This window comes from Peloplasma aerotolerans, assembly GCF_030012175.1.
GTDB classification, from domain to species: domain Bacteria; phylum Bacillota_I; class Bacilli_A; order Acholeplasmatales; family Acholeplasmataceae; genus Peloplasma; species Peloplasma aerotolerans.
The window spans coordinates 1-57,671 of sequence record NZ_JASCXW010000001.1 but is presented as its reverse complement, the minus strand read 5'-3'; the positions used below and the strand labels follow the sequence as shown (position 1 = coordinate 57,671).

The 57,671-nt window shown below is 32.6% G+C and carries 51 protein-coding genes and 2 other annotated features; of the genes, 3 read left to right on the top strand and 48 right to left on the bottom strand.

Annotated features, from left to right (window positions below; genetic code table 11):
* Positions 1-108: 108 nt before the first annotated feature.
* The 17 genes from QJ521_RS00255 to ruvA form a co-directional block, all read right to left on the bottom strand.
* Complete coding sequence (locus QJ521_RS00255) at positions 109-705, bottom strand: hypothetical protein (protein ID WP_282838360.1); 597 nt, start codon at positions 703-705, stop codon at positions 109-111.
* 80 nt (positions 706-785) lie between these two features.
* Entirely contained in the window at positions 786-1,340 is a 555-nt protein-coding gene (locus QJ521_RS00250; protein WP_282838359.1) for an ATP-binding cassette domain-containing protein, read from the bottom strand.
* On the bottom strand, positions 1,327-2,106 hold the full coding sequence (locus QJ521_RS00245; protein WP_282838358.1) for a hypothetical protein: 780 nt from the start codon (positions 2,104-2,106) through the stop codon (positions 1,327-1,329). Before QJ521_RS00245 ends, QJ521_RS00250 begins: the two co-directional genes overlap by 14 nt.
* Positions 2,103-2,729 carry a hypothetical protein gene (locus QJ521_RS00240; RefSeq protein WP_282838357.1) on the bottom strand — a complete coding sequence of 209 codons (627 nt, stop codon included), beginning with the start codon at positions 2,727-2,729 and terminating at the stop codon, positions 2,103-2,105. Before QJ521_RS00240 ends, QJ521_RS00245 begins: the two co-directional genes overlap by 4 nt.
* 72 nt (positions 2,730-2,801) lie before the next feature.
* Positions 2,802-3,482 carry a hypothetical protein gene (locus tag QJ521_RS00235; protein WP_282838356.1) on the bottom strand — a complete coding sequence of 227 codons (681 nt, stop codon included), beginning with the start codon at positions 3,480-3,482 and terminating at the stop codon, positions 2,802-2,804.
* A gap of 54 nt (positions 3,483-3,536) precedes the next feature.
* Positions 3,537-4,799, bottom strand: coding sequence for an aminopeptidase P family protein (locus tag QJ521_RS00230; protein ID WP_282838355.1), 1,263 nt, complete (start codon positions 4,797-4,799; stop codon positions 3,537-3,539).
* Positions 4,800-4,810: 11 nt separating this feature from the next.
* The gene (locus QJ521_RS00225) at positions 4,811-6,475 is read right to left on the bottom strand and encodes a phospho-sugar mutase (RefSeq protein WP_282838354.1); all 1,665 of its coding nucleotides are present in this window, start codon (positions 6,473-6,475) and stop codon (positions 4,811-4,813) included.
* Between the two features lie 69 nt (positions 6,476-6,544).
* Positions 6,545-7,291 carry a type III pantothenate kinase gene (locus QJ521_RS00220; protein ID WP_282838353.1) on the bottom strand — a complete coding sequence of 249 codons (747 nt, stop codon included), beginning with the start codon at positions 7,289-7,291 and terminating at the stop codon, positions 6,545-6,547.
* Between the two features lie 22 nt (positions 7,292-7,313).
* Positions 7,314-8,078: an ECF transporter S component gene (locus QJ521_RS00215; RefSeq protein WP_282838352.1), complete on the bottom strand. Its 765-nt coding sequence runs from the start codon at positions 8,076-8,078 to the stop codon at positions 7,314-7,316.
* 101 nt (positions 8,079-8,179) lie between these two features.
* On the bottom strand, positions 8,180-9,022 hold the full coding sequence (locus QJ521_RS00210; RefSeq protein ID WP_282838351.1) for an aldo/keto reductase: 843 nt from the start codon (positions 9,020-9,022) through the stop codon (positions 8,180-8,182).
* A complete protein-coding gene (locus QJ521_RS00205; protein WP_282838350.1) occupies positions 9,019-10,077 on the bottom strand; it encodes a M42 family metallopeptidase in 1,059 nt (352 codons plus the stop codon). The genes QJ521_RS00210 and QJ521_RS00205 overlap by 4 nt, the downstream gene beginning before the upstream one ends.
* Positions 10,058-10,675 carry a tRNA (guanosine(46)-N7)-methyltransferase TrmB gene (trmB, locus tag QJ521_RS00200; protein ID WP_282838349.1) on the bottom strand — a complete coding sequence of 206 codons (618 nt, stop codon included), beginning with the start codon at positions 10,673-10,675 and terminating at the stop codon, positions 10,058-10,060. Before trmB ends, QJ521_RS00205 begins: the two co-directional genes overlap by 20 nt.
* Positions 10,676-10,740: 65 nt before the next feature.
* Positions 10,741-11,010, bottom strand: coding sequence for an HPr family phosphocarrier protein (locus QJ521_RS00195; protein WP_347568062.1), 270 nt, complete (start codon positions 11,008-11,010; stop codon positions 10,741-10,743).
* Positions 11,010-11,390 (bottom strand): hypothetical protein, encoded by a 381-nt coding sequence (locus QJ521_RS00190; RefSeq protein WP_282838348.1) that lies wholly within the window; start codon positions 11,388-11,390, stop codon positions 11,010-11,012. Before QJ521_RS00190 ends, QJ521_RS00195 begins: the two co-directional genes overlap by 1 nt.
* A 51-nt stretch (positions 11,391-11,441) precedes the next feature.
* Positions 11,442-12,458 (bottom strand): tRNA preQ1(34) S-adenosylmethionine ribosyltransferase-isomerase QueA, encoded by a 1,017-nt coding sequence (gene queA, locus QJ521_RS00185; RefSeq protein WP_347568066.1) that lies wholly within the window; start codon positions 12,456-12,458, stop codon positions 11,442-11,444.
* Positions 12,448-13,464 (bottom strand): Holliday junction branch migration DNA helicase RuvB, encoded by a 1,017-nt coding sequence (gene ruvB / locus QJ521_RS00180; protein ID WP_282838346.1) that lies wholly within the window; start codon positions 13,462-13,464, stop codon positions 12,448-12,450. The genes queA and ruvB overlap by 11 nt, the downstream gene beginning before the upstream one ends.
* 7 nt (positions 13,465-13,471) lie before the next feature.
* Positions 13,472-14,026: a Holliday junction branch migration protein RuvA gene (gene ruvA / locus QJ521_RS00175; RefSeq protein ID WP_282838345.1), complete on the bottom strand. Its 555-nt coding sequence runs from the start codon at positions 14,024-14,026 to the stop codon at positions 13,472-13,474.
* 125 nt (positions 14,027-14,151) lie between these two features.
* Between ruvA and QJ521_RS00170 the strand changes: the two genes are divergently transcribed.
* Positions 14,152-17,736: a hypothetical protein gene (locus tag QJ521_RS00170; protein WP_282838344.1), complete on the top strand. Its 3,585-nt coding sequence runs from the start codon at positions 14,152-14,154 to the stop codon at positions 17,734-17,736.
* 57 nt (positions 17,737-17,793) lie between these two features.
* Here the strand turns inward: QJ521_RS00170 and obgE are convergent, their stop codons facing one another.
* The 24 genes from obgE to tig all read right to left on the bottom strand — a co-directional run bounded on the left by obgE (position 17,794) and on the right by tig (position 44,795).
* Positions 17,794-19,047 (bottom strand): GTPase ObgE, encoded by a 1,254-nt coding sequence (gene obgE / locus QJ521_RS00165; RefSeq protein WP_282838343.1) that lies wholly within the window; start codon positions 19,045-19,047, stop codon positions 17,794-17,796.
* Positions 19,048-19,088: 41 nt separating this feature from the next.
* On the bottom strand, positions 19,089-19,367 hold the full coding sequence (gene rpmA, locus QJ521_RS00160; RefSeq protein WP_282838342.1) for a 50S ribosomal protein L27: 279 nt from the start codon (positions 19,365-19,367) through the stop codon (positions 19,089-19,091).
* A gap of 1 nt (position 19,368) precedes the next feature.
* Entirely contained in the window at positions 19,369-19,683 is a 315-nt protein-coding gene (locus QJ521_RS00155; RefSeq protein WP_282838341.1) for a ribosomal-processing cysteine protease Prp, read from the bottom strand.
* Between the two features lie 4 nt (positions 19,684-19,687).
* On the bottom strand, positions 19,688-19,996 hold the full coding sequence (gene rplU, locus QJ521_RS00150) for a 50S ribosomal protein L21 (RefSeq protein ID WP_282838340.1): 309 nt from the start codon (positions 19,994-19,996) through the stop codon (positions 19,688-19,690).
* Positions 19,997-20,259: 263 nt separating this feature from the next.
* Positions 20,260-21,393, bottom strand: coding sequence for an ABC transporter permease (locus QJ521_RS00145; protein WP_430757345.1), 1,134 nt, complete (start codon positions 21,391-21,393; stop codon positions 20,260-20,262).
* Positions 21,394-21,484: 91 nt separating this feature from the next.
* A complete protein-coding gene (locus QJ521_RS00140; RefSeq protein WP_282838338.1) occupies positions 21,485-22,639 on the bottom strand; it encodes an ABC transporter permease in 1,155 nt (384 codons plus the stop codon).
* Positions 22,632-24,155 carry an ABC transporter ATP-binding protein gene (locus QJ521_RS00135; RefSeq protein ID WP_282838337.1) on the bottom strand — a complete coding sequence of 508 codons (1,524 nt, stop codon included), beginning with the start codon at positions 24,153-24,155 and terminating at the stop codon, positions 22,632-22,634. The genes QJ521_RS00140 and QJ521_RS00135 overlap by 8 nt, the downstream gene beginning before the upstream one ends.
* A gap of 78 nt (positions 24,156-24,233) precedes the next feature.
* The gene (locus tag QJ521_RS00130; protein ID WP_282838336.1) at positions 24,234-25,379 is read right to left on the bottom strand and encodes a BMP family ABC transporter substrate-binding protein; all 1,146 of its coding nucleotides are present in this window, start codon (positions 25,377-25,379) and stop codon (positions 24,234-24,236) included.
* Between the two features lie 152 nt (positions 25,380-25,531).
* Complete coding sequence (locus QJ521_RS00125) at positions 25,532-26,467, bottom strand: DUF697 domain-containing protein (RefSeq protein ID WP_282838335.1); 936 nt, start codon at positions 26,465-26,467, stop codon at positions 25,532-25,534.
* A gap of 57 nt (positions 26,468-26,524) precedes the next feature.
* Positions 26,525-27,208: a RadC family protein gene (gene radC, locus QJ521_RS00120; protein ID WP_282838334.1), complete on the bottom strand. Its 684-nt coding sequence runs from the start codon at positions 27,206-27,208 to the stop codon at positions 26,525-26,527.
* A 57-nt stretch (positions 27,209-27,265) separates the two neighbouring features.
* Complete coding sequence (guaA, locus tag QJ521_RS00115; protein ID WP_282838333.1) at positions 27,266-28,792, bottom strand: glutamine-hydrolyzing GMP synthase; 1,527 nt, start codon at positions 28,790-28,792, stop codon at positions 27,266-27,268.
* Entirely contained in the window at positions 28,785-29,918 is a 1,134-nt protein-coding gene (guaB, locus tag QJ521_RS00110) for an IMP dehydrogenase (protein ID WP_282838332.1), read from the bottom strand. Before guaB ends, guaA begins: the two co-directional genes overlap by 8 nt.
* A gap of 124 nt (positions 29,919-30,042) precedes the next feature.
* A complete protein-coding gene (locus QJ521_RS00105) occupies positions 30,043-30,753 on the bottom strand; it encodes a YwaF family protein (RefSeq protein WP_282838331.1) in 711 nt (236 codons plus the stop codon).
* Positions 30,754-30,816: 63 nt separating this feature from the next.
* Complete coding sequence (gene trpB, locus QJ521_RS00100) at positions 30,817-31,992, bottom strand: tryptophan synthase subunit beta (protein WP_282838330.1); 1,176 nt, start codon at positions 31,990-31,992, stop codon at positions 30,817-30,819.
* Between the two features lie 74 nt (positions 31,993-32,066).
* Positions 32,067-32,314: a binding site (T-box leader), on the bottom strand.
* A gap of 51 nt (positions 32,315-32,365) precedes the next feature.
* Positions 32,366-32,914: a hypothetical protein gene (locus tag QJ521_RS00095; protein WP_282838328.1), complete on the bottom strand. Its 549-nt coding sequence runs from the start codon at positions 32,912-32,914 to the stop codon at positions 32,366-32,368.
* Between the two features lie 6 nt (positions 32,915-32,920).
* Complete coding sequence (locus QJ521_RS00090) at positions 32,921-34,174, bottom strand: AAA family ATPase (RefSeq protein WP_282838326.1); 1,254 nt, start codon at positions 34,172-34,174, stop codon at positions 32,921-32,923.
* Positions 34,175-34,323: 149 nt separating this feature from the next.
* Positions 34,324-35,556, bottom strand: a complete 1,233-nt coding sequence (locus QJ521_RS00085) for a bifunctional folylpolyglutamate synthase/dihydrofolate synthase (protein WP_282838325.1) — start codon at positions 35,554-35,556, stop codon at positions 34,324-34,326.
* Positions 35,549-38,122 (bottom strand): valine--tRNA ligase, encoded by a 2,574-nt coding sequence (locus tag QJ521_RS00080; RefSeq protein WP_282838324.1) that lies wholly within the window; start codon positions 38,120-38,122, stop codon positions 35,549-35,551. The genes QJ521_RS00085 and QJ521_RS00080 overlap by 8 nt, the downstream gene beginning before the upstream one ends.
* Positions 38,091-38,657, bottom strand: a complete 567-nt coding sequence (locus QJ521_RS00075; RefSeq protein ID WP_282838323.1) for a GNAT family N-acetyltransferase — start codon at positions 38,655-38,657, stop codon at positions 38,091-38,093. The genes QJ521_RS00080 and QJ521_RS00075 overlap by 32 nt, the downstream gene beginning before the upstream one ends.
* Before the next feature lie 36 nt (positions 38,658-38,693).
* Positions 38,694-38,907 (bottom strand) — a binding site (T-box leader).
* 45 nt (positions 38,908-38,952) lie between these two features.
* Positions 38,953-39,399 carry a putative immunity protein gene (locus tag QJ521_RS00070; RefSeq protein ID WP_282838321.1) on the bottom strand — a complete coding sequence of 149 codons (447 nt, stop codon included), beginning with the start codon at positions 39,397-39,399 and terminating at the stop codon, positions 38,953-38,955.
* Positions 39,400-39,504: 105 nt separating this feature from the next.
* Positions 39,505-40,212 (bottom strand): hypothetical protein, encoded by a 708-nt coding sequence (locus tag QJ521_RS00065; protein WP_282838320.1) that lies wholly within the window; start codon positions 40,210-40,212, stop codon positions 39,505-39,507.
* A 245-nt stretch (positions 40,213-40,457) separates the two neighbouring features.
* The gene (gene yihA / locus QJ521_RS00060) at positions 40,458-41,033 is read right to left on the bottom strand and encodes a ribosome biogenesis GTP-binding protein YihA/YsxC (RefSeq protein ID WP_282838319.1); all 576 of its coding nucleotides are present in this window, start codon (positions 41,031-41,033) and stop codon (positions 40,458-40,460) included.
* Between the two features lie 54 nt (positions 41,034-41,087).
* Complete coding sequence (gene lon, locus QJ521_RS00055) at positions 41,088-43,397, bottom strand: endopeptidase La (RefSeq protein ID WP_282838318.1); 2,310 nt, start codon at positions 43,395-43,397, stop codon at positions 41,088-41,090.
* Between the two features lie 117 nt (positions 43,398-43,514).
* Positions 43,515-44,795, bottom strand: a complete 1,281-nt coding sequence (gene tig, locus QJ521_RS00050) for a trigger factor (RefSeq protein WP_282838317.1) — start codon at positions 44,793-44,795, stop codon at positions 43,515-43,517.
* 150 nt (positions 44,796-44,945) lie between these two features.
* Here tig and QJ521_RS00045 point away from each other — a divergent pair, with 150 nt between their 5' ends.
* Together QJ521_RS00045 and QJ521_RS00040 are read left to right on the top strand one after the other, a co-directional pair.
* Positions 44,946-46,064, top strand: a complete 1,119-nt coding sequence (locus QJ521_RS00045) for a hypothetical protein (protein WP_282838316.1) — start codon at positions 44,946-44,948, stop codon at positions 46,062-46,064.
* Positions 46,065-46,164: 100 nt separating this feature from the next.
* Positions 46,165-47,880, top strand: coding sequence for a hypothetical protein (locus QJ521_RS00040; protein ID WP_282838315.1), 1,716 nt, complete (start codon positions 46,165-46,167; stop codon positions 47,878-47,880).
* 22 nt (positions 47,881-47,902) lie between these two features.
* On the opposite strand, the gene QJ521_RS00035 is transcribed toward QJ521_RS00040, so the two are convergent.
* From QJ521_RS00035 to QJ521_RS00005, 7 genes are all read right to left on the bottom strand, one after another.
* Complete coding sequence (locus QJ521_RS00035) at positions 47,903-48,928, bottom strand: Gfo/Idh/MocA family protein (RefSeq protein WP_282838314.1); 1,026 nt, start codon at positions 48,926-48,928, stop codon at positions 47,903-47,905.
* A gap of 3 nt (positions 48,929-48,931) precedes the next feature.
* Positions 48,932-49,900, bottom strand: coding sequence for a sugar phosphate isomerase/epimerase family protein (locus QJ521_RS00030; protein WP_282838313.1), 969 nt, complete (start codon positions 49,898-49,900; stop codon positions 48,932-48,934).
* Between the two features lie 18 nt (positions 49,901-49,918).
* A complete protein-coding gene (locus QJ521_RS00025; protein ID WP_282838312.1) occupies positions 49,919-50,992 on the bottom strand; it encodes a Gfo/Idh/MocA family protein in 1,074 nt (357 codons plus the stop codon).
* A 15-nt stretch (positions 50,993-51,007) separates the two neighbouring features.
* On the bottom strand, positions 51,008-51,826 hold the full coding sequence (locus tag QJ521_RS00020; RefSeq protein ID WP_282838311.1) for an immunoglobulin-like domain-containing protein: 819 nt from the start codon (positions 51,824-51,826) through the stop codon (positions 51,008-51,010).
* 9 nt (positions 51,827-51,835) lie between these two features.
* A complete protein-coding gene (locus QJ521_RS00015; RefSeq protein WP_282838310.1) occupies positions 51,836-55,471 on the bottom strand; it encodes an endo-beta-N-acetylglucosaminidase in 3,636 nt (1,211 codons plus the stop codon).
* Positions 55,472-55,526: 55 nt separating this feature from the next.
* Complete coding sequence (locus QJ521_RS00010; RefSeq protein WP_282838309.1) at positions 55,527-56,534, bottom strand: immunoglobulin-like domain-containing protein; 1,008 nt, start codon at positions 56,532-56,534, stop codon at positions 55,527-55,529.
* A partial coding sequence (locus tag QJ521_RS00005; protein ID WP_282838308.1) for a hypothetical protein occupies positions 56,534-57,671 on the bottom strand: 1,138 nt, incomplete at its 5' end. The genes QJ521_RS00005 and QJ521_RS00010, both read right to left, overlap by 1 nt.

Here is a 57,671-nt window from a genome sequence, read left to right as displayed (position 1 = left end):
TTTGCCCATGAATTTGTCCATCAGGCGAGAGGGTACCTCTTCTTTTCACTATTTTGTTTCATGAAGATTATACCATTTTTGATGATTAAGTCAAGCATTAACATTGAATTATTGCTCTTCTTTCAGCATTTTTTGATATGCAATGGCGAATCCTAGACAAATATAACATAGTTTATAATATTTGGCAAGTGTAAAAGCTGAAAAATGCTTAGAATAGATAGGAAAAAGATAATAAAATGCTACTTGTTGATAGTCTTCTATAACAAAACTAAATAATACATAAAATAAGGGTATTGCTACAGATAATGACTTGTATCGATCTTTGATGAAGAGCATCGCTAAGATGATTATGATGAATCCATCCAAATAGATTTCTATTAAAAACGGTAATGCATCGAGATTGAAGAGAAAATAAGATGCTAGAAAAGATGGTAACAGATGATATAAAATGGCTGTCATTAAGTAAACCCATGTAAGAATTAAGATATATAAAATTAACTTAGAAATAATAATTTTATTGCTTCCAAAGTAACTCATTAAAGGTTTATGATAAGGTTGGTCATGATCCATAACTAACAAAATCACATAAAAAGGTAAGATCATCGAAAGAATGCTCTGCATCATTTGGTGATAATAGTTGTTATGATATTCAATATATAAAAGCTGTTCATTGATTGAGTCAGCTGTATAACTTAATAAAGCCATGATGATGATAAAAACGATAAAGCTAAAAACTAGAATCTTCCTTTTTTTACTATAAAACAGATTAAGATATAAAAAGTAGATCATAGCTTTAAATGTGTCGATGCCATATGTATAAACATTTCTGGTTGATGCGTTGAAATCATAAAGCTCATGCCTTCTGCTTTCTTTTGCTCAATAAACGACTTTAAGACCAATGTACTTTCTGTATCGAGTCCCGATAGAGGTTCATCTAAGATAATTAAATCAGGATTCCCTAAAAATGTTGAAAGGATTGCTAGTTTTTGTTGGTTACCTTTAGAAAGTTCATGAATACTTTTAAACAATGGAATATTAAAAGCAAGCAATAAATTTTGATCAATCTTTGCTTTTTTGATTTTAGCTAACGTTTCAAGATAAGTTAGCACTTTAATAAATAATGGTAACATCGCTTTTTCAGGTAAATATCCTATTTTAATCTTAGAAGATTCTACGCACCCTGTATCAGGATGCGTAAAACCTAAAATAAGTTGAATTAAAGTTGTTTTACCATTACCATTTTCACCACTGACTAATATAAAATCACTGCGATTTATTTCAAGATTAAATTGTTTATTCAAGTAATGCTTACCAGCATTATTAAGCTTAATTAAGGGCATATAAGTTAATCAGCATTCCGCTTTCCTTTAAAATGTGATAATCGATAATATACCTAAAGTTTTCAATCACCTGTTGTTCGTTATTCGCATAATGAATAATCACTGGCACATTATCTAATAAATAGTTATCATTTTCAATATAAATAATCAGTTGATTGTCTTTTAGTTCAAATGTTGTTTCTATGTGAGGGCTAATCTCAATATAGTCAATGGTTTCGGTTATAGTCGCATATTCAATAATGATTTTATTCAATCTTGATAAAAAAGAGTGTTCTTGTTTCATGCCACTCAGTGATGTCCATTCTAGGTTTTTCGATGATGTTTGAATGTGATATAAAGAAAACGTACCAATCATAAGTTCATATGAATCATCATTAATCAAATCTATATGGATAAAACAGTCAGCTATTTCAAAGAGATTATCTAAGTAAGGCATATTAAAAATAAGTGTATATAAAAGGTAAGTTTCATTCAAGTAACTTTCATGATGTCCTTCAAGCACTTTAATTAAATCTAACTCCAGTTTTTTAGTAGCATCCTCATTAGCAATGTAGACCATAGAATAACTTGATAAATCGCTTAAGGGATGATCTGCTTGATTAAGATAAATCGGTATTTCTATCGATTGATTAGAGTCATAATGGTACGCATAGGATTTAGAAACTGTAATCACTTTTGGTGATACTTTTTCTTGGTTATTCATCATCACCACAATCATTAACCCAGACAACATAATCACCGTTATATAAAAAATCATGTTTTTCATATGCGCTTTTTCTCAAGTCGTTGGTATTGTGTTGTAATTAAAAAGAGTTCAAAACCACCACGTTCCGTTCTTATCCAAAAAAGATAACGAGCTGCAACCCCATTCGTAACTTTCGCTTCACCATAAACATATAAATCAACTTGAGTGCCTGGATCAACCTTTAAACTGATTTCATAAGTTTCTTTATCCTCAGATGTTCTTGTATAATCTGCAGATAACTTCAAAGAAGCATCTAGATTATTTTTAAATGCAGCAGCACCTTTTTGATTTTTAATGCCGATTGTTCCAGAAGCTGATATCCCTAATTTCGTGTTGACCTTGCGGTCTAATTTGTATTTATAGTCTATCGGTGTATAGCCATCGTTATAATATGAAAAGAGTGTTTCTGAAACATATGTCGCTTTTGCATTGGAATGAACTTTATAGACTTTCCAACCAGAAAACTGTCTTTTATCTACATTTTTATAATAAGCTGTGTAATCTTTCGATGTAAAGTCTTCTAATAGCTTTCCATTAGCAACCACGATATGTTCATAACTTTGATAATTAGTCCCACCATATGATGTATTCGGTATCAAATACACCATCATCAAACATAATACCGTAAACAATAGTTTTTTCATTTATCTATCCTCCTGCCTTATGATAGATGTGACATGACATTTTTACTTTAAAAAAAAGACCCGAAGGTCTTCTTAACTATGATCTATAGATCCGGTTATTAAATTTGATTTGACTAAATCTTGACCTTGCAACTGTTGAATCACTTGTTTAAGTTGTTCAATACCAAATTTGGTACCTTCTAATGCAATATCTGATTTTTCTGTTTCAATTTTAAACTTAACTTCATAATAAGATCTTTTTAAATATTTCTTTTTCACAGATTCATCAATAGTATATCTACCCATTTTAATCGCTGATGAACGACTGCCAAGCGCACTTGGCATTGATATTTGTCTAGCAGATATTTCTAGTTTGTGTTCATCAGAAAAATGAATATTGAGTAAATGATCAAGTTGATAAGGTGGAGTAGGTATGCCAGATTTAATGATTTGAAAACGATATGTTTTTGAATCGAAGAGCATATAGTTTAGCATCAAGGTATTTAAAGGTATTAAATGATTAGGAGAAATAACCCTGCGGGTATAAAGATTCATTTGTGTGAGTTGAGATAAATGAATAACAACACCACCTATAACCGGTAGTATAACGACTAATCCATAAGGTAGAATCGCATTAGGAAACATCAATAATACGACAACTAAGCTAGCAAGTGAAATAATCCACAAAGCTATTTTAATAAGCTCTAGTCTTTTATATTCTGGTCTTGACTTATATATTTGCTTAATTTTATGTGCATAATCTTCTTTTGTCATAGATCCTCCTTGTTATACGAATAGAAAAGGGAAGAAAAACATCTTCCCGATTTCTTATTTATTTTTCTTGCTAGTCATAAAAGCTTCAATGTCTGTAACTTCTTTAATAATGTCTTTAGATAGGTTAATACAGCCTTTACTAGTAACAACAACATCATCTTCAATACGAATGCCAATACCTTCTTCAGCAATATACAATCCAGGTTCGATGGTAATTAAAGCACCTTCTGGAATAGGTAGGCTATAGTTTCCAACATCATGAACATCTAGGCCAAGATAATGACCTAAGCTATGATAATAATACTTATTAATTTCTGCATCTTCTTTAATTAATCCAAGTTGCTTCGCACCTTCGATTAATATATTTTTTCCATAATCAAAAAACTCTTGAACAGAAACACCTGGTTTTAACCATTTGATTGTTTCTTTATTAGCTTTTAAAACAACTTCATAGATTTCTTTTTGTCGTTTGGTAAATTTACCATTTGCAGGATAAACTCTCGTAATATCTGAACAATAATGTTCATATTCTACACCTAAGTCAAATAAGATAAGATCACCATTTTTAATTTGATCTTTATTTTCGACATAATGAAGAACGGTTGCGTTTTTTCCTGATGCAGCGATTGTATCAAATGATGGTATGGTACGATTTGCATTTAAGACAAAATTATATTCAGCTTGTATTTGATATTCGTATTTATCTGGTTGTAGGGTAAACATGATTTGGTTTAATCCCATTTGAGTGATTGCTAATGCACGCTTAACTTTTTCGATTTCGTCTTGATCTTTAACCATTCTAAGTTCTGCTAAAATCATTTGGTTTGTTTTGGTTTGTATAAATGGATATAGTTCTTTTAGTTTTTGTGCATATTGAATTGGAATCGTTGGTTCTGATAGGTTGCTTTGTCTTTCTAAATCAAGATAGATTTGTTCGATTGAACCAAATAGTGCTCTTCTTGAAGTTGATAAAAGCTGTGAAATGGTTTGGTCTAGAGTTGTGATATCTTTGATATCTTTTAATTCTAGGTCAGCAATCTTTGCAGCTTCTTCAAATGTATGACCTGCACCATCCCATAATGCCTTGACTGGATCAACTTTTTCGATAAATAAGTAACACGCTGCATCTTTTTCTCCTTTAGCAACCAACAAACAAACGTTTTGTTGATCTATACCAGTTAAGTAAAAGAAATTTCTATTGACTGAAAAAGGATAGTTTTGATCATTAGAGCGTTGTGGTGCTTTTCCTGAGAAAAATAACGATAATGAATGTGACTCGATTTTGTTTAAATACTGTTCTCTTCTTTTTTTATACATAAGTTCCCTTTCTAGAGTGCATCAATTTGTTTTTTCAATTGATCACTCGTTTGATGAACAAAAGTTTTTGCTTTTTCCATCGATTGGTCTTTGGTTCCTAAATAGACTTTAAGTTTTGGTTCAGTACCACTCGGTCTAAATACTATCCAAGTGTTATCTTCATAGTAGTATTTGAGTACATTTGATTTTGGGTAGTCTAATTTCGTTTCTACACCATTTTCGAAACGAATACTTGAAATGATATCATCATAAGCTAAAAGTTTTTTAGACTCGATTTGAGGTGGGTTCTTTCGATAATGATCCATCATCTGATTCATCTTTTCAATCCCCGATAAGCCTTGGAACATAAAGCTTGCAGTATATTCGTAGTAGTATCCATAAGTTTGATAGATTTCATCTAAGTAATCGATTAATGTTTGACCTTTGGCATCAACGTAGTTTACAATCTCTGCTAACATATAAACAGCTTGAACAGCGTCTTTATCTCTAACAAAGTCTTTAATCAAACTACCATAAGATTCTTCACATCCGAAAATGTAAGGTCCCTTATCTTGATTCAATTCAGCCAATTCACCTATAAATTTAAATCCAGTTAATGTTGTTTGAACTTCTATATTAAAATCGGTTGCTATTGTTTTAATCATATCTGTTGTTACATTGGTTGTATAAACAAATCCGTTTTTGGGAAGTTTATTCTGAGCTTTTAATTGTGTAAGAATGTAATAAAGCTCAATCGTAGCTGTCTGATTCCCACTTAATAAGTGGTACTCACCATCATGATAAACTGCAATCCCTAAACGGTCTGCATCAGGATCTGTTACCATCACAACTGGAGCATTAATTTCTTTCGCATAGGATATCGACCCAATATAGGCTTCTTTTTCTTCAGGATTCGATGAATCCGTATTAGAAAAATTCGGATCAGCAATCATTTGAGGTGTATAGGGATAAACGAGATATCCTTCATCTTTTAACAGCTTAGGAATAATATCTTTACCCGTTCCATGAAGCGGAGAATAGACGATCTTAACAGGTTTATCAACCTTATTTAGTTGAATGGTTTTCACTTCATTTAAATAAACATCATCCATCGATAGATCTATATATTGAATCAAATCATTTTCAATCGTTTCAATTTCAAATGGATTATCAACTTGATTGATCTCATCAATAACTCTATCAGCATCTTTAGGATTGAGTTGTGCACCTGTTTGATCATAAGCCTTATATCCATTATAAGATTTCGGATTATGTGAAGCTGTAATCATAATGCCACCTGCACACTTAAAATAGCGTACAGCATAAGATAACATCGGTGTTGGTCTTAAATCTTGATAAACATATGAGCCAATACCTTGAGCTGCTAAAACCATTGCTGCTTCTTTTGCGAACTCTTTTGAGAAGTGGCGATTATCATATGCAATTGCAACATTCCCTGGAATATGATTCTTTTTAATATATCTAGCAAAACCCAAAGTTGCTTTGCGAATTGTATAAATATTAACTCGATTAGAACCTACACCTAAAAGACCTCTTAAACCACCGGTTCCAAAAGATAAGTCAGTTCCAAATACTTCTTCAATTTGCTCTTCGTTTAAACTAATCAGCTCATTCAATAATGTTGGGTCTAAATCTTTTTGATTAAGCCAAAATTGATACTTTTTTAAATATGACATATTTACCACCTGTTGTTATTATATAATAATTAACATTAAAATAGCCAGAAATTTCTGGCTATTTATTGATTAATTGACGTTTCTTTTAAATATTTTAAGTAATCCATTCAAGACGACATCAGGATCTCTAGTTAATGGATGTTTACATAAAGGAGCAATCGTTTCTGATAATCCTCCTGTTAAGATTAAATCGAAATCTTCTTGAACCTCATCTCTGACGCGTTCAACTAAACCATCGACTTGTGCTGCAACACCATATGTTACCCCTGATTGCATGCATGCAATCGTATTGGTTCCCAACACTTTTTTAGGAACTTCGATATCAATATCCGGTAGTAAAGCTGTATTTCCCACTAATGCTTTAATAGAAATACCGACACCTGGCGTAATGATGACGCCTAAAATGGTTTTATTTTTGATGTAGATATATTTAATTGCTGTACCTAAGTCAACAACTAAAGTTGGGTTTTTTGTATCTTCTACAGCAACAGCTGCACAAATCAAATCACCACCTACTTCTTTTGGATGATCTGTTTTTATGTTTAACCCTGTTTTAACACCTGGACCAATGATTAATGGATCAATTTTAAAGAACTTCTTTGAAATTTCTTTAAGTTTTTCTGTAATTCTTGGAACAACAGATGAAATCGCTATTTCTTTAATTAACTTAACGTCAAACAAATCTCTCATCGATACATAATATTCATCTGCAGTTTTGTTAACTTCAGTGTTTAACCTATATGTTTCAACTAAACCTTTATCATCAGCAAGTCCAATCGATACGTTGGTGTTGCCTACATCAAATAATAAAATCATCAAAAATCACTCATTTCTTGTTTTAGTTTTTTTCTCTTACTTGTTCAAGGGCAAATAATATTGGTGTCCCAATAAATGCTGCTAAAATTGCTTCAACTAAGCCATTAGATACCGCAATAGTCACAATCAATCCAAAGAGTTGATCACTTGGAATTAAGGTTGTTACTAATGCTCTTTCAAAGATAACTAAAGCAGTTAATACAACTATCGTATGTATGACAGTAGCTAGAATTAAGGTTGATGGAACTAAGATACGTCTGTTATCATCTTTCTTAATAAATGCATAGTATCCAGTAATAAAACCGACATTAATCAGCAAAAACAATATCGTAACCCAAGTCCGATTCCATCCAGAAAAATCTACAATCGCTTGGCCAGCATAGTAAATACCTAAAGATGTAATTAAAGTAACAATTGCAAAAATATAAATATTTGAATTTTTCACTTTTTCATCGAACACTTTAAATAACTTAATAATATAGATTGCTGCTAATACAAATAGTAATCTTGGAAGTACTGAAACCAGAGGGTTAACAAACGCAGGGTCAAGCGGTCCAGTAGGTGTTGTAGCTGCACGTATTAAAGAACCTAATCCAAAGAATAAACCTAAAATCAAACTATATTTCTTTGGCAATAAAAAAACACCAATCAGTACAGGAATATGAATCAGCGTTAAGGCAACCGTTCCAATGGTTATATAACCAATTTGAGGTACGAATGTCATCACTAAAATAATTGCTGCAAAAACCGACGTTAACGTTAAATCTTGAATATCACTTTTTTTCATTTTTTTCTCCTTTTTAGGCCACAAAGGGTCCCATAAGTTATGGCTTTATTATAATACTTTTAATCAAAAAACACAAGAAAAAAAGTCCTAAAAACCTAGGACTATTCGAAATATGCTCCCCATGGACTATTATCTGGATCTGTATAAATTCTATTTCCGCGGTTTAAGCTATTTATTTCTTCAACTTCTTTTTCTGACAAATTTATTCTGGTTGCCTTAAAGTTTTCTTCTAAACGCGCTGGAGTGACAGTTTTAGGTATCATGATGATGCCTCTAGCTAGTCCCCAAGCAATCACGATTTGAGGAATGGTTGCATGATGTTTTTTCGCAATTTTTCCTAATCCTTCTTCCCAAATACCTTCAAAGATGCCACCTTTCATAAAAGGTCCATAAGATTCTAAAGCAATCTTTTGCTCATCTAAGTATTTTTTTAAAGGAACTTGTGATAAACCAGGATGACATTCAACTTGATTGACCATCGGTTTAACGCGTGCTGTTTCATATAAATCTAGTAAATGATGTTTTTGGAAGTTAGAAACACCGATTGCTCTAACCTTTTTTTGCTCATATAAGGACTCAAAAAACTTCCAAGTTTGTTGATTAATCGTTTTATCATGGTTTGGCCAATGAATCAAAAATAAATCAACATAATCTGTTTGTAACTTCTTTAATGATTCATCAAATAACTTTTCCATATTCTCAACCGTTGAGTGTCCACCCTGCTTGGTTGTAATAAAGATTTCTTCTCTTGGAACTTTAGAATCTCTAATCGCGTCTCCGACACTTTCTTCATTCTTATACATTTGTGCAGTATCAATATGTCTATAACCTAATGATAAAGCGTATTTCACGCTTTCATAAGCACTTTCTCCATCTGCCATTCTAAATGTTCCTAAGCCGAATTGTGGCATTTCTACGCCATTGTGTAATTGAATTGTTTTCATCTGTTACTCTCCTTTAAATTTTTAATTATTTCTGGATTTAACGTACGAAGAACAGTAAATAACATCTTTCTGGCTGCATCTAAATCTCTAACATCCATCATCGCTGCTGTACTGTGAATATATCTAGCAGGTAGACCAATCGTTGTAGCAATCACACCAGCACCCATATCAAGTGCTTTAGCTGCATCTGTTCCACCTTTCGATGTAAAGTGTTGATGAGGTATTTTATGTTTTTTTGCGAGTTTAACAAAAAACTCTAAAGTGCCTTGATGCATAACATTTCTTGGGTCATACATTCTTAATAAGAAGCCCTTATTTAATCCACCTAAAGCATCTTTATCGATTGCATCATTAACTGGTGATGCATCAAGTGCTAGAAAAACATCAGGATTAAAAGCGTTAACAGCAGTTTCAGCACCACGTAAGCCAACTTCTTCTTGAACGGTTGCTCCACTGACTAATGTAAACGGTAGGTCAACATCATGAAACTTTTGAATCACTTCTAAAGCTAGACCACAACCAAAACGATTATCGATTGCTTTTGAAATAATACGATTCGGATTTCTTGTATATTTAAATGGATTATCATATAAAACCATATCACCAAGTTCTACACCAAATGCTTTAGCTTCTTCTTTAGAACTTGCACCGATATCTAAGATTAAATCACTAATAGCTGTACTTTGCTCTGTTCTAAAGTGTGGTGGAATCGTACCTACAACACCATGAATCACTCCATTTTTTGTATGGATGTTTAAAACTTGAGATACGAACACATCACCGTTTAGGCCACCAATGGGCTGAATCTTTAACATGCCTAAATCGGTAAACCCACAAACAATCAAGCCAACTTCATCCATATGTCCTGCAATCATCACGACAGGAGCATTTTCAACCTTAGATTTTTTTACAGCAAAAATAGATCCTAAGCGATCTGTTTCTACAGTATAATTTGGATATTTTTGCATAAAGTTTCGCATATATGTTCGAACTTCCTTTTCGTATCCACTGGTTCCCATTAAATGAAATAACTCTTTATAAATTTTCTTCAACATGTTTTTCTACCTCTCCAATAAGCTGATAAATAGGTCCTAACGCTCTTTTTTTGATTTCATATTCTGTCATATAAGGTGATTCATCTAAATCGTAATCAACTGATTTAATATTTAAATAGGGTTCAATATATTCCAAACTGTCTTGAAATAAATCTAAATGATCAGTTCTAAATTGAATAAATGCATTTTGTTTTAATATGTTACAATACTGTTTTAAAAATGATGGGGATGTTAGTCTTCTTTTATGATGTCTTTTCTTTGGCCAAGGGTCAGAAAAGTTAAGATATAAACCATCAATTGAATCAGCTTCAAAATATTGTTCTAAATATTGTGCATCTCCATGCACAATGATCAAATTATCTAATTGCATCTCATTCTTTTTTTCTAAGATTCGATAACACACATTGATATTAACTTCCATGGCAATCCATAAATCATCAGGATAATCTTTAGCTTTGGCAGTAATAAACTGGCCTTTTCCACTACCGATTTCTAAAAATCGTTTTCGATTGTCCAGTTTAAGTTTTTGAATTTCAACGATAACACCTTCTGATGCCAAGTTTTCAATCGTTGCTGATTTAATTTTCTTTTGTCGCATAAGTTTCATCCAATCTATAAACATAAAGCGGTAAATTTTACCACTTTAGTTTTCGTTATCAAGCATTACGCCAATCTTCCTAAACCTTCTGTAATCATAAAGTCACTTAATGCAACGATTGCTTTTTCAGCATCGCTACCAGTCACTGATATTTTAACGATTTCTCCTTTATAAATACCTAAAGACATTAAACCCATGATTGATTTAAGATTTACTGTTTTTCCTAAAGCGGTCAAACTGATGTCAGAATTAAAACTCATCGCAAGATTAACAAGCCTAGTTGCAGGTCTAGCATGTACTCCATATTCTGAAATAATTAGAAATGTTTGTTCCATTATTTGTCCTCTCTCATCTTATCATTAAAATATGATACGACTTCTTTTGTATGATTTTTGATCAATAACGTAAGTTCTTTTCCTTTTAAAAATGCTGGAATATTTAATTGCTTCAATTTAAGTGTGTCAACTTCTCTGACTTGAGACAACACAATTTTTAATCTTTGATGTTCACTTGATATTTCAATGATGTTTTTTCTTTTTCCAACAGCTTCAAACAATTGGTCGAGATACGCATCACCTAAAGGTACGACTTTAAGCTTAACTCTTTTTTTTCTTTTGATGGATATAAAGATGAATGCAATTAAAAAGATTAGAAAGATAAATGCAACATCGAAGTAAATTACATATTGTGGTTCAATTCCTAGTAGATACCCCATATCATATCCTCCATCTATATAGATTATATCTATTTTATGTTATTTTTTCAATCATTTAATAAACATGGCATCACCAAATGAAAAGAATCTGTAGTGTTGATCAATTGCTTCTTGGTATGCTTTTTTAATAAAATCAGTACCAGCTATTGCACTGACTAACATCATTAATGTTGATTTAGGTAAATGAAAGTTTGTTATCAATTGATTGGCTGCTTTAAATTGGTATCCCGGGTAAATAAATATACCCGTTTCGTATGTACCTTCATGAAATCCATTGTCAAAATTACTTTCAATGGTTCTTAGTGAAGTTGTTCCGACGCAGACGATGTTTTTCTTGTTTTTAACAGCTTGATTTAAGCGATCTGTACTTTCTTTAGTTAACGTATAGGTTTCTTCATGCATATGATGATCTAAGACGTTATCTACTGAAACAGGTTTAAATGTGCCAAGACCAACATGAAGTGTAATAGGAATGATTTCAACACCTTGAGATTCAAGTTGTTTTAATAATGCTTTTGTGAAATGTAGACCAGCAGTTGGTGCTGCTGCACTTCCTAAGTCTTTTGCATAAACCGTTTGGTAACGGTCTTTTTCTTCTAATTTTTCAGTAATGTAAGGTGGAAGTGGCATAGTACCTAATTGTTCTAGGATTTCAATAAACAAACCTGAATAATGCATCTTAAAGACACGTAAACCTTCATCTTTGATCTCGATACATTCAGCAATCAAAAGGTCACCAAATAAGACTTTCGTCCCTATTTTGACCCGTTTTGCAGGTTTCGTCATCGCTTCCCAAAGATCTTTTTCAAGCTCTTTTAATAATAACACTTCTATTAAAGCATCTGTTTCTGCTTTAACTCCCATTAGTCTAGCAGGAATGACTTTTGTGTTATTAATCACCAACACATCATGATGACCTAAATACTTAGTAATATCATAAAAATGTTGATGTTCAATACTTTCATCATTTCTGTTTAAAATCATTAATCTTGAATGATCTCTTTTCTCGCTGGGATGTTGTGCTATTCTATCTTTTGGTAAATTAAAATCAAAATCACTAACTTTCATCATTAAACAATCCTTTATAATATTTGATGCCTAAGGATTGATAAGCTTTTTCAGTCGCCATTCTTCCTCTAGGTGTTCTTTTAATATAACCTTCCATTAATAAATAAGGTTCATAAACATCTTCAACTGTTGTTATTTCTTCACCGATGGTAGCTGCTATGGTTTCAATACCAACAGGTCCTCCAGCAAACTTTTCAACAATACTTCTTAAATATCTATAATCAGTATGATCTAAACCATTATGATCAATACCTAATTTAGATAATGCGTGATTCGTAATTTTTTCATTAATCACACCATCACCAATAATTTCTGCGAAATCTCTAACCCGTCTAAACAAACGGTTTGCTATCCTAGGCGTACCTCTACTTCTTTTAGCTAAAGCGTTAACGGCATCTTCTTCAATCTCGTTTTGATAAACTGTTGATGTTCTTTTAACGATTTTTTTCAAATCATCAACATCATAATAACTCAACCTTAAGACAACGCCAAAGCGTTCTCTTAACGGTGCTGATAAATCCCCAAAACGAGTGGTTGCTCCAATTAAAGTAAACGGCGGTAAATCGATTCTAATCGATCTTGATTCATGATCTTTGCCAATCACAATATCTAAAACATAATCTTCCATCGCTGCATATAAAACTTCTTCTACAAATCTTGGAAGACGATGAATTTCATCAATAAATAAAACATCACCAGGATTTAATGAACTTAAAACAGCAGCCAAATCGCCACTTCTTTCAATGGCAGGACCACTCGTTATTTTAATTTGTACACCAAGCTCATTGGCGATAATTTGTGCAAGTGTTGTCTTTCCAAGACCAGGAGGACCATACAACAAAATATGATCTAATGCTTCTTTTCTCTTCAAAGCTGCTTTAATATAGACATCAAGCATTTCCTTAATATCGTTTTGTCCGATATATTGGTCTAAGGTCTGAGGACGAAGCGTTTGATCTTCATCTTCTTTGATTGACATTGCCGTTACAATACGTTCTTTATCCATAAATTACCTACTTTATTAGCAATTGTAATGCAGCTTTAATCATGGTTTCAACCTCTTGATCTTGGTCGATTTTTTTCATGACTTTTCTAATCTCAACTTTAGAATAACCTAAAGCTGAAAGTGCAGCTTCTACATCACTTTTATGTGTTGGAACAAGTTCAGTATCATCATCAACCAACTTGCCTTTAAGATCTAATATAATTTGTTGAGCACTCTTTAAACCAATACCTGGAAACTTAGTTAAATACTTAATGTTACCTTCTTCAATTGCGAAAATCGTTTCATTTAAGTTCTCAGTAGCAAGAATACTTAATGCACTTTTTGGGCCAATACCGGATACGCCAATAAGGCGAATAAACAGGTCTTTACTTTCAAGACTCTTAAAACCGTAAAGATTATCTAAATCTTCACGGACATAATGATGGGTATAAATTCTTGTTGCCTCACCTAAATGATAACTGTATGGATTCGGTGAAATAATCAAAAAACCAATGCCATTGTTTTCTATCACTAAATAGCTTGGTTTGATTTCTTTAATCGTTCCATCGATATATGCATACATGTTCTTCACCACACCTTTTATATATTACTTTTTATTATACCATTTTCCTCTAGTTTTTTCTATCATATCTTCTTAATATGATATAATTATTTTAGGGCGTGATGGATATCCAAAAGTTTGAATATATGAAGTCTTTTGAAACAGACTTGAAAGAACAACTAAGCGTAGACAAGAAATACCTACCAATCTCAAAAAAATTGGTAGCTGTTTTGCGTGATGTCAATCCATTTCTTGCTCAAACAATTGAAAAACACAATCAAGTTAAAGAAAAGTTTTTTCAAACCATGGTTGAGATTAACAAAGATTATGCTGAAAACATGGAAAATTACAAACGTTCTTTGGATCTTATTATTGAAAAAAACCATGATGAAATTGAAAAAAGTCAAAAAGAAAAAGTTCATAAAACACATGAACTTAATGGAAATCTAAAATCAGAACTTGAAGTCATTGAACAAAAAATTAATCAAATCAATCTAGATGCAGAGGCAAGCTTAGATAAGGCAGATCAAGTCTTAAAACGTGATTTATCACAAATCCGTAAAGTTATGATTGAAGCTAAAAAAGTATATCAAGAAACGACATTAGAAATCGAAAAAGAAAAAACTGAGACAACTAAAGTCATTGCAAAATCATATGATTTAAAAGTTAAAGCAGTCGAAAAAAAACTTAAAAAGTTTGAAACTGACTTCGAAAAAAAATTAATGGTTATTAAAGAAAACAGTCAAAAAGCTTCTTCTGATCATGATGATAGTTATTTAACCATTAAAAATACATATACTGAATTGAGTATTTCCCTTAACAAAAAGATTAATGATATTAAGAAAAAGTACCAACAATCATTAGTTTCACTAGATAAAAGTTATCAAACAAAAATTAAACCAATCCAAAAATCAATTGAAGATTTAAAAAAGGAATATCAAGAAACTCAAAAAAAGGCACTTATAACGTATAGTGAAAAACTAAACAGTTTAAATGTCGTTTTTGACGTTCAAAAACAAGGGTATGAAACGAAGCGTGAACGCATTATCCATGAGGGTAACGATTCAATTACACTATTCAATTCGAAACTATCTGCATATCGTGAGTCAACGCAAAAAGAAAAACTACTTAAATCACGTGAAATGCGCGATGAAATGAAAAGTCTAGAATCTGAATACGAAAAAGATAAGAAAAATCACCAGTTAACTAGAGAATTAAATAGTTTTGATCAAGAACTTAATAAGCAAATCATTCGAACCAATAAAGATATTTTAGTTAAGAAAAGAGAAACACAAAAGAAACTTTTTGAACTTGATCAAAAACATTTAAGAGAAATCAATGAGTGGAGACTTAAAAAATCATTATATGAGTACGAGAAAAAACAAGAATTTGCAAAAATAGATCTCAATTACAATCATAATATTAGTGCATCTGAATCACTTCTAAAACTTCAAGAAATTTATCAGCAATCTCAAAAAGAAGTGCTTCTTCTCAATCACAACAAAGATCTACTTCCTTTAGAATATCAACTTGCAATTGCAGCATCCATCCAAGAACGAGAATTAAATCTTTTAGCCAATGATGCACACTTAACGATTGCTAGTTTTAAACACGAAGAACAGACTTTAGAATTTGAACATAAAAAAAATCTTGCTTTAATCGAAATGGAAAGAGAAAAGATTAAGGCGTTATTCAACGCTGATACTCAAGTATTAAATACAACAACACAACTTGAACTCGAAAAAGAAAAAGCAAAACGTGATTACTCCCTTAAGGAACAAGATTTAAGAAGTGAATTGAGTCAAGCAATATTTAATAAATCCAAACAACAAATTCAAAACAAACTTAATGAAGCAACATTTTCAATAGAATCGGATCGAGAAATTATTTATATTGATAACAAATATACGCTTGAACTGATTAAAGAAAAGGCAAAAGCTGAAGAGGACAAACGTACTTTCTTCGTTAATGAAGCCAAATACAAGCACCAACAACGTGTTAACAACGAAAAAGCTAACCGCTTATTAAAGACATATCAATGTGAGTTAGAGTTGCAACAAGAACAAACAGAAATGTATCTAAATATCATGAGATTACTTTATCAAAATCATCAAACAATTGAAAAAGCTGTTTCTGAACTTTATCATGTCCCATCACATCCCGAAGTCTTTAAAGCAACACTAAAGATTCTTATTGATTTAAATCAAGAGCTCTTAAATTCTACGATTCAAGTTACTGAATATTATCAAAAAATAGATCAAGATTTCTATTTAAAGAAAATCGATGATTTAACTGGATATAAGTATATGCTCAAACACGAAGATATGATGAACTATTATGAACAAGAAATTGAAAAGATTAATGAGCAAAAAAAACTTATACAAAAAGAAATCAGTTTACTCGAAGAGCAATTTTTCGCAAATCAAACAGAATTAGAACGTAATCATGCATTTATCAATCAATTAGGAAAAATCAATCAAGACATTAAATCAAACGAATCAAAAAGTGAACATCGTCATCATGATTTAAAAGAAAATCAAAAGTTGTTAAGTAATCATGAACATGAAGTTAAGCGTATTAAGCAAAATTTAACTCGTATTGAAAAATCGATTGATGAAAAACATGCTCAGATTACCCCATTAGATGAGGAAATCATCAAATTAGAAACAAAACAAAAAGACTCTGAAAAAGATTTAGAAAAAACAAAACATGATGAAGCTTCCTTCTTCTACCGTTACTTGAACCGCAATCAAAAAGTTTATTTATCATTCATTCATCAACTCAAACAACATTTTGATGGTATCAATCAATTCTATCAATCTTTATATTCGGAAGTTTACGTCTCGGATGCCTTTTTGACATTGGAGCTTAAAAAGCTTAAAAAGAATTTTTTAATCTTTGATAAAAACTTAACCATCCACCATCAAAGATTTTTAGATGTGATGCTCAAGTTCTATCAAACCAATCAAAAAGAACAAGAAGCAATGATTCGTGGATTCAAAAAAACAACATATCAACTGATTCATAGTTTAAATGCGAATTATGAAAACAATATGAAGTATCATGAATCTGAACGCAAAAAGAAATTACGAGATAAAGAAAGACAAATTACTGCACAAAACGATAAGATTAAGAAAAAACTTGAACTCGAGTCGATATCACATAAGAAAAAACTTGTCCTTGATCAATCAGTGATTCGTTCTTTGGAGCAAAAAATATCAGAAAATAAAGACAAACAGGAACAAGAATTAAAATTATTAAATGAAAATCAACTCTCAATTGCTACACAATATGCTTTTGAACACCAACAAAAAACACGTCAACTTGAGGATCTCTTTAATAAAACAAAAGCTCAAATTGATTCAAGTATTATGAATGCTGATAAAAATCATACAGGTCTTGAGGCATCAATCGGCAATAAAAACCAAGTTATCTTAACAAGATATCAAGCAAGTCATGATAAAAACCTTCTTGCATTGAAGCAAAAAACAAAACATTATGAAGATTTAATTGCAAAACAAGATCAATCAAACATTGAGCGAAACAATCAATACGATCAAAACTTAAAACGTATGAATCAAAGACGTGAAGCTGAATTAAACAATATTAAAGCACACTTAGAAAAATTTAGCCAACAAACCAAAAACAGTCAAAACCGTGTCCTGCATAGAGATTATCGAATTCTTAAAAAAGCACATCGGTCAAAATTGAGATTGTTACACTTAAATTAGGAAAGAATTTTCTTTCCTTTTTTTTATTTTTTTACATTAAAAAAAGGGCTAAGCCCTTTATTCAATAAATTCAAATTCAAAATCAAAGATGCGAATTGTATCTTTATTTTTCGCGCCTTTATTTCGTAGGGCCTCATCAACACCCATACTTCTAAGTTGTCTTGCAAAACGTCTGACCGCTTCATCTTTTGTAAAGTCAGTACGATCAAAGATCAGTTTTAACTTTCTTCCTGTTAATTCAAAGACGTCATCAACTTTCGTAATGATAAAGTCTGGTTCATCTTCTTCGAATGTATAGTTTTTAATATAGTCTGGTGTTTCATCTTTAATCACTGGTGCTGATTTCAATAACTCTATGATTTTATACAAGAGTTGATCAATATCTCTTTTTTCAAGTGCTGAAATTGCTATAATAGGAACTTCAATATGTTTTCTTAGATATTCAAGTTTTTCTTCAGTATCTGGCATATCAATCTTATTTGCTACAACGATTTGAGGTCTTTCTAATAAAGTCTCGTTATACATTTCTAATTCATGATTAATTTTAACAAAATCCTCATACGGATTTTCTCTTGTTAAATCAAGTACATGTAAAAAAACTTTACATCTTTCAATATGTTTTAAGAAACGAATACCTAAACCTAGACCTTGATGTGCATTTTCAATTAAACCTGGTAAGTCAGCCAAAACAAATGATGATTCACCAATAGATACCATACCTAAATTCGGTTGTAAGGTCGTAAAAGGGTATTCAGCAATCTTTGGTCTTGCATTGGAAACAACGCTAATTAAAGTCGATTTACCGACACTAGGATAGCCAATTAATCCAATATCGGCCAATACTTTTAATTCTACTAATATTTTTCTTTGAACACCGGGATCACCATTTTCAGCAAAATTAGGTGCTGGGTTTTTATGCGTAGCAAACGCCATGTTGCCACGACCACCTTTGCCACCATGAGCAACCACAAGTTCTTGATTATGCTCAGTAATCTCACCGATTTTTAAAGATTTATCTTCTGTATAAACAATCGTACCTAATGGTACTCTTACATAAGTGTGTTCAGCATTTGCTCCATGCATACCTTTGGTTTTCCCATTGACGCCTGCATGTGCTTTAATATGTCTTTTATATCGTAGATCCATTAACGTGTGTTTACCTTCATCACCAACAAAGATGACTGAGCCACCGCGGCCACCGTTTCCGCCCCAAGGTCCACCGAACTCAACATATTTCTCATGACGAAAAACAGCGACACCATTACCGCCTTTTCCTCCGTAAACCTCTACTACGATTTCATCTACAAACATAAGAACACCTCATTTTCTGACACAAAAAAAGGATAATTGGATTATCCTTCGTAAACTGATACCTGTGTATTGTTGCGGCCTTTTCTTTCGTACTTAACCGTTCCTGTCACTGTTGCAAATAATGTATCATCGCCACCACGACCTACGTTGTTGCCTGGGTGAATTTTAGTTCCTCTTTGACGATAAATAATTGAACCTGCAGTTGCATATTGTCCGTCGGATAATTTCAGACCAAGACGCTTAGATTGTGAATCGCGACCATTACGAGATGACCCGGTTCCTTTTTTCGATGCGAATAACTGTATATTTAACTTTAACATGTTATCCCTCCTTCTGATTTTTAATGTATTTAGGATAATTTTTTTCTAATTCATTTAAAGTATATTCCAAATTCTCAAGTAATCCCAATACAATTGGGTCTTCTTCATTAAGTGTTAGTTTGAAATAACCTTCAGATACGGTTAAACCGATTTTATGGTTTAACTTTAAATGCTCAATCGCGTTCGCAGTAACGAGGGTTGCTGCTGAAACAGCGGCACACACGATGTCTTCGCCATGTTGTTTATAATTGGCATGACCTGATACTGTAATTTGATTAAGCTTTTGATTCATATACGTAAACTTTGATGTAATCATTGCCTTAAGCTTTAATAGATTCGATCACAAGTTTTGTATATGATTGACGATGGCCTTGTTTTAGACGATATTTTTTTCTGACCTTGTACTTGAAAACGATGATTTTTTTACCACGACCGTGTTTCAATACTTTGGCAACGACTTTTGCTCCGTCTACAACTGGAGTTCCGATAACGGTTTTTTCTCCACCGATCATTAAGACTTCAGTAAACTCATAATTTTCTCCAGCCTCAACGTCTAATTTTTCAACGTAAATTTCTTGACCTTCGCTAACTCTAACTTGCTTACCGCCTGTTTTAATAACTGCATACATGTTGCTACACCTCCTTATTTTTCTGAAGACTCACTATCTAAGGTAGCTTATGTATAAGCGTTTATAACCTGTCCTATGTGGTACAACATAGATATTTTATCTTATGTGACTACAAAAGTCAATCAAAATATGCATGTTTATCCGATTATAAGCTTGATTGGATGATTTTGTGTCATATTCAGGCATTTATATATATAAACCCTTATATTTTGGTATATTAATCGATTCATTTTTACAAAGAAAAAGCGGTTGTAGTCAACCGCTTATCGTTTTCCTTGATCATAGATTTGACCAAGTGCTCTCGGAACATTCGATTTCTTAGAGAAAATCGCTAAGATGACTAAGGTTGCAATAAATGGTATTGCATTATAAATATCTGATGTCAATTCAAGATTTGCTAAGAATGGTACTTCTCGGTAATATAGGGCGAGTGTACGCATAAATCCAAAGAATAATGCACCATATAATATACCTTTAGGTTTCCAGTTACCAAAAATCATAACTGCTAGTGCTAAGAACCCGAATCCAGCAACGGTTGTACTATATGCTTTTGATGGTAGAACATATAAGATACCACCCATTCCAGCAAGTGTACCAGATAACGTTACTGCAATAAATCTTGTCCGATAAATATTAACACCTAAACTATCTGCTGCTTGTGGGTTTTCTCCACAAGCTCTTAGTCTTAAACCGAATTTCGTTTTATATAAGAAAATGGTAACTAAGCCTAATAGCAGTAATGAAATATAAAGTGTTAAGTAAGTGTTTGTAAAGAAGAGTTCACCAATAACAGGTATTTTTGATAATACAGGAACTTCTGCAATTCTAACATTGGTTCTAATATTATAATTTGAACTATTTCTAACAAATCTTGAGGTAAAGATTGAAAATGCAGGGGCAAAAATATTAAGTGCGGTTGCAGATATAATTTGATTTGACTTCAAATAAACTGCTGCATACGCATGAATCATGGCATAAACCGAACCAACACCTGCACCAACCATCATTGCCATTAAGAATATAAAGTATTTTTGAGGTTGAATACCTCTAAGGATTAAAGTCATTAAAACAGCAAGTGCTAAGACGATACCAGCTTTGATGTAGAGGTTAACCTTGAACTTTTCTTTTTGTTTCTTTTCCCTAATGATGTCAATGATAAACAATGTCAATAAAACCAAAGCTATTGCAAACATAATACTTACTAAGAAAATGACAAAGACTGTAAAGTTTGAATAAGGATAAGCTTCCAACCCTAAAACAAACCAAATACCTAAGAATGCACCCATAATCATAATACCTTCGAGTGCAATATTCGTCACACCACTTCGTTCAGAGATTAAACCACCTAAAGCAACAATGAGTAAGATTGGAAATGATGTGTGCATGCTTTGAAACATTTCTAAGAATAGTTTAATTCCAGTTGTATAGTAGAGTAAAAGTAATACTGCGTAAATGGCTACAATGATTATACCCCACTTAATGAGTGATTTATACTTCATCGTTGTCACCTCCACTCGGAGCTGGTCTTCTCAAAATCTTTTGAGAAACGAATGTTTTTACGGTATATCCAAAGCGTTTGAGCAACATTTGGATTGCTGCAGTAATTGCAATCGAGTAAATAATGATTGCAACAATCATATCAATAAGCTCTCTAGAATAAGAATAGAGTTGCATATAAAAACCACCCATACGAATATTTGCTAAAAATAAACCAGCAAACAATGCACCAATAGGTTCTCCTAAGCCTAATAAGGCAACTGAAATCCCATCAAAACCTTCAGTAAAGATATGGAAGTCAGCAATTGTCTTTCCTCTTACTAAGTATAAAATCGAACCACCCAGTCCTGCAAACAGACCAGATAAAGTCATCGCGATGACAATATTAGCTTTAGTGTTCATCCCTGCGTAACGACTTCCTTCAAAACTAAATCCAGAAGCTCTTAGTGAAAAACCTAAAGTCGTTTTATGAATAATAATATGCGCAATAATAATCACACCAATAGCAATAAAGATCCCAATATTTGCTGTAGATCCCGGAAAGAGTGTCGATAATCTTGGTAGAGCTGCAGATATTTGAACAGGTCTAGATGTTGAATTTGAGCCTGTACCTTGTGATAAGTAAGTTGTTACTAAGGTTGTAAAAATATATAAAGCAATATAGTTCATCATAATAGATGCGACAACTTCATTTACATGCCTAGTAGCTTTTAATATACCAGGGATAAATCCCCATATTGCACCAGCTACAATCCCAACAAATAATGCGAGCATTAAGTGTTGAAATGGTGGAAGTTGGACCAATATCCCTACAAATAACGATGCGAGTGCACCCATCATCATTTGTCCTGAAGCACCGATGTTAAATAATCCTGTTTTAAATGCAAATGCTACAGCTAAACCTGCTAACATAATTGGTGCTGCCATTTCAAGCATATCACCAACACCTTTGATGCCTCCAATAAAGCCACCGCCTATTAAGGTAAATAATGCGGGAAAAGCATCACGTGGGTCAAAGATAATCATAATAATTAATCCAATAAATAGTCCGGTTCCAATCGAGATTAATGAAGGTTTAATGACTCGGAAAAATGAAGTGAAATGTTTTTTGAATTTGCTTACTTCTTTTTGATTTTGATTATTCATTTTTTGCACCTCGTTTTGCACCTGACATGTATAATCCTAACTCATTAATCGTTACTTTCTTAGGATCAAACTCGCCAACCATTTCACCTTCATACATCACAAGAATTCGATCTGATAAATTCATAATCTCCTCTATTTCAAGTGATACGAGTAAAACAGCTTTGCCTTTTCTTCGCTCTTCTAGTAATTGACTATGGATATATTCAATCGCACCAACATCTAAACCTCTTGTTGGTTGTACTGCTATTAAAATATCATGTGCTCTTGAAATCTCACGACCTAAGATCGCTTTTTGTTGATTTCCACCTGACATCGATCTAACAGTCGTTTTCGCACCTTTTTCAGATCTAATATCAAATTTTTCTATAAGTTCTTCAGCATGAGTTTTGATTGCATCAAACTGAAGCAATTTTGTTTTTTGAAATGGACTTCTATAATAATTTTGAATGACTAAGTTACTTTGTAAATCAAAATCAAGGACAACTGCATGTTTATGACGATCTTCAGGAATATGAGACATTCCATGTTCATATTTTTCTCTAATCGTCATTTTTGTAACAGGTTTGCCATTGATTTCAACCTCGCCTTGAATTGCAGGAATTAATCCAGTAATGGCTTGAACAAGCTCTGTTTGCCCATTACCATCAATACCCGCTATGCCTAAGATCTCATGTTGATGCACGTTAAAACTCACATCAGTTACAGAATTTCTTCCGCGTCCTTGAATTGATAAGTTTTTAACTTCAAAAACACTTTTTCCAGGTTTTATATCTTTTTTATCAACCGTAAAACTAACTTCACGTCCAACCATCATTTCAGCAAGTTGATCGGTAGAGGTTTTTGCAACATCCACAGTACCAACACATTTACCTCTTCTTAAAATGGTACAACGATCAGCCACAGCTTTAATCTCATTTAGTTTATGTGTAATTAAAATAATGGTTTTGCCTTCTTTAGCAAAGTTTTTCATAATCTGCATTAACTCTTTAATCTCTTGAGGTGTTAATACAGCAGTTGGCTCATCAAAAATCATTATTTCGCTATCTCGATAAAGCATCTTTAAGATCTCAACTCTTTGTTGTTGACCAACAGTGATTTCACTGATGATTGCATCAATATCAACTTTGAGATTATATGTAGCTATGATATTCAATATTTTTTCAATAGATTTTTCATAGGTCATAAAACCATGATGACTATCTTCAGAACCTAATACAATATTGTCTAAAACAGAAAAAGGCTCAACAAGTTTAAAATGTTGATGAACCATACCTATATTAAGTTTATTTGCATCATTAGGCGAATGAATGTCTACTTTTTTTCCATCAATAAAAATATCACCTTCATCAGGCACATATAACCCAAACAAGATGGACATCAGCGTTGATTTTCCTGCACCATTTTCTCCTAATAATGCATGAATCTCACCTGGTTTAACTTGTAGTGTTATATCATCATTTGCTACAAGTGTTCCAAATCGTTTTGTGATGTTTTTCATTTCAATTTTATAAGTCAAAAAAATCACCCCTATTTTTAGAAAATGGGGAAAGAAGACTTTCCCCATTATTCCAAATTAAATTTTTTCTATCATCGATTATTCAGCTTCAGGAACACCAAAGATTGCGTTTAAGATAGCTGTAAAATCAAAGTCTGGATATAAATCATCTAAGAATGCATCCATTGCAGCACGATCCGCTGGAACAACTACATCACCGTCAGCAACAGCATCAAAAATAACTTGATATTGTGCGACTGTAAAGTTAGAAAATCTCCAAGATTCAGTAGCTGTAGGTAGACCAACTGCATCTTCTGCAGCACCTAAAGTAATACTTCTTCCGCCATTAAATGTTGCATTAAAGAAATCATCTAATGCTTCTTGAACAGCAACTGCTAAACCTTTCATTGCTGATGTTAAAACTTTGTCGTTAATATTAGATTGGTCAACGTCAACACCAACCATCCATTTGTTTGTATTTTCTGCAGCAGTCATAACTGAAATACCAGCACCACCAGCAGCAGCATGAATAATATCAACGCCTGCATTATACCAAGAAGTTGCTTGAGTAACCCATGCATCGTCTTGAGCAAATGAATTTAAGTAGACATAACGGTTTGCTGGGAATTGCATTTGAGCTGTTGTTAATCCAAGTTCTTCAGCTGCGTAATAAGCACCAGCTACATAACCTGCACCAAAACGTACAACTGCAGGAACTGCCATACCACCCATGAAACCTAATGTTCTATGACCTTCTCTGACTGAAGCATAACCAGCAAGGAATCCTGATTGTTCTTCTTGGAAGAATATAGATAATGTGTTTGATGCAACAGTAAAATCTATGTCTTCTCCATCATAAGTTTCCATAGTTCCCCAGTCAGCCACATTATGTGGTGAACCGTCTAGAATAACAAATTTAACATCAGGGTACTCTGTTTGAGCTTTGTGTACACTGTTTTCAAATAAGAAACCAGGTGTTACAACAATTTCAGCTCCACCTTTAACTGCTAAGTCAATAGCTGCAATATATGCATCTAAAGTAACTGCAGTTGGCTTGTAGTACTTGTAAGTAATATTGTTTTCTTGAGCAAAGTCAACAATACCTTCCCAAGTACCTTGGTTGAATGAACGGTCATCAATATCACCAGAGTCTGTAATCATAGCAATTTGATATACTCTTGGTCCGCATGCTGCTAAAGTAAATACAGCAACGACCATCAAAAATAAACCTAAAATCTTCTTCATTTTTTTCTCCTCTATTTTTTTTTGAAATCAAAAATATGATTTCCGAACTTAACAGTTATAGTTTACTCAAAAATGATGCATATTGCAAGTGTTAGAACCAATATTTGCCGTTTTGAAGTTAAAAAAAAGATGCGAAAAGCATCTTCTTGATTTTAGAGTTCTTCAAAACTTTCTTTTGGTGGTTTTTTAAACAGGTTTGCAATTCTTTTTGGTAAAATCATAAAAGCATCTGCCAAAACTGAAGGAAGCATTTTAGCTGCTTCAAATAAAGCACCTCTTCTTATTTCTTCTTTCGTAATCTCTTTTGCATCACTAAATAAGAATTTACGAGTAACAATACCAATTCTTAATGTTAATAGCGCATTCGATATACCTTGAGTTACTGACGAAAGCATTGGTCTAATGAATGGGATGTCACCTAATGTATTAATGGTTGATGTTGGTAAAATCTCATTAATGTCCATATTTTCTAATCCTTCAGCAATCAATGCTGTTGTAAAAACATTGACCGTAAGTCTAGAAAGATTTTTATAAGATGGCCTAAAGCCACACATGACAACTAATTCTTTAATCATTTTTAAGTTAACGACAACCACTGTATAAAAATCTAATTTTCCGTTTTGTGAAATCGCGGTTGAGATCATTACTGTTTTAGCATTTTTCTTAATGACTTTGTTCATCTTCTTTTTTATATGCTTTGTAAAGGTATGATTTAATGCTTCTCTTAATTCTTGTGCATTACCCATTGCATTTTTTAAACTTTCACTTTCTGCTTCAGGTAAATCTTCAAATGCCATTAATCTTTTAGCAACCCTTTTATAAACCAAATAGTTTTTTCTTGATGCTTCATCAAGTGTTGTCTCAACTGAAAATGCTGGAGAAAACAAAATGATATGCACAGGTCTTAAGATGAGGGCATAGACAAGTAATGCAGACAAACCATAAAAACCATATTCAACATATGGATGAATCGTTCTTAAGCGATCTCCTACATCTAATATACTACTTAATAAAATTAAGACAAACAGTAGGATAAATCCTAAAGCTATCGCATACCAGAACAATTTGGTATTGTCTTTTTTCTTCATATCATCACTTCCTTATTTTGATTATAGCATGATAAAGCAATAATCGATATGATGTGATTATATTTTTGTTTTCTTTTGTTCTTTCAAACTATAGTACTCATGATGACCGATAATAATATGATCGATTAAGTCAATACCCATAATGGTACTTGCTTCCATTAAGGAAGTTGTTGCTTTAATATCGGCCTTACTTGGTGTTGAGTCACCTGATGGGTGATTATGAACAAATAGTACAGCAGCAGCTGATAGTTTAATTGCATGTTTATATATTTCTCTTGGATGGATTAAAGTTTGATTTATCGTTCCTATGAAGATAGTATCTTTTTTAATCACTTCACTTTTTGTATTTAAGTAGATACAAATAAAGTGTTCTTGTTCTAAGTGAGATAACTCGTGATGTAAGAGCATATAAACATCATAAGGTGACTGAATTAAAGATTTTTTTTCACGATTAAGATTGGATAACCTTTTACCTAATTCAATAGCTGCAATAATAGTTGTTGCTTTAGCTTCTTTAATTCCTTTGACTTGCAAGAGTTCTTGCACTGTCATTCTTTTTAAATCTTCTAAAGACTCTAAATGATATAAAACATTTTTTGATAATTCTAAAACCGATAAATCTTTTCTGCCTGTTCTAAGTAATATAGCAAGTAACTCTTCATTCGATAGTGCGTTTGCTCCATAGGCTAATAAACGTTCTCTTGGTCGTTCTTCTTTTGGCATTTCTTTAACTAAATACATTAAAAAACACCTCCTTATATCTAAATATAGAAGAGATGTTTGATTTTTACTTTAATTTCATTCCCATTCAATCGTTCCTGGAGGTTTTGAGGTAATATCATAGACAACTCGATTGATCCCTTTTACCTCATTGGTCATTCGATTAGATATCTTTTGCAAGGTTTCATAAGGTATTTGTGCAAAGTCAGCAGTCATACCATCAATAGATGTTACTGCGCGAATGACTAAGACATAATCATATGTCCTATTATCACCCATCACACCAACAGTCTTTAAAGGTGTTAAGACAGTAAAATATTGCCAAATTGATTTATCAAGACCATGATTTTTAATTTCTTCTCTTAATATAAAATCACTTTCTTGAACGATTCTTATCTTATCAGGTGTAATATCACCTAAGATACGAATGGCTAGACCAGGACCTGGAAAAGGTTGACGGTTAACAATCGACTCAGGTAATCCTAGGCGAATGCCTAAATCTCTGACTTCGTCTTTAAATAAGGTGTTTAAAGGTTCTATTAAAATGAGTTTCATATTTTTAGGTAGGCCACCGACATTATGATGGGACTTAATGGTTTGTGCGGTTTTCGTTCCTGATTCTATGACATCTGTATATAGTGTACCTTGAGCAAGATATTTAGCATCTTTAAAGTTTTTGATTTGTTCTTCAAAGACTTTGATAAACTCATTACCGATGATTTTTCTTTTTTGCTCAGGGTCAGAGATACCTTTCAGTTTTGCGAAAAAGCGATCTTTAGCATCAACGGTAATCAAATTCGTTTCAAAATCTCTTTTAAACGTATTTTGAACATCTAGTGCTTCATCTTTCCTTAAGAGTCCGTGATCAACAAAAATAGGTGTAAACTGATCTTTTAAGATATGAGCTAATAAAGCAGTAACAACCGATGAATCAACACCACCAGATAATGCGCAAATCACATGACCATCTTTAACCAATTCTCTTATTTCTAATGTCTTTTGTTCGATAAAAGCTGGTATCGACCAGTTTTTATCCATTTTGCATATATCTTTAACAAAGTGATCTAAAATTTCGATACCATGTACTGTATTTCTAACTTCAGGATGGAATTGTATCCCATATATTGGTTGAGTTTCATGCATCATCATCGCATGATCTGTCGTCTTTGATGAAGCAACTGATATAAAACCTTTCGGTAATGTTTTAACAACATCACCATGACTCATCCAGACATTAAATGAAAATGCTAACCCTTTCGTTAAGGGATTATCTTTTGTAATATTGAGTTCCGTGTTTCCATACTCTCTTAAGTCGTTGGATTCAACAACACCACCTAAAGTATGAACAAGTAATTGCATCCCATAGCATATTCCTAATATAGGTATCTTTAAGTCTAGTAATTTAGTTTCTAGCTTAGGTGCATTTTCATCATAAACAGAATTCGGTCCACCAGATAATATAACCCCTTTAACTTGAGGTAAATCACACGAAAAGAAATCATCAGGATGAACGAGTTCAGCGTAAACGCCTAAATCTCTAATTCTTCTGACGATTAATTGGTTATACTGGCTCCCATAATCTAAAACGACAATATAATCATTCATGATAATTTGGAGCCTCCTTGATATTATCTACATCATGCGGATGTGATTCTTTTAATCCAGCATTACTTATTTTTACAAATTGAGCTTTATCTTTCATTTCAGTAATTGTTTCGCAACCACAATATCCCATACCAGAACGTAATCCACCAACCATTTGATGAATGACATCACAAATAGGTCCTTTATAACTGACGGTTGCTTCAATGCCTTCAGGGACTAGTTTTTTAAGTTCTTGAACACCACCTTGAAAATAACGGTCACTTGACCCTTTTTTCATGGCTGTTAATGAGCCCATACCAACATAACTTTTAACTTCTTTTCCATCAACAACAAAAACATCACCAGGGGTTTCTTTTGTTCCGGCGAGTAATCCACCTAACATCACACAATCAGCACCAGCCGCTAAGGCTTTTGGAATATCACCTGATAACTTAATTCCGCCATCAGCAATAATACCGATTTCATATTGTCTAGTTACTTGATAAACATCATTAATCGCGGTTAATTGTGGAACTCCGACACCTGAAACAACGCGAGTTGTACAAATCGATCCAGGACCAACCCCAACTTTTATAGCTGAAGCACCTGCATAAATCAAATCGATTGCTGCTTGTGCAGTAACAACATTACCACCGATAATATCTAAATCTGGATAAAGGGCATGAATTTGTTTAACGGTTTCGATAACGCCTTTTGAATGGCCATGTGCACTATCAACAGCAATGATATCAACATTTGCAGAAACCAAAGCTTTGACGCGGTCCATCGTATCTTTAGAGACACCAACTGCAGCACCAACTCTTAGCTTCTTATTCAAATCAACGCAAGCATCTTTATCAGATACATCAAGAGGTGTTGATTTTACTTTTTTAACCATATCAGTTTGCTCTTGGATGCTTAGGTTCTTATGGATAATACCCATTCCACCTATTTTTGCTAAAGCAATCGCCATCTCATCTTCAGTAACAGTATCCATTGCTGCCGATAAAATAGGAATGTTTAACTCAATCTTTTTCGTCAACTTTGTATTGACTTTGACATCTACAGGAACCACTTTTGAAAAAGCTGGGACCAATAATAAATCATCAAACGTAAATGCTTCTTTCGTTACTTTACCATTCATCATAGACCTATACCCCTTATAAGTTTTCTTTAGTTTACCAGTTTTTACAATTGATTGAAAGACAAAATCGATATTTTTATTATTTAATAAATAAAAACCGATGAAAACTCCACCGGTTCCTAAAAAATTATGGATTGAACTGTCGTTTTTTGTTGTAAAAAAATACTGGGAGATAAACGACATGGAATAACATGAAGATTGAAAAAATAAAGCCTAAAACCCAAAAAGTTCCTAAAAATGAGTATAATGGTGCAGCTTCATGAGGAACTTCTCTTAAAAATAAGTGATTTGTATCTAATACAAAATTGATTGGATATATGATCACAACATAAATGAATAACACCAAACTCGATTTAAGTAAATGCTTATAATTAAAACTGAATTTACAAACAATCAGTAAATATAAATTGCCAAGCATAAACAAACCATGATTTCCAAAGTAATGAATATATCTAAAGTGTGGAAATGAAAAAGACATATTAGCAACCACTAAAGATATTAATGCACCACTGATTGCCCAAGGAAAGATGAGTTGAAATACTTTCTCATTTTTTGTCCACAACGCATAAGATGTGATATACATCGATAATGCACAAACACCTAAAGGTAGTAATGTTAAATCAGGTGTACCTGTTGAAAACACCCAATAGTAAAACATCCATTCTAAGAAAATCATCAATATAGCTGTTGATCTTCTTAAATAAAGATCAAGTTTAGTCGATATTCTATCTTTAAAAACAACCATGAAAGCAATAACTATAAAAACAATCAACCAGGGTATTAAATGTGCCATCGTAAACATTTCAAATGTTTCAAGGTTAGGATCAAAAAAGAACATAGAACTACCTCACAATTTAGGATTTGGCTTAATTAACTATATTATAACTGTGAAGTATCTTTTTTAATCTATTAATTTTCGATTTCGATAACGTGCGATTTGTCTAACATCTTTATCACCACGACCTGATAAATTAATAACAATCACTTGATCTTGACTTAATGTTGGTGCTAACTTCATCGCATATGCAACTGCATGTGCACTTTCAATTGCTGGAATAATCCCTTCAACTTTTGATAAATACTCAAAAGCTAGAACTGCTTCTTCGTCAGTTGCACTAACATATTTGACACGTTTAATCTCTTGTAAGTAAGCATGTTCTGGTCCTATACCCGGATAATCAAGTCCCGCTGATATGGAATGCACTGGAGAAATATCACCATTATCTTCTAAGAGCACTCTGGTGTTCATCCCATGGATGACACCATCTTGACCCAATGTCATGGTTGCTGCATGTTCTTTCGTATTCAATCCTTTACCTGCAGCTTCTACGCCAACAAGCTTAACATGCTTGTCTTCAATAAATTCATAAAATGCACCCATTGCATTTGATCCTCCACCAGCACATGCAATGACATAATCAGGAAGTCTTTTTTCTTTTTGTGCTAACTGTTCCTTAATTTCTTTACCTATCACTTTTTGGAAGTTTCTAACCATCGTTGGATAAGGATGTGGACCAACAACTGAACCAATTAAATAAAATGTTTTATCTAATTCAGTACTCCATTTCATTAAAGCACTATCAACAGCTTCTTTTAATGTCTTTAGTCCTGCTTCAACAGCAACGACTTTCGCACCTAAAAGTTCCATACGATAAACATTTAAACTTTGCTTGATTACATCAACAGCACCCATATGAATCTCACAATCCATGCCAAATAATGCAGCAGCTGTAGCGGTAGCTACGCCATGTTGTCCCGCACCTGTTTCTGCGATTAATTTCGTCTTACCCATGCGTTTTGCAAGCAAAGCTTGCCCTAAGACATTATTAATCTTATGCGCTCCTGTGTGGTTTAAATCTTCTCTTTTTAGGAATATTTTCGCACCACCAAGGTTTTTTGTCATATTTTTTGCTTCATATAACAAAGATGGTCTATTCGCATATTCTTTCAAGTAAAACGCAAACTCCTCTAAAAACTCTGGATCATCCTTATACTTGTTATAAGCATCCTCTACTTCTTTAACAGCCACTAAAATTGGCCCTGGGACAAATTGTCCACCAAACTTACCGAATTCCATTTTACTACCCCTTTTCTAGTCTTGGGATGTAAATTGTCTATCTTAATTTTGAATAACAAAAAAAGCGATTGCCTACATGGGACGAATCGCTCGTGGTGCCACCCAATTTTTAAGAAATAAGAATTTCTTCTTTAACAAAATACTCCATCATTTAAGACTTTTATATTTTTGCCCGATAACGTAGGCATACGGCAAAGGCTACTATAGTTCACCTTGCTTCTCAAAAGACCATTCGTCAAGAAATGTTGTAGACTCGTCTTTCACCATCACGAGTTCGCTAACTACTTTTTTCAAGAGTACTCTTCTTTATCATTGAATTTAACTTTGATTATACACGTTTTTATTAGGATGTCAACAAATTAACGATAATTTATTATCTGACACCCTTTATTTTTTCTGCTCTTATTAGAGTCAGTAAATCTTTATTCTTGCTTTTTTTGTAACTGTGATACTTAATGATTGTTTTTATCAAAAAGTCTATATCACTAGAATGCATCTTAACAAAATCGTACTTCTTGATATCTTTTATTTTTAGTATTCGCTTAATATATTCGTTTGGTGTCATTTTTGAACTATACTTTGTAGTATATTCGTTATACTTTTCAACTGAGATAATATAAAGAATTTCTATTTCTGGTTTTGTTATTATCTGTTCAACTGTCATCTTGATACTTATTTGCTCTTTAATTTTAAATGAGGTTACTCTATCAACTATTAAATAGACTTTTAGTTCATCGTCTTCTTCAAATTGTCTAATTAAGTAGTCCCTTCTAAAGTTTTTTGGATTACGATATGTTTGAGACAAAATTTCGTTATCAAGTAATTGATCTCGATTAAATATTAAGAATTCATGATCAAGTAAAATCTCTATGATTGCTGTTTCTGCACTTCCTTCACATATGCAAGCTATAATTTCCTTCATAAATATTTACCGTTGAGTAGAATCAACACGATTATCTTTGTCACGAGTTAATTCTTGTATTAAAGTATTACGGTATAACATGAACTTTTCATAACTTGGTGTGGTTGGTACTTCTATCAAATTTGCAAGATATGGATCGCTTTTCTTTATGTCATTTCTAGTTATATATTTAGAATATGAGTTTAATTCTAGTTTCCCTTTTTCACACTTATTACATAAATAAATAGAATCTGTTCTCCTTATGGAGTCAATGATTTCGGTGTAGTGAGTCGTAAGAACTAATGTTGAACCAAAGGGATTTGTTTGTCTTGAATAGAAAAGTTTAATTAAATCTATAACAAGAGTTTTATGAAAACTGACTTCTATTTCATCAACAAAGAGATAACCACCAGTTTTTAAAGTTTGTTCTGCTGCCATAAATAGACGAATTCCTCGATTTGTTCCAGATGATAGGATTCTCGACAAATTTTGTGCAGTATCAATATATTCTCTTCCATCAACAAAAGTTGCTTTATAAATAGAACCATCCAATTTAGGGTTTCCCGTGTCTATGAGTTCAATGTTTTTAATGGATTGATCCAAGTATTGAATCAGTTTGTTAGAGATTGTATCAAATGATGGTAACTTATCTTTGTTAAGTGCAGTTATAAAATGTGATGCAATATTATCTGGACTTGAAAATCGTCTGGCTATGCTTTCAGTTTTTTGCAAAACCATAGATTTTAGTATGTTTTCGTCGGTTATGGTTTTACCATCTAGTTTCAGCTTTTTGAATATATCACGATTAAATTTTGTACCGTAAGATTCGTCAAAATCAAGAATTGAGTGACGTGTAAATCTAGAACTTAAATCTTTAAAATATACAGCTTCATCTTTGATGTATAAACCATCTTCATCGTGTTTAATCGTAGTTTTGTAGTTCGCGACATGATTAAATATTTCATGTCTTGCCAAGATCACATCTACATAAAGTGTTGAATTAGTAGAGGTGATATCTTTAATCCTCTGAAGGACATCTTTACCATTGATATAGAGATCAACTATCCATTTTAGAATGTTAATTGCTGTGGTTTTTCCTGAAGCATTACTACCTATTATACCTATGACTGTAGGAACATATATATTGTTAATAATTGTCTTTAATTCACCATCATTAAATGTAGCATTCTTTTTATTCAAAAAATCAAAAGTAAAAACATCATCCTTATAAGAGGACAATCCCTTAATCTCCACAAATAGTAGATTTGTATAATTTTCCATAACTCACACCCCAATTATAAAATTCGCAAAAATACGCAAAATCTGTATATATATGCATATTATACCATCATATCGTAATAATGCAACAATAAAACACCGAAATTATGTTTGACGGTGTTTGGTTTGATAGAAGTGAACCAATAAATGTATTAATGTATAGTTGATTTAATATAACCAATAAAGTGTAGTGATCCGGTAATGATTAAAATGGTTTGATCATCTACCTCTTCTTTTAAAGATAAAATAGCTTGCTTAGCATTATCTGCCCATTCACTATCATCATCCAAAAACTCTTTTAATCCTAAAAATCTTGGATCCGGAAATTGAGTCAGTATCAAACGACTTGCAAATGATTTGATAATCTCAAGCATACCTGAAACATCTTTATCGCCTAGGGCACTAAATAAAACCCAAACTTTATAGTTTTTAAATGAAGATTCAACGGTTTGCTTAAGCGCTTCTATTGCGTGTGTGTTATGCGCACCATCAATAAAGACATGATGAGCAATTTCTTCAAATCGTCCTGCCCATTTGGTTTTTAAAAGTCCCTTTTGAATGACATTTTGATTGATTTCAGGAAAAAGAAAATGAATCGTTTTAATAGATAATAAAGCGTTTAATAGCTGATAATCACCAAGTAAAGGTAGTTCATAAATTTCACTAAAAGCTCCAAATATTAAAGGACGATGGTTAATACGCTTGATATCATCTGTTGAATAAAATGATGAGGTTACATTGGCTTTTTTAATATAATCTTTGAAATAGGGATACATATCTTTACTGACCGTTGTCAGTAGATGATTCCCTTCTTTTAAAATACCTAACTTATTATAAGCAATGCTTTCTTTTGTATTGCCTAATTGTTTCATGTGATCAAATCCTATTGATGTTATGAGCGATGCATCATAATATAAGACGTTGGTTGAATCTAATAATCCACCTAATCCAACTTCGACAACCATAACATCAACTTCTTTATTTTTAAAATATAAGAAACTCATTAAGGTGATTAACTCAAAAAATGATAAATTCTCACCAAATGTTTTTTCAAACGTTTGATTAAATTCATAAATGATATTGATAAGTTCTAATAATTCATCATCTTCAATATCTTGAAATTGATAACGTATACGCTCATTAAAACGCAGCAAATAAGGTGAGGTAAATGTACCCACCTTATATCCTGCTTCAATTAAGATATTTGAGATATATGCACAAACAGATCCTTTTCCGTTTGTTCCAGCGACATGAATCTTTTTGATGTTTGATAAATCAACACCTAAAAGTTTATAAGCTTCATGCATCCGACTCAAATTTTCTTTGGGTCTAAATTTTAGTTGTGTTTCAATCCAATGGATTGCTTCTTTGAGATCTTTATACATAAGATTTTAATTTTTCTACCACGATTTCATATTGTTTTTGATAATCTTTAAACTTCTCTTTTTCCAAATCAAGCTTTTGCTTAAGTGCTTTAGAGATAAATGCTTGATTGCTTAATAAAGCTTCGCTTCGCTTAATTTCATTTTCTAAAGTTACTTTTTGTTTCAATAAAGCTTCTTTTTCCTTTTCAGGGTCTATAATCCCAGATTTATCAACATAAGTCAAAACTTTTGAACCAACAAGTAGGATCGTTTCTTTTTGACTTGATAGTTCCTTTTCAATCACTAAATGTTCAGCATTTAAGAATTTTTTAAAGTATTCACCTTCTTCGCTTAGGATCTCAAAATATTTAGGATCTTCGATAACCAAATGAATATCAAGCGGTTTTGATGGAACAACATTATTTTCACTTCTTAAGTTTCTAACCTTAACAATCGTATCCATCAACTCTTTAAAATATTCAATCGATGCTTTATCTAGTAAACCAGCTTTTGGCCAATCACTGATCATAATTGATGGTTCATCACTTATTTCTAAGAATAACTTATCGGTAACAAATGGAATAAATGGATGCATCATCTTTAAGACAGCTTTTAAGACATATAATAAAATAGCTTGTGTATTTTTTCTAGTTTTTTCATTTTGAAGGCTTAATTTAGCGAATTCAACATACCAATTCGCAAACTCTTCCCAAATGAAATTATATAAAGTGCGTGATGCTTCACCAAACTCAAATTTCTCATAATTATAATCTGCTTCAGTAATGACTTCAGATAATCTAGATAGTATCCAACGATCATGAAGTGCTAAATCATCTTCCATTTTTACATGAATATCATCAATATTCATCGTGATAAAACGGGTAATGTTCCAAAGCTTATTGATAAAGTTCCAACTTGATTCAACTTTTTCTTCTTCATATCTTAGATCTGCACCAGGTGCAGAATTAGTTGTTAAAAAGTATCTTAATGCATCAACACCATACTCAGCTATCACGTCCATAGGGTCAACACCATTACCTAAAGACTTACTCATTTTTCTACCTTCTTTATCACGGATTAATCCGTGAATAAGAACTTTATCAAAAGGATCTTTTCCAGTAAACTCTAGACCTTGGAAAATCATTCTAGCAACCCAGAAAAAGATAATATCATATCCTGTAACCATAACATCCGTTGGATAGTAACGCTTAAAGTCTTCTGTTTCCTTTGGCCATCCTAAGGTACTAAATGGCCATAAGGCTGATGAAAACCAAGTATCTAATACATCATCATCTTGAAGCCATCCTTCACCAGGTGATTCAATTTGAACCTTAACTTGATCTCCTTTATACCATGCAGGTATGCGGTGACCCCACCATAACTGTCTAGAAATACACCAATCTTGTGTATCTGTCATCCAATTTGCAAAAATCTTTTTAAATCTTGATGGAATAAACTTCGATTTAGACTTCTCTAAAGCTTCTTTAGCGATTTGATCCATTTTTACAAACCATTGAAGTGATAATCTTGGTTCTACTACAACACCTGTTCGTTCACTATATCCTAAATTATTAGTATAATCTTCAATTTTATCAACAAGATTCATCACCGTTAAGTCTTGAACGAGTTGATGTCTACACTCAAAGCGATCTAAACCTTCATATTGATGAGCTAGCTCATTCATTGTGCCGTCTTCATGCATACATAAAGGCATTGCTAAGCGGTGGCGTTTAGCAACCTCAAAGTCATTTGCATCATGTGCAGGTGTAACTTTAACAACACCAGTACCAAAACTCATATCAACATAACTATCTAAAATAACTGGTATTTCTCTTTTTGTTCCTGGAATGTATACCTTTTTAGCAATCATTTGTGCATAACGTTGATCTTCTGGATGAATCATTAAAGCTTGATCAGCAAACATCGTTTCAGGACGCGTTGTCGCGATAACTAAAAATCCAGAACCATCAACGAATGGATATCTAAAGTAGTATAACTTCCCTTGTGTTTCTTCATGTTCTACTTCGATATTTGATAAAGCAGTCTTCGCTTCAACATCCCAGTTAATAATACGGTGTCCACGATAAATATAACCTTTTTCATACATCTTTAAAAAAACATGGTTGACCGCTTTATTTAAGTCATCATCTAAAGTAAATCTTTCTTTAGAATAATCTAATGAATTACCTAATGCAGCCCATTGATCATTAATATGATTTGCATATTCATCTTTCCAAGCCCAAGCTTGTTTAAGAAAGCCTTCTCTACCTAAGTCATAACGAGAAATACCTTGAGCGCGCAAACGTTCATCAACCTTTGCTTGCGTAGCAATCCCTGCATGGTCTTTACCAGGTAGGTATAAAGCATCATATCCCATCATTCTTTTTCTTCTGATAATAATATCTTGAAGCGTATTATCCCATGCATGCCCTAAATGTAGCTTACCGGTTACATTGGGTGGTGGTATCACAACAGTAAAAGGTTTTTTACTCTTGTCACCAGTTTTAAAGTAATTGTTTTTTAACCATATTTGGTAACGACCTTCTTCAACTTCTTTAAAGTCGTATTTCGTTTTTAGATTTGTCATTAACTTTTCCTCCTAAATAATCTAATCTTTTTAATTCATACATCATGATGTCTACTTTTGTTCCATCAAAATGGTCTCTTGGTTCAGTATGTGTATATAAAAAATTTGTTTTTTCAATCACACGTTTGGATTGTATATTATGTTTAGCATGTCCGCAAAAGACGGCATCTAGTTCCTGATTGATAAAAGCGTAGTCCAAAACTGCATTGACAGCTTCTACCATTAAACCTTGACCCCAATAAGCATCATCTAAGACATATCCAACTTCTTTAACATTATTAACTGCATTATCAAAGTTTCTAACATGTAAACCGATGGTTCCTATCAATTGATTTGTAGATTTTAATTCGATACCCCAGACTTCTTTATCTGAAATCATCATCTTTAAGATCTTACTTGATTCTTCAATAGAGGTATGTGGTTTCCATCCAGCGTTAGGGCCAATATTAGGCTTTCTAGCATATGAATAAAACGGAACTAAATCGTTTATATTTAAATCTCTTAAAATTAATCTTTTCGATACTAATGTTTTCATAGACACCTCAAACAAAATAAAAAGCCCTTAGATAATTCTAAGGACGAAAAGTTCGCGGTACCACCTTAGTTCTAAAAAAAAATTCATTTTAGCACTTCATTGTCTTTAACGCAGATATACGGATGAACCTACTAAAAGTTTCAGAACATCAGCTCCAAGGCTACCTTCATAACGGCTTATCAGATTTTTCACCAACCAATCTGTCTCTTAAATCAAGCGAGTTATTACTCTTCCTCTTCATTGCTACTGAAGGTATTTTATCATAATAAAAGGATAAAGTAAAGGTATAGAGCAATTATTGAGTACTGTTTTTAAGTTCGTTTATGGTTTCTAGTTGCCATTTAAGTTCTTCAAGGAGTAAGACTGAGTCTTTGGTTGCAGCAACTGCCCTAAGGGCATATTTAGCAGCATTGATGGCATGTGTTTTGACATGAGATGTTGCTGCAGCATGTCCACAAGCCCTAGCTGCGAAAGTTGCGGAAGGATTTGATGATGATCTTGCTGCTGCATGTGCTGCAAATGCTTTATCTCTTGCTTCGGGTACTTTTATTTCATTAGCGACAAAATGATTTGCAGCTAAGATAGCTTCTTCAGGTCTTTTATCATCTGGATAAGCTTGAGTGAAATAGAAAAGAACATGGTTAGCACAAAGTGCTGCCCACGTTATACAAGTCTTATGATCAATATTTTTGATGAGTTCTTCCATTTGTTTATTTAAGTCGTGGTTATTTGAATTTTTCATAATTATCCCACTTTTACTTTTCGATTTGTGATTTTAGTTAGAGTCAATAAGCTCATAATTTCAGATTGCTTTTGACTCTTGACTTCCCTTGTGAAGATTTCTAAGTTAATTATTTGAAATTGCTGTAGCCATTATCATTTTGATTTTCATATCTAAAGTCTTGAAGTAATCAATGTAGAGTAAACATATTCCTAGGGTTAACAACATTGAGATTTCGTAGTAATTATTATCATACAACCACAATGATGCTGAAATTTTATGATATAACTTTTCTTTTAAAATATCACATTGAATGGTTGCAAATTCATCTTTGTCATCAAATGTTTTGTCATATAGATCAATGAAATCATTTTTTTCTTTAAGTGAATATTCATTATTAATCAAATTTTCTAGTTTTAGTGAGTTATCACTCATATGTTTTTTGATCCGTATTTTAAAAATACAGTTTTTATTAATATCATGTATTATATATTTACCTTTTCTAAATGTTCCAAAATACTCATAGTCGCTATACACATAGTATCTCTTTTTAGAAAATATGAAATCAAATTTGTCAGTCATATTATATTCGTTTGCTTCAAAAAAACTGAATTTTTTAATATTTTTGTTCAAAATATTAGTTACTACTATGTTTTCTTTACTGTCAAATCTTTCAAATAAAGTTTGCGTTTCATTGGTTTCAATCAAATTGAATTTCTCTCGATTGTTTTTTAATACACGATTTATTCTACGGATTTTTTTTATGATATATTTATAATCATTTATGACCAGATTGATATCAGTGATATATTTTAATTTTACTAATGTATTCACAGTTGAATCATATAGGTCATGAAGAGTAACTTGTTTTGAATAGTCGTAATCAATTTGATTAAAAAATAGCTTGACTTTACACATAAAAGAATATGGAAAAAACATAACAATCTCCTTTAGTTATGCTAAATAAATAGTTTTATGCTGAATTTGGTTTGTTTCAAATTTTATACTATCTCTTTGATATTATGATTATAAAAAATGTTAAATGATACAACATATACAACCTTGCATCATTAATATTTCTATAATTTGATTCTACTTCTAAACTCTGCTTCAATTTGATCGATATTTTGTTTCGTCACACTTGAATAAGCGTAAAAAGTACCAGGGTTTCCTAATCTTTTCTTTATATCTTGTTCCTGTTTTTGTTGTTTTGTTTTTTGAATCTTATCTTTTTTAGTTGCTACTATAATAATATCTTTACCTAAATTCTTCAGGAATTCATAAGTTTCAATATCATCAACCGTAGGTCCTACCTTAAAATCTATCAATAAACAGACAGCTACCAAATTTTTCGAGTATATCAAAAAGTTCTCAAGCATAATAACAAACTCATCTTTTTGACTTTTTGAGCGCTTTGCATAGCCGTAGCCAGGTGCGTCAACAAAATAAAAAGACTCATCGATTAAATAAAAATTCAAGGCAATTGTCTTACCTGGTGTATTCGATGTTCTTGCTAAATTCTTTCGATTCGTTAATGTATTAATAAATGTTGATTTACCAACATTGCTTCTGCCTAACAATAAAATTTGAGGTAATTGTTCTGGTTCATCCTTCAAATCTACGATACTTTTAATATATTCAGCTTGTTTAATCATATCATCATTCCTTTTCTAAGAAAAAAGTAGTCCGAAGACTACTTTAATTATAACTTATTTAATCGCGTATTGGAAGACATCATTCACATTTTGAACAGTGATGATTTCTAACTCATCTCTAACTTCTTGAGGGATATCATCGATATCCTTTTCATTATCTTTAGGAATGAGTATAACTTTTAATCCACTTCTGTGTGCTGCAATCGCTTTTTCTTTTAATCCACCTATAGGTAGAACATATCCACGTAGTGTGATTTCTCCGGTCATACCAACATCTTTTTTCACATACTTTTGAGTAGCAGCGGATACAATAGCTGTTGCGATTGTTATCCCTGCAGAAGGTCCATCTTTTGGAATTGCACCTTCAGGTACGTGAATATGGAAGTCGTTATTGTTAAAGATATCTGGATCGATATCAAACTCTAAAGCTTTTGATTTAATAAAGCTTAATGCTGTTTGAGCACTTTCCTTCATAACATCACCGAGTTTACCAGTTAACACTAAGTTACCTTTACCTTTGTAATAGGTGACTTCAACAGGCAGTGTATCTCCACCAAATTGTGTATAAGCTAAACCAGTAGCTACCCCAATTTGTTCTTTCTTATCTGCGATATTATGAACATATTTAGGTTTACCAATATAAGATTCAATATTTTCAGGTGTAACTGCAATACTAGGTTTCTTCGTTAATAATATCTCTTTAATTGCTTTACGAACTAACGCTCCAATAAAGCGATTAAGTTCACGAACACCAGCTTCTCTTGTATAGTGTTGGATAATATAGAAAATAGATTTATCATCAATTGAAAATTGCTTATCATTGATTCCGTGACTCTTTAATTGCTTCGCAAGTAAATGACGACGGGCAATTTGGAATTTTTCTTGTTCTGTATAAGATGATAGTTCAACGATTTCCATTCTATCTCTAAGTGGTGCAGGTACATTTTCTAAATAGTTTGCTGTTGTAATAAATAAAACTTGTGATAAATCATAAGGTTCTTCAAGATAGTGATCACTAAAATTAGCATTTTGCTCTGGATCTAAGACTTCAAGCATTGCTGATGCAGGGTCTCCCTTGAAATCTGATGACATCTTATCAATTTCATCTAATAAGAAAACAGGGTTAACTGTCTTCGCATCTTTCATACCTTTAATAATGCGTCCAGGCATTGCGCCAATATAAGTTCTTCTATGCCCACGAATCTCTGATTCATCTCTAACACCACCAAGTGATTGCTTCACAAATTTTCTATTTAAGGCTTCAGCAATACTAATTGCTAATGACGTCTTTCCGACACCTGGAGGTCCTACAAGACATAAAATCGTCTGTGGATTTCTCTTCGTCATTACTTTAACAGCAAGATATTCTATAATTCTTTCTTTAACTTTTTCTAAGCCATAATGGTTTTCATCTAGCTTTTGTTGTACTTTATTTAAATCAGCAGTATCTTTAGATGATTTTTTCCAAGGAAGTTCGACCAATAAATCTAAGTAAGTTTTGATAATACTAGATTCTGCCATTGCTGCTGGTGTACTTTGAAAGCGACTAAGTTCCTGAAGCGCTTTTTCTTCAATTGCTTTTGGCATCTTCGCTGCCAAAATCTTTTTTCTTAATTCATCAATTTCTTCTTCTTTTTTCGCTTTATCGCCTAATTCATTTTGAATGGCTCTCATTTTTTCTCTTAAGTAATACTCTTTTTGGTTTTCATCAATAGACTTTTTGATTTCATCATTAATCTTTTGTTCAAGATCAACAATCATCTTTTGTTTATTAATATCTTCTAACAGCATTCTTAAGCGTTTATTCAAATGAAGTTCTTCTAAATAACGATATTTGGTTTGTTCTGGTGATTTTAAGTTGAAAATCACCAAGTCACAAACTTTTTCACTCGTTAGTCCTTGTTGTACTTTCTCTAGAACTTGATTATTAGGGTTTAAAATGGTTTGTGCATGATTAGCAACTTCAGTAACAATCATCTTGACTAAAGTAACTTCTTCGTCAACATCACCATTAATCGTATTTTTTTCCTCATATTCCACAACGAAATAAGGGTCTGTAAGAAAATACTCTTTGACCTTTATACGTTGGATGACTGATAATTTTACTTTATAGGCATCATTAGGCAATTTAATCTTCATTTGTACCTTAACGAGTGTCCCATACTCTTCGATATCTTCAACAGTAGGGTTTTCAATCATCGGGTTTTTTTGAATTAAGACAATTGCATAGGATCCGAAGTTTTTTTCAGCCTCTTCAACTGCTTTAAGTGATACTTTTCTACCGACTTCAATTCTAAAGTCGTTATTTGGGATTGGTACCGTTCCACGAACGATAATCGCAGGTAGGCTTTTTGATAGTTCCATGTCTTTTCACATCCTTCACATTATTCAATCATATTATAGCATATATTGATAAATTTGCAATCATAACACATGAGTGCCAATTCATTTTTTTTAAAGAAGGGAACGAAGTCCCCTTTTTTAAACTTTTACTGCAGAATCAATAACAAATTTGTATGCTTTATTCAAGACAACATCACTTGTTAAGATGTTTGCAGGTAGATACTTTTTAACTTCTTCAACAGGCATGTTGTAGCGTTTTGCAAGTTCTTCATACTTTTCATTAACTTCTGCTTCAGTTGCAGATAAGCCTTCAGCTTTTGCAATGGCTTCAATGACTAAAGTCGTTTGTACACGTTTTTTAGATTCTTCAGCGATTTGTACTTCAAACTGTTCAGGTGTCACACCTGACATCGATAAGAACATATCCATTTCTAGTCCATATTGTTTTGCTTGTTGTTCAACGTTTGCTTTTGCTTGCTTAATTTCTTCATCAATCATCACTTGAGGAATTTCAACATTTGCTCCATCAATAACTTTTGTTAATAATTCGTTTGTCATTTGATTATCTGCATCTGCTTGTCTTTTTTCTTCTAATTCTTTTTTGGTTGCTTCTCTAAACTGTTCAACAGTCGTTATACCTTCTTTTTTAAGTGATTGAACGAATTCATCATTTAATTCACTTTCAACTTTAGCTTTAACTTCATGAAGTTTAATTTTAAAGACAACTTCTTTTCCAGCTAAGTTTTCTGCTTGGTATTGCTCAGGGAATTTAACGTTAATATCTTTTTCTTCACCTGACTTCATGCCTACCATTTGTTCTTCAAATCCTGGAATAAATTGGTTTGAACCAATTTCTAATGAATGATTTTCAGCTTTGCCACCTTCAAAAGGAACACCTTCCAAAAATCCTTCAAAATCAAAGATTGCTGTATCTCCAAGTTCAATGACACCATCTTTAGGCTCTAATTGACCGCTTTGAGAAACTTGTTTTTTAATTTCTGCTGCAACATCTTCATCAGTAACAGTCGCATCTATTTTTTTGATTTCCACACCTTTGTATGCGCCTAATGTTACTTCAGGTTTAACTTCAGCAACGATACTTACTGAAAATGTTTCTCCGCGTTTAATGCTTTTAACATCAACATCAATATCTGGTTGACCTACGATTTCATAATCTGGATGCTCTTGAGCTTCATGATACTTATGATGTAAAACGTGATTGAGTGCATCTTCATAGAGTGTTTCAACACCAAATTTCGTTTCATAAATATTTCTAGGTACTTTTCCTTTTCTAAATCCTTTTAATTCCACATCTTTGACAACATGCTCAAATGCATGGTCAAGACCGTGTTCAAATTCTTCTGGCGTTACATCGAATGTATAACGTACTTTATTGTCTTTTGTTTGTTCTACTTTCATTTTTAATTCTCCTTTATATCGTGCGTATTTGTGTGGATAGACCTTTTATATTATAACATAATTTATTTTTAGTTAAAGACATTTGGCAAAACATTGTATATTTTGTAAAATTAAGATAAAATATACTTAATTGAAATGAGGTGTCCTTAGATGATAACAATCAAAGAAGTCAAGACGAATCGTGATGCTTGGCGCTTTACAGAATTTCCTAATAAACTTTACAAGAAAGTTCCAGCATTTGTTCCAGCGTTATCGCTTGATGAAAGAACAGTATTTAATCCTAAGAAAAACCCAGTCTTTGAGTACTGTGATGCTGTTAGATATTTAGCATATGATGGAAAGAAAATCGTAGGTCGTATTGCTGGTATTATTAACCACAAATGGAATAACGCCTATAACATTAAAAAAGCTAGATTTACCAGAATCGATATGATTGATGATCTTGAAGTAACGAAAGCTTTAATTGAACAAGTAACTACTTGGGCAAAAGAAAAAGGAATGGATACTTTAATTGGACCGATTGGATTTACGGATTTGGATCGCCAGGGCATGCTCGTTGATGGATTTGATCAATTAAATATGTTTATTACGATTTATAATCATCCTTATTATATGAAACATTTAGAAGCCTTAGGATTTGTTAAAGATGTTGATTGGACAGAAAAACAAATCAAATGGCCAAGTGAGGTTTCCGAAAAAGTTAGACGTGGTGCAGAAATCGCAAGACGTAGATATGGATATCGTTTGCTTAAGTTTAAAAAGAAAAAAGAAATCTTTAAATATATTTATGAAGCTTTCGATATGTTTAATGTCGCATTTAATGAATTATATGGATTTTATCCGATCACCAATAAAGTCATGGACTACTACATTAAGCAAGTCATCTCTATGGTTCAACTAGAATATATTTGGTTAGTCCTAGATAAAGAAGATAAAGTGGTGGCATTAACAGTCGTGATGCCGAGCTTAGCTGAAGCAAACAAAAAGAACAAAGGAAAATTATTTCCATTTGGTTGGTTCAGAGTTTTAAGAGGTTTAAAGAAATACGATGTCATTGATCTCTACTTCATCGCAATCGACCCTAAACATCAAGGACATGGTATTATCGCGATGATTTGGGAAGATGGTATTGAAACCGGAATTAAACACAATGTAAAATATGCAGAAACCGGTCCAGAGCTTGAATTAAACGTAGCAATTCAAAACCAATGGAAAGATTTTGAATGGGTTGAACATAAGCGTAGACGTTGTTATACAAAATCAATTTAAGAGGTGCGAAAGCACTTCTTTTTTTTAATGATGTAAATATCCCCATATTATTTAACCTTGTTTTAACTATGGTATAATAATGCTAATGTGGAGGTATCGCATGAAAAAATTTCATTTACAAAAAAACTATGCAATCATAAATTTTGATGCAGCAATATGTGACTCTGAAGTCAAAATTATTTCTTCGAAAAGTTTTGAACAACTCTTAGTCCAATATGTTAGAAAACTAAGGAATGAAAAAGATCCTATGATGGATAGATTAAAAGGCATAAGAGCATCCATGATGTTGGATGCTTATAAGCTTTTACTCATCTATCCTTATGAAGATGTTAAGAAAAAACATCCCAACTTAAATACGTTATTAAATCAAAGAGACACTTTTTATCATTTTACTGAAAAGTTTTATGATTATTGGAGAAAGCTTGAACGCTTTGGTGTCATGAGTAGTTCTAAGAACTACGCACAAAGTGTAAAAGCACCTGATCTAATTTCAATCTCTGACCGTTTTAATGAGCGGATTCTATATCTATATAGAACATTATCTCAAAACCTCTTAGGAGAAGATTTTAAGGTCTATCGTCAGCTTCCTGCAGGTGTAAATGCGAATGTTATGTTAGTTCCGCACCGGTTTACGTATAGTGAAGCGTATGCGAGTCTTCAAAATGTTGGGTTTATTACAAGACTACTAACTAGACCACCCTTTATGGTTTACTCACAAAGTAATACAAGACAGGGGATTTTCCAAGAAATCTTCGAAAATCCATTGAAAGATTTAAGTATTAATAAGTTGCATTACTTCTGTTACCCTGTCTGGGTAGGACCTCTACTCACTTTTGTTTATTTCCACCGTGACTTTATGCATCATGGCGTAGCCTTAAGTAATTTATTTGAACCTGCTATTTATGATGACTATAAAGATCGTAAACCTGAGTTAGTTTATGTTTACGGAATTAGAGAAGAACAATTTGATGGCAAGTATTATCATGACAAGGAAGAAGATTTATATATCGGCTTTGTTTCAAGAAACACAAAAAACGATTATTTTGGTTATTTAAAGAAAATGTTACTCACCCTACATAACGTTAGAATGATAGATCGTAACTATTTACCAATCCATGGTGCAATGGTAAATGTTGTATTAAATAATGATGAAGAAAGAAATATCGTCGTGATTGGTGATAGTGGTGCAGGTAAATCTGAAACACTTGAAGCCTTAAGACAAATTGGTAAAGAATATATTAAAACCATGAATGTTATTTTCGATGATATGGGAACCTTTATCATCGATGGTAAGAAATTATATGCTCATGGTACAGAAATCGGTGCATTTGTTAGATTAGATGACCTAGATAGTGGCTATGCATATCAAGAAATTGATCGCTCTATCTTTATGAATCCTGATCAAACGAATGCAAGAGTCATTCTTCCGGTTTCCTATTATAAGTTTATTATGATGAACCACAAAGTAGATTACTTATTATATGCAAATAATTACAATGAAACTGATGAAGGTGTTAGATTCTTTGATCATATTGAAGATGCACTAGAAGTCTTTAGACGTGGTCAAAGATTTGCTAAGGGAACAACAAGCGAAGTTGGTTTAGTTGAAAGTTACTTCGCAAATCCTTTTGGTCCAGTGCAACGCATGGAACAAACTGATAAGATTTTAGTTGAGTATTTCAATGTCCTTTATCAACAAAAAGTTAAAGTTGGAGAAATATACACACAACTTGCAGTACCTGGTCAAGAAGGCATTGGCACAGTCAAGGCAGCTAGAAAGTTAATGGAATACTTGAAGACAAGTTTTAAAAAATAAGATGCCACGAGCATCTTATCGTTTAAACTCTAGTATTCATCAGATTTTCGATTAAAGAAAGTACTACTCTAATTTGTCCATGTGTAATAGATAGTGATTCTTTTTTTTCCAACACATTACAAACATGTTCATAAAAAACATTAGGTTCAACTAATATAGGTGGTAATTTCATCTTATTGATGGCATCCTCAGAAGGGGGTGCCATTGTTTTTGTTAATCCATTACCTGCTTTTACAGTTTGGCTATGGGTTTCTTCAAGTGGTAAAATAAGTTGATTGATATATCCATCTAAGTTCCAATCGTTTATTATTGCAGTCCCATTCAATCCTTTAACATACCATCTCGGTAACTTAATAAAATTAGTTGTTTGAACTTCAATAAGAACATCTGTTGAATCATCGAAATAAAGATGTAATAAAAATCCATCATCTACTTCATGTCCCAAAATTGTTGAGAAATCAATTGAATATTTTATTATCTTTGCATCTTTCAATAACATGATTTGGTCAATGAGGTGAACACCCCAATCATAAAGCATTCCCCCACCTTGATCTCTTTTACGTCTCCAGTCGCCAGGAATACCATTGCCCCCATGTACACGAGATTCAATATGAAAAACCTCACCTATTAAGTGAGAATCTATTATTTTTTTTACGGTTAAGAAATCAGAGTCCCATCTTCTATTTTGATGAACGATGAGCTCCCTTTTTTGCTTTTGTGATAAAAAAGACATTTCATCGAATAATTTGGTTGATAAAGTGACTGGTTTTTCACATATGACGTGTTTATTCGCATGGAGCGAATGCATGACAAGCTCATAATGAGAATCATTTGGTGTAGCAATTAGCACTATATCAACAGTTAAATCATGCAACAAATGATCGAGTGATTCATAAACATGAATGTTTTTAGACTTGGCTAAATCATTTCTGTCTTTTTTAATATCGAAAATACCTTTCAACCTTAAGCTTTTTGTATTTATAATATGTTCTGCATGATATGCACCGATACCACCATAACCAATAATTGCTATACCATAATTAGCCATGTTTTAAATCCACCACATATGATCAAGTTTATCGCTAATCAAAATTGTTTTTAGGTTTGAAACTGCTTTATGAAAGCCTTCATCAATCGTCATTATAGGATCTTCATGTTCAATACTGATCACATGGTCATAACCATAAATCCTAAGTGTATCTAGCATTTTTGCCCAATCAAACATACTGTGTCCATGACCAACGGTTCTAAAGTTCCATGATCTTGTTTGAATCTCTCCATAAGATTGCATATCTGTCAATCCATACATGTTAATTGCCTCTTGATCTAGATAGGTATCTTTTGCATGAAAATGAAATATAGCCTTTTCTTTCCCAAGTATCTTAATAGCGGCAACCGGGTCTATGCCTTGCCACCAAAGATGGCTAGGATCAAAATTAACACCAATGTTTTTTGATGTATTTTGACGAAGTTTAAGAATTGTGTGAGGTGTATGGCAAGAAAAACCTCCATGAAGTTCAATAGCAATTTTCACATGCAGTTTCTCTGCTAACTTGCCAATTTCTTTCCAATAAGGTATAAGTTTTTTTTCCCATTGCCATTGATATATATCACGATATACTGTTGGCCACGTTGCAACTGGCCAATTTGGATATTTTGCATTTTCATGATCTCCTGGGGTACCAGAGAATGTATTAACGACTTCAACATTGCATAGTGAAGCGAGTAAGAGGGTTTTCCTAAGTGTCTCATCAGCGATTCTTGCTTCTTCAGGGTCTGGTGAAACTGGGTTATTGTGACAAGAAAAAGCACTAATAATAAGTCCTCTTTTTTTAAATTTATCAAGATAATTCATCCTTTCAGCTTCATTGTCAAGTAACAAATCAATTGGACAATGATGATTACCTGGATTGCCTCCTGTACCAATCTCAACAGCTTCTAATCCCGCTTTTTGTACCTTATCTAACATCTCATCTAAGCTTAAATGTCCAAATAGAGTTGTAAAAACACCTAATTTCATATCGTATATCTCCTTATGTTAAAAGTATACTGGTTTACCAGTTTTTGAAGATTTATATATTGCTTCCAAAATTTGAGTAACAACCAAGGCTTCATAAGGTTGAACAACACATTTCGTTTGATTCACAATTGAGTCAATCCATAATTTTGCTTCAACATCATGTGGTTCTTTTGAACCACCATCATTAAAATCGATACCTGCTGAACCAAACTCTATTTTTTTTGTATAGAGTTGGCCATGTTCTTCTCCATTTATGCTTAAGCCATTTTCCATATCCGCACCAGCTTGAGTTCCACAAAGTGTTGTCTTTGCTTCACCGATGTCAAGTGTATTCAAAGCCCAACTAGATTCAATGACAATCGTGGCACCATTTCTCATTTTAACAAAACCAAATCCCGAATCTTCAACGGTGAATTTCTTAGGGTCCCAAGAACCCCATTCATTTGCTGCATTTTCTATCCGAGAAAGTTTGTGATATGTCGTTCCTACTACATAATCTACCTCATAATTATTCATCAACCATAAAGTTAGATCGAGTGCATGAGTGGCTACATCAATAAGTGGCCCTCCACCTTGCTTTTGTTCATCAAGAAACACACCCCATGTTGGAACAGCTCTTCTTCTCAAAGCCTTTGCTTTTGCGTAGTATATTTCCCCTAGATAATTAGATTCGCAAAGTTTTTTTAAATAAATCGTATCTGCTCTAAAACGATTTTGATACGATACTGATAATTGCTTATTGTTTTTTAAACTTGCTTCATACATAGCTTTTGCTTCTTCATACGTCTTTGCCATTGGCTTTTCACACATCACATGCTTTCCATGATTAAGTGCAGCTATTGATATTTCTGCGTGTGAATTGTTTGGTGTACAAACATGAATGACATCAATTTCCGAGTTGTTCATCACTTGCTGATAATCTGTTGTAATCATTGCATTTTTGGTTCCATATTTTTTTGCAAGATGACTTGCTTTTTCTAGTATTAAATCACAAAAAGCCACAACTTCAACATTTTTAAGTTTAGAAAGTGCAGGCAAATGTTTCGCAGTTGCTATTGCTCCACAACCGATAATTCCAATTTTTAGTTTCATCAACTTCACCTATCTCTACGTTATTTTATTGATTATTCTTGTTAATATTTCTTCTAACTCGGTTTGTTGTTCTTCTGTTAAAGTAGATCGTGACGCATTATGTCCTTCAACCGCACCAGTAAACAAATCAACGACAATACCATCATTTAAAGCCATAAATGTTGGAGCAAACAACCAGTTTAACTCTGAATATGTGGAATGGCTTGCTAAAAATGATGTGTCAATTCGATGAATGATTTCTTGAAATTCAGCTTTAAGTACTGGGTTCTCATCTTCATCAAGTTCTACACCTCTTGTGGATAAAAAATTGAAATAAAATATTTCAGTGAATCCATACTCTTTCGCAATTTTATTGAAAGTAGGTAAATACTCTCTACAATATGGACATTGTTCAAACCCTAGATAAACTAATAATGATTTTTCTTGGTCAAACAAATTCAATAACTGATTATAATTAATTTCAATAATTATATGGTCCTTATCGTTTAACCATGGATTTTTATCGTAAACCTCATCTCCAGTTAAAGCTATAACCGTAAATACAATTTTGATTACTTCATCGTCATAATTCGCTGTTAAAGTAACTTTTTTATTGGATTCTCCTAATAATGGTCTTGTTACTTCTCCGGTCACAGATATTACATTTTCATCACTTGAAGACCAAAACACAACATGTGTTTCGGTCTCTGTTACAAGTGATATATTATTTCGAACATTATTTCTTGAGTCTCCATATGTCAATTGATAAAGTTCACTACCTTGATCATTTGTTTGACAACTAGACATCACGATGAAAAGTGTAATAATTAAGTTGAATAAGATATTTTTTTTCATTTTTGTTTGTTAAGCAATTCGACCAGATACAACGATTTCATAAATACGTGCTGCATTATCTGAACCACCATTTATAACCACCAATTTAACGTATCTAGCTTCGGTTGGTGTAATCGAATGATCAGTTCTATCATCAGTATTATTGGTTACGTGTACGACGGTCTGCCAATTGATATTATCAACACTTACTTGAATTTGGAACTCAACAGTATTATAACTCTTTTGTTCAACTGCTCCTGCATGATAAATTCTAAAATGACTCATATAGAAAACATCTGTAAAGTCAAGCGTAACATGTTTGTTCCCTGGTGTACTTGCAGTTGTTTCACACCATTTTGTACCAAAGAAATTTCCATCAATCAAATATCTTGGATGTTCTGCTGGAACGACAAAACCTGAAAAGTCAATCACTCTAGCATTTCCAGTTATGTTTGTCACTCTAGATGCTGCTTCAGATACAACAATGACACTATCAAGGTCTAAAACATCCTCACCAAATTGATTGACCGATGTTAATTTTACACCATAAACACCTTGATATGGATAAGTAACAGTTACTGAACCATTTTGATTGTATACGATATTTTCTGCGTCAACACCAGGGAAATCCCAAATCAATGTATCTGCTATAGGTGATTTTTGTGGTGTGAAAGTTACTGTTTGTCCTGCGCGAATCAATGAAGTGTTTACACTGAAGCGTGCTCTACCACCAACAATTGGATCATCCCAAGTAAAGATAATTTCCGACATCCCTATAACTTGTCCTAAACCATCAACTGCACGTAATATAATATTCGAAACATCTAAAAATTCACCATCGACTAATCTATTGATGTCTTTAACATAAGCATAGTTACTATATGTAGAGGTTAAATAGATGAGTTCACCTTCTACATTTTCATAGAAAATTTCATATAGTATATATCCGGTAACATCAATTTCAAGTGGGCTCCACGATAATCTCGCATCACCATAAATTCCGTATTGGAATGCTTGTTCAACTATTGTCAGATTCTCAATTGGAGTTAACTCTGTAACGACATCTTTTTGTCGGTAGAACGTCATTTCTCCTAACTTAAGATCATAATCAACAAAGACATCAGATTCAACATAATAGCCTATTGAAGTCATTTTTTTACCTTCGAATGCTGCTAAGCTGAATGCATCAGTTACCCATTCATTTTCTTGTGATGGTTCTAAATCAAAATAATGAACATCATCATACCAACCGTTTTCATTTTCGAAAGTTATACGAACTTGATTCGTTACACTCATATCATTAGTTTTGTAAGTCAATTGGAAATTTGAATCACTATAAATATCTAGATATGTCATGTAAACTTGGAATTCAGTTGCGTTATTTTCATCTAACTCACCATGAATATTCAGATTACCACCTTTTTGAAATGCATCGGTAAAATCAAAGTTAATTTTCAATGGATCACCACTACCATGACTATCTCTAATCCAACGCCATGTAGGCAATAAGTCTTGGACACTTAAGTTATTCCAACCATTTTGATAGTTCGTTACAACTTCTCCATCTAGATAGTATTGATGACCATTACCAGTACTGAAATTTGTGTGAAAATAATCGCCAATGATTGCTGTCTTTTCATTTACGAAACTAGAAATACCATACCATTCATTGGGTCTACCTACCATATCAACTGTTGACAGTCTTGGATCTCCTTCAGGTCCAACCCACATCTTATTTGCATTAATTGTAAATCTATTGTAGGTTCTTGGATTAGGTGGAAGTCCATCTTGGAAAAAAGTCCAACTTGACATATAAATACCCATTGATACATAGGGTTGATTATTTTCGTCAAAATATCTTTCCCATCTCCATGGCGTTTGTGTACCACTCGATTTTTCTATTCCGTATTGTTGTGTATCAAAACCTGCATATAAATCATATGGACTTCTTCCAACAGAAATAGCGGTTGCTGCTGCCTGGCTCATTTGACGACCAGCTCCATAGCGTCCATCCCATCTGAAATCCAAAAACATACTATTATGAACAATTTGATCTTCATCTTGGAAAAACATCATATTGTTATTATTTAAAGTACCTTGCCAACTGATATTACCAGATGTTACCATGGAATCATACCATTGAATTTCCATATCAAGACCTCGATCATTGATCAGTTGTTGCATATATAAACCCATCAAACTAAAATCTTGAGCAATATCGGCATTTGCACCTGAAGTTTCAAGATTAATAAACCAACCATCAAAACCATAGTACTCAGCGATATCTATTAATATTTTACCTACGATGTAATCACCGTTTTCATCTTTTTCTATTAAAGCTCTTGTTTCAGCTAAATCGCCACCATAGACAACAGGTTTCATAAAAATATTACCTAAAATTTTGACACCATTTTTATGGAATACATTAATGACATCTTGAGTTGGTGAGACGATGTTACCAGCACCACTCCATGTTACTGCTAAATCCATATATTGAAAATACTCGATCGTATATTGATCAAATCCTTGGAATGATGGGACACCACTTTCAATTTCAGTAATTTGATCTAGAATCGCAACTTTAACATCTGGATTCGCATTTGGGTTAACACTTTCTCCAGTTATTCTAGGTTGAAGTGGGATAACACCAGTATTAACATATGGATCATTATGAACTGGCACCCAGTTTTTAACACTAACAGCATTGAAAAACATCAATGTTGGGGTCACTCTCATGACTTCAGAAAGACCAGTATCAAGTGTAGCTGAACTAGGCATAACAGTAACTTCTCTAAATTTTGTGCTAAAGTTTCCATCAACATCGGTTACTTCAAAAACAATCTTGTAGTATCCAGGAAGTCCTGCATATTCGACAACATCACCTTTACCATCAAGGACAGTAATCTCAACTTGATCTGATAAATCCATACCTAAAACATCAGTAACATTAACGCCATCCATAAAATCAAAGTTATTAACATTTCTAACGTTAATGACCGATTCAGCCTCGGCAATAACAATCACTGGCTCACCGATGACGGGTTCGACAATCAATTGAAAAGGCACAGATGTTGTGATATTTCCATATTCATCTTGAGCTTCAAAAGTAATCTCATATGTATTTGACAAACCGAAAATTGGTTCACCATGTATTCTCATTAATGAAGTGATATTGTTTCCTTTAGCATCTGTAGCAGTAATATCAAAATAAGACATGACATTGCCACTAAAACCTCTCTCAACTGATAATTCGAAATTTTCAGGTAACCCATGGATGATAGGTTGACATTGAGTTAATGGGTTTTTGGATTCACAAATCCAATCTGGAGTGTCTCCACCATCCATTGCAACTTTAAGTTCATTGAGTCTAACAACTGCTTGACTTTTCATGGTATTAACTGCTGCTTCTGATAACTGTTCATCTAGTGTTTCTAACCAAGTATCAAGTAATTGATTATAATACTCTTGATATTCCGTATCATAACTATTGATAGTGTGATGATTAGCTAGTTCAATTTTCGCCTCACTAATAATCTCTTCTAATGTTTTCTCAACAGTCGGTGTAGGATCTTGTGTTGGTGTTGGATCACTTGATTCTTCTTGCCCACAGGCAATTAATGTTAAAGCTCCAAATAACAAAATAACAACTAATAATATTTTTTTCATTTTTTTCTCCCTTCAAATCTAATATATTTTAAATAATGATTATAACCTTCTTTTATTAGCATAATGGACAAGGTGCCATCGTTTCAACAATTTGCATTGAATCTTCAACAAATATCCACTCTTTAGACAATGAATCAAAATAAACAATAGACTGTATTTCAACGTATCTTCCTTCAAAATCTTCATCATAATCGAATGATAAATCTATGGTTATCAATGCATCAGAATCAGTGATTCTACCTTGATTTAGGTAACCTTCAATCGTTATTGCTGCAACATGTAATAAAATTGATTGAGCATTTGATTCCTTTAAAAAATCTAGAGATACTTCTTCATACACAGGTTCTTCATATGAGTGTGTCTCTAAAATTGTAGCAGTTGATAACTTATTGACAACTTTTATTTTAGGAACATATTGTTGATACATTAACTTTCCAGATATCTGGTATGCATCTCCTATATTAATTGTAAAAACGCCATGTAGTCCTTCAATTTGTATCATTGCACCTTCACTATACATCAAAATTTGATTCATGCCATTCTGTGCAATAACAATACCTTCAACACCATAAAAGTATTCACTTAAGTAGTTGCCATTTTCATCCACTTGATCTGATATTGAAGCAAACTCACTGATGATTGAAAATACATCTTGGTAGTCAACAATTGGTATTTCTATATCATCATCGTCATCGTCGTCTAAAGCTTTTGCTGTGACGATGTATTCTTTTGTGTATACAAGTGTTCCATAAATCATTGTTGCTTTTAACGTAATATCTATATCTGCATTAGGTCGAGTAAAAATACCTGAATCACTTATAATACTACGCTCACTACTTGTCCATATGATTTCTAAACCCCATATATCTGTAAAATTTAACGGAAGGCTTATATTTTTCTCTATATTTGTCTTGTCTTCAAATAAAGTGTCTAGCTTACCAACAGCAAGTCCGAAAGCTATGGTTGCTAATTCTTCATTAGATTTTTTCTTTGGTGTAGCGCCACAAGAAATCAAACTAAAGATTAAACCAAAAAGTAATAATATAAACGTCATTTTACGCATCAATCAGTCACCTCATCTCTTTTTTTATCGGTTAAAAAAACATAATAATTGAATTTTGGATAATTCCTTAATGCTTGTATAAGAATTAAGAAAATGATGCTCAGTAGAGTAACATAGATATAAAACTTAGAAAAATCATAAGTTAAAATTGCCTCTCCAGACATTTGATATGATATGAATATGAGTAAACCATACCAAACAATAATACCTTGATAATGGCATCCATAATGTTTTAGCCATTTCCAATCGATGATCAACTCACGTTTAATCAAAATATAAACTTGAATGAGTAGTGCAATATTTAAAGTATAGATCATTACGGTTTGAACTGATAAAAAGATTGTCTGAAAAGTTTGTGTACCTTCAACAAATAATGAAGAACTGTTGATTAAGAAGAATAAGCTGGTTAATAATAAAGCGAACAAAGTATAAGTACCATTTCTAATGATGATTCGAGTTGATAATTGATTTTGATTGAAGATATGATTTCTTAATATAGATCCAAGAGCGAAAAAAATCATATTATATAACATCAAATTTTTTTCAATTAAATAAACATATAAAACACCGAATAGTGATGTAAATGTCGATGGTAATAAGATTAAAACTAATGAAACGATGCTTATAACTAAAACCCATTTAAAATATGTTTTCTTATCTTTTCCATATTTAGAAAATAAATAAGCTATTAAACTATAAAATGGAATCGCCAATAAAAGAGATAATCTAAAATAAGCATCATAAGTGCGATTAAGTAGCAATCTAAAATAAAACCTACTTAAGTATTCCCACAGACCATATACTTTTATATAATTCGAATAAATTAAGAAGGTATAAATAATAAGCGCAACCAAATAAGCAATAAGCGGTCTTAATCCAAACTTAAGAAACCATTGTTTAAAAGATAAATCTTTGAAATTCTCATAAGGCATAGTATAACCAATAAGCCCAAAAAAGACGGGTATCATAAATATTGAAATAACATACTTAATGAAGATAACATCTTTACTACCTTGAATAAAAGCATCTATCATCATAAGAAACATAATGAATCCAAGCAAAACATAAACGAGTTGCTTATCAGGTTCTACTTTTACTTTTCTACTTTTTTTTAAATTACTATTTTTCATATAACAT

Excerpts from the sequence above, each read along its gene's own strand:
- QJ521_RS00105 (WP_282838331.1), bottom strand. The coding sequence starts at position 30,753 with ATGTTCTTTTTTGATCCTAACCTTGAAACATTTGAAATGTTTACGATG.
- QJ521_RS00215 (WP_282838352.1), bottom strand. The coding sequence starts at position 8,078 with ATGAAAAAAAGTGATATTCAAGATTTAACGTTAACGTCGGTTTTTGCA.
- QJ521_RS00040 (WP_282838315.1), top strand. The coding sequence starts at position 46,165 with ATGAAAAAATTTCATTTACAAAAAAACTATGCAATCATAAATTTTGAT.
- QJ521_RS00225 (WP_282838354.1), bottom strand. The coding sequence starts at position 6,475 with ATGTCATATTTAAAAAAGTATCAATTTTGGCTTAATCAAAAAGATTTA.
- QJ521_RS00045 (WP_282838316.1), top strand. The coding sequence starts at position 44,946 with ATGATAACAATCAAAGAAGTCAAGACGAATCGTGATGCTTGGCGCTTT.
- queA (WP_347568066.1), bottom strand. The coding sequence starts at position 12,458 with ATGAAAGTTAGTGATTTTGATTTTAATTTACCAAAAGATAGAATAGCA.
- ruvA (WP_282838345.1), bottom strand. The coding sequence starts at position 14,026 with ATGTATGCATATATCGATGGAACGATTAAAGAAATCAAACCAAGCTAT.
- ruvB (WP_282838346.1), bottom strand. The coding sequence starts at position 13,464 with ATGGATAAAGAACGTATTGTAACGGCAATGTCAATCAAAGAAGATGAA.
- tig (WP_282838317.1), bottom strand. The coding sequence starts at position 44,795 with ATGAAAGTAGAACAAACAAAAGACAATAAAGTACGTTATACATTCGAT.
- QJ521_RS00250 (WP_282838359.1), bottom strand. The coding sequence starts at position 1,340 with ATGCCCTTAATTAAGCTTAATAATGCTGGTAAGCATTACTTGAATAAA.
- QJ521_RS00190 (WP_282838348.1), bottom strand. The coding sequence starts at position 11,390 with ATGGGGTATCTACTAGGAATTGAACCACAATATGTAATTTACTTCGAT.
- QJ521_RS00080 (WP_282838324.1), bottom strand. The coding sequence starts at position 38,122 with ATGACAAATCTAAAAACGAAATACGACTTTAAAGAAGTTGAAGAAGGT.
- rpmA (WP_282838342.1), bottom strand. The coding sequence starts at position 19,367 with ATGTTAAAGTTAAATATACAGTTATTCGCATCGAAAAAAGGAACCGGG.
- QJ521_RS00140 (WP_282838338.1), bottom strand. The coding sequence starts at position 22,639 with ATGAATAATCAAAATCAAAAAGAAGTAAGCAAATTCAAAAAACATTTC.
- QJ521_RS00130 (WP_282838336.1), bottom strand. The coding sequence starts at position 25,379 with ATGAAGAAGATTTTAGGTTTATTTTTGATGGTCGTTGCTGTATTTACT.
- guaA (WP_282838333.1), bottom strand. The coding sequence starts at position 28,792 with ATGAATGATTATATTGTCGTTTTAGATTATGGGAGCCAGTATAACCAA.
- QJ521_RS00095 (WP_282838328.1), bottom strand. The coding sequence starts at position 32,914 with ATGAAGGAAATTATAGCTTGCATATGTGAAGGAAGTGCAGAAACAGCA.
- QJ521_RS00240 (WP_282838357.1), bottom strand. The coding sequence starts at position 2,729 with ATGAAAAAACTATTGTTTACGGTATTATGTTTGATGATGGTGTATTTG.
- QJ521_RS00195 (WP_347568062.1), bottom strand. The coding sequence starts at position 11,010 with ATGGAACAAACATTTCTAATTATTTCAGAATATGGAGTACATGCTAGA.
- QJ521_RS00125 (WP_282838335.1), bottom strand. The coding sequence starts at position 26,467 with ATGAAGAAAAAAGACAATACCAAATTGTTCTGGTATGCGATAGCTTTA.
- QJ521_RS00205 (WP_282838350.1), bottom strand. The coding sequence starts at position 10,077 with ATGTTGAAGAAAATTTATAAAGAGTTATTTCATTTAATGGGAACCAGT.
- QJ521_RS00070 (WP_282838321.1), bottom strand. The coding sequence starts at position 39,399 with ATGAAAAATTCAAATAACCACGACTTAAATAAACAAATGGAAGAACTC.
- QJ521_RS00230 (WP_282838355.1), bottom strand. The coding sequence starts at position 4,799 with ATGTATAAAAAAAGAAGAGAACAGTATTTAAACAAAATCGAGTCACAT.
- trmB (WP_282838349.1), bottom strand. The coding sequence starts at position 10,675 with ATGCGACAAAAGAAAATTAAATCAGCAACGATTGAAAACTTGGCATCA.
- QJ521_RS00090 (WP_282838326.1), bottom strand. The coding sequence starts at position 34,174 with ATGGAAAATTATACAAATCTACTATTTGTGGAGATTAAGGGATTGTCC.
- radC (WP_282838334.1), bottom strand. The coding sequence starts at position 27,208 with ATGTATTTAGTTAAAGAAATGCCAAAAGAAGAACGACCAAGAGAACGT.
- QJ521_RS00085 (WP_282838325.1), bottom strand. The coding sequence starts at position 35,556 with ATGTATAAAGATCTCAAAGAAGCAATCCATTGGATTGAAACACAACTA.
- rplU (WP_282838340.1), bottom strand. The coding sequence starts at position 19,996 with ATGTATGCAGTTATTAAAACAGGCGGTAAGCAAGTTAGAGTTAGCGAA.
- QJ521_RS00255 (WP_282838360.1), bottom strand. The coding sequence starts at position 705 with ATGGCTTTATTAAGTTATACAGCTGACTCAATCAATGAACAGCTTTTA.
- QJ521_RS00145 (WP_430757345.1), bottom strand. The coding sequence starts at position 21,393 with ATGTTTCAAAGCATGCACACATCATTTCCAATCTTACTCATTGTTGCT.
- QJ521_RS00220 (WP_282838353.1), bottom strand. The coding sequence starts at position 7,291 with ATGATTTTATTATTTGATGTAGGCAACACCAACGTATCGATTGGACTT.
- QJ521_RS00015 (WP_282838310.1), bottom strand. The coding sequence starts at position 55,471 with ATGAAAAAAATATTATTAGTTGTTATTTTGTTATTTGGAGCTTTAACA.
- QJ521_RS00155 (WP_282838341.1), bottom strand. The coding sequence starts at position 19,683 with ATGATTACATCAAAGTTTACGTATATGAATCAAAAGCTTAATCAAATT.
- QJ521_RS00030 (WP_282838313.1), bottom strand. The coding sequence starts at position 49,900 with ATGAAATTAGGTGTTTTTACAACTCTATTTGGACATTTAAGCTTAGAT.
- QJ521_RS00170 (WP_282838344.1), top strand. The coding sequence starts at position 14,152 with ATGAAGTCTTTTGAAACAGACTTGAAAGAACAACTAAGCGTAGACAAG.
- QJ521_RS00035 (WP_282838314.1), bottom strand. The coding sequence starts at position 48,928 with ATGGCTAATTATGGTATAGCAATTATTGGTTATGGTGGTATCGGTGCA.
- QJ521_RS00020 (WP_282838311.1), bottom strand. The coding sequence starts at position 51,826 with ATGAAAAAAAATATCTTATTCAACTTAATTATTACACTTTTCATCGTG.
- QJ521_RS00245 (WP_282838358.1), bottom strand. The coding sequence starts at position 2,106 with ATGAAAAACATGATTTTTTATATAACGGTGATTATGTTGTCTGGGTTA.
- QJ521_RS00235 (WP_282838356.1), bottom strand. The coding sequence starts at position 3,482 with ATGACAAAAGAAGATTATGCACATAAAATTAAGCAAATATATAAGTCA.
- QJ521_RS00025 (WP_282838312.1), bottom strand. The coding sequence starts at position 50,992 with ATGAAACTAAAAATTGGAATTATCGGTTGTGGAGCAATAGCAACTGCG.
- QJ521_RS00210 (WP_282838351.1), bottom strand. The coding sequence starts at position 9,022 with ATGAAAACAATTCAATTACACAATGGCGTAGAAATGCCACAATTCGGC.
- yihA (WP_282838319.1), bottom strand. The coding sequence starts at position 41,033 with ATGATTAAACAAGCTGAATATATTAAAAGTATCGTAGATTTGAAGGAT.
- obgE (WP_282838343.1), bottom strand. The coding sequence starts at position 19,047 with ATGTTTGTAGATGAAATCGTAGTAGAGGTTTACGGAGGAAAAGGCGGT.
- QJ521_RS00075 (WP_282838323.1), bottom strand. The coding sequence starts at position 38,657 with ATGAAAACATTAGTATCGAAAAGATTAATTTTAAGAGATTTAAATATA.
- trpB (WP_282838330.1), bottom strand. The coding sequence starts at position 31,992 with ATGGAATTCGGTAAGTTTGGTGGACAATTTGTCCCAGGGCCAATTTTA.
- lon (WP_282838318.1), bottom strand. The coding sequence starts at position 43,397 with ATGGAACTATCAAAAAGCCTACCTGCGATTATCGTTCGTGGAACGGTA.
- QJ521_RS00010 (WP_282838309.1), bottom strand. The coding sequence starts at position 56,534 with ATGCGTAAAATGACGTTTATATTATTACTTTTTGGTTTAATCTTTAGT.
- guaB (WP_282838332.1), bottom strand. The coding sequence starts at position 29,918 with ATGATGAATGGTAAAGTAACGAAAGAAGCATTTACGTTTGATGATTTA.